Here is a 54,353-nt window from a genome sequence, read left to right on the forward strand (position 1 = left end):
ACGTCGTCCGACCGGGCTACGCGGCGCTGCGAGCCTGATCACGCGGGGAATGGCCGCCCTCTTCGCGCTGCTAACGTAGGTGCACCGGCACTCGCCGGTCATCCTCCGGACGGTCCGTCCGGCATGAGCGCATCCGTGCAGATCCGGCGTCATCGACGACGCCCGCGATCGCCAGTGAGGACGCCGGAACGCCGGCGGCCGCCTATCGCCACGGGACGCGCCCGAGAACATCGGAGTCCCACCCGCATGACCTCGTTCGACACCGTCGACGCCCCCATCGAGAACACCACCCCCACGTTCGCCGAGCTCGGCCTGCCCGCGCAGCTGGTCGCCGCTCTCGGGGAGCGGGGGATCACCACCCCCTTCGCCATCCAGGCCTCCGCGCTGCCGGACGCCCTCGCCGGCCGCGACGTGCTCGGCAAGGCGGCCACCGGCTCGGGCAAGACGCTCGCCTTCGGCCTGCCGATGCTGGCCCGGCTCGGCGCCGACGTCCGCCGCGGGCCGCGCACCCCGCGCGGCCTGGTCCTGGTGCCGACGCGCGAGCTCGCGCAGCAGGTCAGCGACGTGCTGATGCCGCTCGGCCGGGCGCTGGGCGTCTACGTCACCACCGTCTACGGCGGCGCCCCGATGCACCGCCAGATCCAGCAGCTGCGCCGCGGGGTCGACGTCCTCATCGCCACCCCGGGCCGGCTGCTCGACCTCATGCGCCAGGGCGAGGCCGACCTGTCCGACGTGTCGGTGACCGTCCTGGACGAGGCCGACTTCATGGCCGACCTCGGCTTCCTGCCCGACGTCACCGACCTGCTCGACGCCACCGACCCCGGCGCCCAGCGGATGCTCTTCTCGGCCACCCTCGACGGCGAGGTCGACACCCTCGTCCGCCGGTACCTCAAGGACCCGGCGCGGCACGAGGTCGTCCGCCCCGGCGACGCCGCCCCGCCCGCCGAGCACCTCGCCTACAGCCTGGCCTTCCGCGACAAGCTCGCGGTGGCCCAGGAGCTGGCCGCCCGCCCGGGCCGGACGATCGTCTTCGTCCGCACCCAGCTCGGCGCCGACCGGCTGGCCGAGAACCTGCAGGCCGCCGGCATCGGTGCGCAGGCGATCCACGGCGGTCTGCCGCAGGGCGCCCGCCGCCGCGCACTCGAGGCGTTCACCGACGCCCGCTCGCCGGTGCTCGTCGCCACCGACGTCGCCGCCCGCGGCATCCACGTGGACGACGTCTCGCTGGTGCTGCACTACGACCCGCCGGCCGACGCGAAGACCTACCAGCACCGCTCGGGCCGCACCGCCCGCGCCGGCGCCAGCGGCGTCGTCGTGTCCCTGCTGCTGCCCGACCAGGTGGGCCAGGCCAAGCGGCGGTTCCGCCAGGTGAAGGTCGACCCGGCCATCACCCGGATCCGGCCGGGCGACGAGGCGATCAACGAGCTCGTCGCCTCCGGGGTCCCGGTGGAGCCGGTCGAGCGGCCGGTGCGTGAGCACCGTCCCCGCAGCGGTGGGCCGCGCGGCCCGCGTGGTCCGCGCCGCGAGGGCGACCGGCCGCGTCGTCCCTACGGCGACCGCGGCGAGCGCAGCTCCCGGGACGGCGACCGCGGTCCCAGCCGCTACCGCGGCCAGGGCCGGCGGCCGAACGACCGCCCCGCCCGCTCCGGCGCGTGACCTGCTGAGAACGCAGAAGGCGCGATCCCTGCCCGCAGGGATCGCGCCTTTCGCGTTTCCTAGTCCCGCCAGACGAGGACGGCGGTCACCGCGCCGACGACCTCGTCCCAGTCCCGCCTGATCGCCGCGGCGTCCTCGGCCGGCAGCGTGGCGCCGGGGTCCCGCTGCCCGCGGGCCACCGCGCGGCCCAGCGCCGCGGACGGCGCCAGCAGCTCGTCGACCCGCGTCAGCCCCGCGTACTCGGCGATGTCGCGCACGCCCTCGACCGGCTGGGCGAAGGCCCGGTGGTCGACCAGCCCGGCGGCGCCGTCGGCGACCTCGGTGAGCACCTCGGTGAGCTCCGTGAGGTCGTAGCGGTCCTGCTCGGCCGGCAGCGGCACGGTGTCGGTGTCGGCCACCTCGGGCCACGACGCGATCTCGGTGAGGTCGTGCTCCTCGGTGCTGGTGGAGAGGAACTTCGACAAGGCGGTCGGGGTGTCGAACAGCCAGATCTCGCCGTCGCGGCCGAGGAACCGGGCCACGTCCTCGACGTAGCAGCGCAGGGTCACACCGGCCGCGCCGGGGATGACCACCTCGACCGGCAGGATGCCGACGGCCTCCCAGAACTCCTGCGCCGCGGCGACCGCGGCGGGGGAGGCGGTGATCCGGCTGCCGCCGCGGATCGTGCTCACGCCCGCTGCGGATGCGGCCTCGCCCGCGTCCTCGTCGGCGGCGTCCTCCCCGAGTTCCTCGGGCTCGACGTCGGCGTCCTCCTCGGCCTCCGAGGCGGCCGGGTAGTCCTCGAGGGTGGCGGTGCCGCCGCCGGTCCAGTCCAGGTGCTCGGAGAGCTCCTCGACGACGTCCTCCCACAGCTCGTCCAGCGCGCCGCCGACGCCGACCCAGGCGTCCTCGCCCGAGCGCCCGACGAACGCCTCGACGCCCAGCCCCAGCGAGCCGACCTCGGGCCGGCCGACCAGCTCGGCGACCGCCTCGAACTGGCTCTCCTCGTCGTCCTCGTCCTCGTCGCCCTCGTCGTCACCGGTGGTGTCGAGGCACTCGGCGAGGCGGCCGACGATGTCGATCGTCGCGGCCAGCTCCTCCACCGCCCAGCGGTCGGGGTTCTCCGCGGCGATGTCGTAGACGCCGTCGAGGTCGTAGCGGTGGTCGTCGTCGGGCACCAGGTCGCCGGCACCCAGCCCCACGATCACCGGCCAGACCGGGTGGTCGGCGAGGTCGTGGTCGGTGCGCGTGCGGCAGAACTCCGCCAGCGCCGTGGTGCTCGGGAAGAGGTGCACCGTGGCCGTGCCGCTCTCGGTCGTGCCGAGGAACGCCTGCCACTCCTCGCCGTCCTCCTCCCACGGCGGCGCCCACAGGGTGTACCCGGTGCGGTCGTCGAGGGTGAGTGCGATGGGGACGATGCTCGGCCTGGCCACGGACCCATCCTGCCGAACGCGGCGGGATCGCGCGTAAGGCCCCGTCCAGGGCCCCGCCCTGAGCGTGCGAAGGGCGGGGAGGACGGGGTCCTTTCTCAGACCCCCATCGGGTGCCAGACGGTTTTCGTCTCCAGGAACGCCGTCATGCGGGACAGGCCGGGGTCGGCGGTCCAGTCCGGCTCGGTCACCGGCGGCCGCAGCACCCGCTTGATCGTGCCGGCGGCCTCGCGCTCGAGCTCCAGCGCCCGGTCGGGCGGGGCCCCGGTCAGGTCGACGGCGTCGACGTCGGCGTGCTCGGCCAGCCACGGGCCGATCTCGGCGGCGTCGCCGGTCAGGATGTTCACCACGCCCGCGGGGACGTCGCTGGTGGCCAGCACCTCGCCGAGGGTGACGGCGGGCAGCGGCCGCTCCTTCGAGGTGACCACGACGGCGGTGTTGCCGCCGGCCAGCACCGGCGCCAGCACGCTGACCAGGCCGAGCAGCGACGACTGCTGCGGGGCCAGGACGGCGACGACCCCGGTCGGCTCGGGCAGGCTGAAGTCGAAGTACGGGCCGGCGACCGGATTGGCGCCGCCGAGCACCGAGGCCAGCTTGTCGGTCCAGCCGGCGTACCAGACCCAGCGGTCGATGGCGGCGTCGACGGCGGCGCGCGCCCGGGACGCCGACAGGCCCTCGCCGGCGGCGACCTCCTCGCAGAACTGGACGTGCCGGCCCTCCATCACCTCGGCCACTCGGTAGAGCACCTGGCCGCGGTTGTAGGCGGTGGCGCCGGACCACTTCGGGAAGCCGGCGCGGGCGGCGACGACGGCGTCCCGGGCGTCCTTGCGGCTGGCCCAGGAGGCGTTGGCGAGGAAGTGGCCCCTGGCGTCGGTGACCTCGTAGCTGCGGCCGGACTCCGAGCGCGGGAACGCCCCGTTGACGTAGAGCTTGTAGGTCTTGCGGACGGCGAGGCGCTCGCTCACTGACCGGCCCCCTTCAGGTACGCGGCCAGCCCGTGCCGGCCGCCCTCGCGGCCGTAGCCGGACTGCTTGTAGCCGCCGAAGGGCGACGTCGGGTCGAACTTGTTGAACGTGTTGGCCCAGACGACGCCGGCGCGCAGCTGGTCGGCGATCTTGAGGATCCGCGAGCCCTTCTCGGTCCAGATGCCGGCCGAGAGCCCGTAGGTGGTGTTGTTCGCCTTGGCCACCGCCTCGTCGGGCGTGCGGAAGGTGAGCACCGACAGCACCGGTCCGAAGATCTCGTCGCGGGCGATCCGGTGGGCGGGGGAGACGTCGGTGAACACGGTCGGTGGGAACCAGTAGCCGCGCTCGGGGAGCTCGCACGCCGGCTGCCAGCGGTTGGCCCCCTCGGCGACGCCGATCTCCGACAGCTCGCGGATGCGGGCCAGCTGCTCGGCGGAGTTGATCGCGCCGATGTCGGTGTTCTTGTCCAGCGGGTCGCCGACGCGCAGCGTGCCGATCCGCCGCTGCAGGCTCGCGATCACCTCGTCGTGGATCGACTCCTGCACCAGCAGCCGGCTGCCGGCGCAGCACACGTGGCCCTGGTTGAAGAAGATGCCCTGCACGATGCCCTCGACCGCCTGGTCGATCGGGGCGTCGTCGAACACGATGTTGGCCGCCTTGCCGCCGAGCTCGAGGGTGAGCTTCTTGCGGGTGCCGGCGACCGCGCGGGCGATGGAGCGGCCCACCTCGGTCGAGCCGGTGAAGGCGACCTTGTCGACGTCCTGGTGCTCCACGACGGCGCGCCCGGTCTCGCCGGCCCCGGTCACGATGTTGACCACGCCGGGCGGCAGGTCGGCCTGCCGGCAGACCTCGGCGAACAGCAGCGCGGAGAGCGGGGTGGTCTCGGCGGGCTTGAGGACGACGGTGTTGCCGGTGGCCAGCGCCGGGGCGATCTTCCACGCGAGCATGAGCAGCGGGAAGTTCCACGGGATGACCTGGCCGGCCACGCCGAGCGGCTGCGGCGCCGGCCCGAGGCCCGCGTAGCCGAGCTTGTCGGCCCAGCCCGCGTGGTAGAAGAAGTGCGCCGCGGCCAGGGGGACGTCGACGTCCCGCGACTCCTTGATCGGCTTGCCGTTGTCGAGCGACTCGAGGACGGCGAACTCGCGGGCGCGCTCCTGCAGCAGCCGGGCGATGCGGAAGAGGTACTTGCCGCGGTCGGCCGGGCGCATGGGGCCCCACACCTTGGTGAACGCCCGCCGGGCGGCCTTCACCGCACGGTCGACGTCGGCCTCGGTGCCGCTGGCGATCTCGGAGAGGACCTCCTCGGTCGCGGGGTTGACGGTCTTGAACGGCTCGCCGCCGCCGTCGACGAACTCGCCGTCGACGAACAGCCCGTAGGACGGCGCGATGTCGACGATGGAGCGGGACTCGGGGGCGGGGGCGTACTCGAAGACGCTGGTCATCTGGGTCTCAGTCCACGCTGACGTAGTCGGGGCCGGAGTAGTGGCCGGTGCGCAGCTTCTGCCGCTGCAGGAGCAGGTCGTTGAGCAGGCTGGAGGCGCCGAAGCGGAACCAGTCGGGGGTGAGCCAGTCGGCGCCGGCGACCTCGTTGACCATCACCAGGTGCTTGACGGCGTCCTTCGTCGTCCGGATGCCGCCGGCGGGCTTGACGCCGATCTGCCGGCCGGTGGCGGCGCGGAAGTCGCGCACGGCCTCGAGCATCACCAGGCAGACCGGCAGGGTGGCGGCGGGGGAGACCTTGCCGGTCGAGGTCTTGATGAAGTCCCCGCCGGCGAGCATCGCCAGCCAGCTGGCGCGGCGGACGTTGTCGAGCGTGACCAGCTCGCCGGTCTCGAGGATGACCTTGAGGTGCGCGTCGCCGCAGGCCTCCTTGACCGCCACGATCTCCTCGTAGACGTCGCGGTAGCGGCCGGCGAGGAAGGCGCCCCGGTCGATGACCATGTCGATCTCGTCGGCGCCGTTGGCCACCGCGTCCTTCACGTCGGCGAGCTTGACCGCGCGGCTGGCACGGCCGCTCGGGAAGGCCGTGGCGACGGCGGCGACGTGGATGCCGGTGCCTTCCAGGGCCTCCTTCGCCACGCCGGCGAGGTCGCCGTAGACGCACACGGCGGCGACCCGCGGGGCGGTGAGGTCGGTGGGGTCGGGACGGCGCGCCTTGGCGGCCAGGCTGCGGACCTTGCCCGGGGTGTCGGCGCCCTCGAGGGTGGTGAGGTCGACCATCGAGATGGCGGTGTCGATGGCCCACGCCTTGGCGGTGGTCTTGATCGAGCGGGTGCCGAGCTGGGCGGCCCGGGCCTCCGCGCCGACCTGGTCGACGCCGGGCAGCCCGTGCAGGAAGGTGCGGAACGCCGAGTCGGACCGGGTGACGTCGTCGTACGGCGGCAGCGGCCCGGCGATCGGCCGGGCGTACGCCGACGGCGCGTCGGGCTCGAGCACGTGGGTCATGCCGATCATTGTCCCCTGCTCGGTGGACGCGCCACGACGCCGCTCACCCGGCAGGAGCAGGCCGACGACAGGAGAGCCCGTGCGCGAGGAGTTCGCGACCTTCTCGGTCGAGCGACTCGGCCGGGACCTGCGCGCTGACGGCGCCGAGAGCGAGGTGGCGCCCGATGGCGCGCTCCTGCTGCACGGGTGGGACGACGACGCGTGGGAGCCGCCGATCCGGCGGGCGGTCACCGACGACGGGTCGCGCGAGTTTCCCCGTTCACGGACGCCCCTCCTGCTCGAGCGGCGTACCAACTCCTGCACGTGAACCCGGACGAGGCGCTGGATCGCGACGGGATGGGCGTCCGGCCGGTGCGTGTACCCGGTGCCTTTCCGGACGGCGACCCTGACGAGAGCGCCCAGCTGATGAGCCCCCAGCAGTACCGCGCGCGGTTCGGCGCCGAGCCGCGGACCGACGACCTGGGAGAGCCACCTGTCAACGCCTCTCGCCCTTCTGTGGACAGGCAGCTGAGCTGGGATTCAGGAGGCAGCAGAGCTGACTCGGCGGTAGACTTCGAACACGTGATCGAGCGGGTGGGAGGTGTTCCGGTGGACGAGATGACGTCGGCGCTGGACGCGCTCGCCGCTGAGGACCTGCACGGGCGCGGGTCGGCGCTGCTCGACGACACCCGGGAGCTGCTCGCGGTCCGGAACCGGTTGGACGCCGAGATCGCCCGGCGGGTGCGGGCCGCGGAGAACGCCCAGGCGTTCGAGCGCGACGGGCACAAGTCGGCGCAGGCCTGGCTGCGCGGGCACGGCCGGCTGGCCAGGGCCGCCGCCTCGCAGGTGGTGCGCAACGGCCGCGCGCTGGAGCTGCTGCCCGCGGTGGCGGCGGCGCACGCGGCCGGGGCGCTGACCGGCGACCAGGTGGCGGTGATCGGGCAGCTCACCCAGCCCCGTCACCTGCGGCTGATCGCCGAGGCCGACGGCGACCTGGCCGGCATCGCCCAGCAGCTGGTGACCTTCGCGCTCGGCCACGCGCACGCCGAGCTCGACGACCTGGTGCACGCCTTCCTCGAGCGGCTCGACACCGACGGGCCCGAACCCGACCCCACCGAGCAGCGGTCGCTGACCTTCACCCGGCGGGCCGACGGGCGGCTGTTCTTCCGCGGCGAGCTGGACGCGGTCGGCGGGGAGAGGTTCCAGGCCGCCATCGCCGCCCTCGAGCAGGCCCACCGGCCGGCCGGCGATGAGCGGAGCCTGGCGCGGCGGCAGGCCGACGCCGCGGTGCAGCTGGCCGACCTCCACCTCGGCTGCGGCACGCTGCCGCTGCTGCGCACGGTCAAGCCGCAGGTCGCGGTCACCGTCGACCTCGCCGACCTGCTCGACCCGGCGACCGGCCGGGGCGCCGCCCGCACCGGCTTCGGCGCGGTCCTCTCCGCGGCGCGGGCCCGGTGGGCGGCCTGCGACGCCGACCTCACCCGGATCGTGCTCGGCCCCCACGGCGAGCCGCTCGACCTGGGCCGCACCCGGCGCCTGGTCACCCCGGCGCTGCGCAAGGCGGTGATCGCCCGCGACACGACGTGTGTGTTCGCCGGCTGCGACGCCCCGCACCACTGGTGCGAGGTCCACCACCTGCTGGCCTGGGCGCTCGGCGGCGAGACGTCGCTGGAGAACTCCGGGCTGCTCTGCGAACGGCACCACACCCAGGTCCACCACGGCTTCCGCATCCACCGCGACGACGCCGGCCGGTGGCACACCTACCGCCCCGACGGCACCGAGATCCTGGTGATCCGGCCACCCGCCGACGACCCCCACCTCGCCCGCGCCGGCTGAGCCTCCCGGTCACCGGATGTGCCAGCGTGGGCGCATGGCGACCGCGCGGCACCCGCTGCTGACCTGGACCACGGTCGTCCCGCTCCTGTCGCTGGTCGTCCTCGGGGTCACCTGGGGCCGGTCGCTGCCGGTCGCCGTCGAGCTGCTCGTCGCGGTGTTCCTGATCGGCGCCGTGCTGTCCGCCGTGCACCACGCGGAGGTGGTCGCCCACCGGGTGGGGGAGCCGTTCGGGTCGCTGGTCCTCGCCGTGGCGGTGACCGTCATCGAGGTCGCCCTGATCGTCACGCTGATGATCTCCGGCGGCGACGACGCCGCCTCGCTGGCGCGGGACACCGTGTTCGCGGCGGTGATGATCACGTGCAACGGCATCGTCGGTCTGGCGGTGCTGCTCGGCGCGCTGAAGCACGGCGTGGTCGAGTTCAACGCCGAGGGCACCGGCGCCGCGCTCGCGACGGTCACCACCCTGGCCGTGCTGAGCCTCGTCCTGCCGACCTTCACCATCGGCCGCGAGGGCCCGCAGTTCTCGCCCGCCCAGCTCGCCTTCGCCGCGGTGGCCTCCCTGATCCTCTACGCCGCCTTCGTGCTCACCCAGACCGTGCGGCACCGCGACTTCTTCCTCCCCGTCCCCCGCGAGGGCGCCCCGGCGGTCGACCAGCACGCCGAGCCGCCCACCGCCCGGGCCGCGCTCACCAGCCTGGGGCTGCTGCTCGTCGCGCTCGTCGCGGTGGTGGGACTGGCCAAGGTGGAGTCGCCCGCCATCGAGGACGCCGTCGCCGCGGTCGGCTACCCCCAGTCCTTCGTCGGCGTCGTCATCGCGCTGCTCGTCCTGCTGCCCGAGACCCTCGCCGCCGCCCGCGCCGCCCGTCGCGACCGGCTGCAGATCAGCCTGAACCTGGCCTTCGGCTCCGCCATGGCCAGCATCGGGCTCACCATCCCGGCGATCGCGGTCGCCTCCATCTGGCTGGACGGGCCGCTGCTGCTCGGGCTCGGCGCGACGCAGACCGTGCTGCTCGCCGTCACGGTCGTCGTCGGGGTGCTCACCGTCGTCCCCGGCCGGGCGACCCGGCTGCAGGGCGTCGTCCACCTCGTCCTCCTGGCGGCCTTCGTCTTCCTGGCCGTCAACCCGTGACATCGCAGGCCGCTACGGTGGCGCCCGTGCAGCTGACCGTCGTGGACCACCCGCTCGCCCGGGCCCGGCTCTCCCGCATGCGGGACGAGCGCACCGACAACGCCAACTTCCGGGCCGCGCTGCGCGACCTCACCCAGATGCTGGTCTACGAGGCCACCCGCGACCTCGAGCTGCGCGAGGAGCCGATCCGCACCCCGGTCACCGAGACCGTCGGTTACCAGCTGGCCGCGCCGCCGCTGATCGTGCCGGTCCTGCGCGCGGGCCTCGGCATGGCCGACACCGCGCACCGCATGCTGCCCGAGTCGCAGATGGGCTTCGTCGGGCTCGCCCGCAACGAGCTCACCTTCCAGCCCGAGGCGTACATGGCCTCGCTGCCGGAGTCGCTGGTCGGCCGGCACGTCTTCGTCCTCGACCCGATGCTCGCCACCGGCGGCTCGCTGGTGCACTGCTGCGGCCTGCTCACCGACCGCGGCGCCCCCGCGATCACCGTGCTGTGCGCGCTGGCCGCACCCGAGGGCCTGCGCCGGCTCGAGGAGAGCGGCCTGCCGCTGCGCGTCTTCACCGCCAGCGTCGACGAGGGCCTCAACGACAAGGCCTACATCGTCCCGGGTCTCGGCGACGCCGGCGACCGCCAGTTCGGCGCGGTCTGACCATGCGGTTCGGCGTCCTCGGCACCGGCTTCTGGGCCGGGGAGATCCACGCGGCCAGCCTGGCCGAGCACCCAGACGCCGAGCTGGCCGGCGTCTGGGGCCGCGACCTGGCCAAGGCCGAGGCGCTCGGTGCGCGCTTCGAGGTCCCCGGCTACGACGACCTCGACGCCCTCCTCGCCGAGGTCGACGCCGTCTCCTTCTCCCTGCCTCCCGAGGTGCAGGTCCCGCTGGCCGTCCGCGCCGCCGAGGCCGGCAAGCACCTGCTGCTGGAGAAGCCGATCGCGCTCACCGTCGAGGACGCCGACCGGCTGGTCGCCGCTGTCCGGGCCAACGGCGTGGCGTCGGTCGTGTTCTTCACCTTCCGCTTCCAGGCCGGGACGGCGACCTGGCTCACCCAGGCGGCCCGCACCCGGCTCATGGGCGGGGCCGGCAGCTGGCTGGGCAACAACTACCAGCCCGACAGCCCCTTCAAGGACTCCGCCTGGCGCAAGGAGAAGGGCGCGCTCTGGGACATCGGCCCGCACGCCCTCTCGCTGTTCCTCCCCGCGCTCGGCCCGGTGGCCGCCGTCCAGACGGGCGCCGGCCTCGGCGACACCGTCCACCTGGTGCTGCACCACGAGTCCGGCGCCGCCAGCACCGTCACGCTGTCGCACACGGTGGCGCCCATGTCGAGCGGCATCGAGTTCTTCGTGCACGGCGACGCCGGCCGGATCACCCTGCTGCCCGAGGACCGGGCCGCCCGCGCCGCGCACACCGTCGCCGTCGAGGAGCTCACCCAGGCCGCGGTCACCGGCGGGGCGCACCCCTGCGACGTCGCGTTCGGCCGCGAGGTCGTCGTCGTCCTCGCCGCCGCCCAGCGCGCGCTGGAGTCCGGCTGCCGCGAGCCCGTTCCAAGCTGAGCCACCACCGGCGCGCAAGCGCGGTACAAGCAGCCGCGGCGAACCTCTCTCCCGACGAGGACGAGCCCCCGGCAGGGGGCGGACGACGGGAGAAGCACATGAACGGCAACTGGTACGTGCGGCGCGGGCGGATCGGCCGCAAGGTCTACTGGCTCCACTACGCGCTGCCGGTCTGGGTGGCCTACGTCGCCGCGGCGTGGGCCGACATCAGCCTCGACCTCGCCTGGTACACCACGGGCAGCTACGCCACCTACGACTACTACTACGGCTACTCGTACGGCTACTCGGCCGGCGCGGAGGCCATGTTCTACGGCGGCCCGATCACCCTGATCACCTCGCTGGCGCTGCTGGCGCCGTCGATCAGCGCCGCCGTGGCCCGGTGCCACGACCGCGGGAAGTCGGGCTGGTTCCTGCTGTGGGGTCTCGTGCCCATCGCCGGCGCGATCGTCCTGCTCGTGCAACTCGGTTTCCTGCGCGGCGACTCCGGCCCCAACCAGTACGGCCCGCCCGAGGTCACCGGCTTCAGCTCCGCGCCGCCGGCCCCGGCCCCGCTGGTGCGCTGACGCCCGCCAGCGCGGCGACCTCCCGGGGGTCGGGGACGACGACCTGCTCGTCCCCGACCTCCCCGGCCAGCGGCCCTGGCCCGCACACTGTGGGTGTGAACAGCAGTTCCTCGGCGAGCGCGGATCGGACGGCGACGCCGAGGCGGTTCCCGCAGTCGGTCTACGGGGTGGGCGAGGAGCCCGATCCCCGGTTCACGCTGGCCAACGAGCGCACCTTCCTGGCCTGGATCCGCACCTCGCTGGCGCTGTCGGCGGCCGGGGTGGCGCTCGAGGCGCTCGAGCTGCCGATCGCCGAGGGCCTCCGGCTGGCCTGCGCGCTGGTGCTCATCGGGCTCGGCCTCCTCGCCCCGCTGCAGGCGTGGCTCGGCTGGACGGCGACCGAGAGGGCGCTGCGCCGCGGCCGCCCGCTGCCCTCGCCCCGGCTCGCGCCGGTGGTCGCCCTCGGCACGCTCGTCGCCGGCGTGCTGCTCGTGCTCGGGCTGCTGCTGCGGTGAGCGAGCAGGTCTTCGACCGCGGCCTGCAGGCCGAGCGGACGGCGCTGGCCTGGCGGCGGACCGCGCTGGCGATGGCGGTGGCGGCGGTGGGGGCCGGCCGGCTGGCGGCGCCGGTGATCGGCGCGCTCGCCGTCGTCCTGGCCGCCGTCGGACTGGTGCAGGCGGCGTTCGTCGGCTACCGGGCCGAGCGGCGCTACCGGTCCGTGCACGCCGCGCTGACCACCCGCGGCGACCTCGGCGGGGTCCGCGCCGGCGGGCTGCCGATCGCGGCCCTGGCCCTCAGCGGCGTCGCCGTCGGGCTGCTCGCGCTCGCGTTCGCGCTCGGGCCGGGCCTCTAGATCCCCAGCACCCTCGACATCTCGGCGCGCAGCTCGTCGAGCTCGTCCTCACCGCGGCCGCGGGCGGCGATGATCCCGGCGTCGTCGTGCACCGGGACGACGGTCTCCAGGTAGGCCTTGAGCTTCGGCTCGGTGCCGCTGGGCCGCACGATCACCCGGACGCCGTCGCCGAGCAGCCGCACCCCGTCGACCGGCGGCTGCCCGGTGAGCAGGTCGGTGAACTCCACCGGCCGGCCCAGCAGGGTGGCCGGCGGGGCGGCGCGCAGCCGCTCCATCGCCTGCCCGATCAGCGACAGGTCGTCCACCCGCACCGACAGCTGCCCGGTGGCGAACAGCCCGTGCTCGCGCGCCAGCTCGTCGAGCCGGTCGAGCAGCGTCCGGCCGTCGGCCTTGAGCTCGGCGGCCAGCAGCGCCACGGCCAGGGCGGCGGAGATGCCGTCCTTGTCCCGCGCCACCGACGGCGCCACCGAGTAGCCCAGCGCCTCCTCGTAGCCGAACACCAGCGGCTCCTCCTCGGAGCCCGCCCGCATGATCCACTTGAACCCGGTCGGCGTCTCCGCCGACGGCACGCCGTGCGCCTCGGCCAGCGCGTGCAGCAGCGACCCGCTCACCAGCGACGACGCGTACGTGCCGCGCACGCCGCGGCGGAGCAGCCAGTCGGCCAGCAGCGCGCCGGTCTCGTCGCCGGTCAGCTGCCGGCCGCCGCAGACGACGGCGCAGCGGTCGGCGTCGGGGTCCTCGGCGATCGCGACGTCGGCGCCGACCCGCTCGGCCAGGGCCTTCAGCCGGTCGGAGGCGCCCGGCTCCTCCGGGTTCGGGAAGGCAACCGTCGGGAACGCCGGGTCGGGCCGGTCCTGCTCCGGCACGCTCACCGGCGCGGCCAGACCCGCCGCGGCGAACACCGCCCGGGTCGTGTCGGCGCCGACCCCGTGCATGGCCGTGTAGGCGACGACCAGCGACTCCCGGCCCGGCACGCGCTCGGGCTCGAGCGCGGCCACCACGGCGGCCACGTAGTCGTCGACGATCCCGTCGGACAGGGTCAGCCAGTCGTCGCCGCGCGGTACGTCCCTCGCCGCGCCGACGGCGGCGATCGCCGCCTCGATCCGCGCGTCGGCGGGCGGCACCAGCTGCCGGCCGTCGCCGAGGTAGACCTTGTAGCCGTTGTCGTCGGGCGGGTTGTGGCTGGCGGTCACCATCACGCCGGCCACGCACCCGAGGTGCCGGACGGCGAAGGACAGCACCGGCGTCGGCAGCGCCCGCGGCAGCACCTGGACGGCGAACCCCGCGGCGGTGAGCACCTCGGCGGTGATCCGCGCGAACTCGTCGGAGCGGCGGCGGGCGTCGAAGCCCACGACCACGCCGCCCCCGGTGTGCCCCTCCTCGGCCAGGTGGGCTCCCAGCCCGGCGGCCGCGCGGGTCACCACGGCGGCGTTCATGCCGGCCGGCCCGGCGCGCAGCGGTCCGCGCAGCCCCGCCGTCCCGAACGTCAGCGGGCCGGCGAACCGCCGGCCGAGCTCCTCGAGGTTCTCGGCCTCGATGAGCGCCTCGATCTCGGCCCGGTCGCCGGCGTGCGGGTCGTCGTCGGCCCAGGCCCGGGCGACCGCCAGCAGCTCGCTCACGGTTCTTCCCGTGCCGCTGCCCGCGCGGCGACGACGTCGGCGTCGAGGGCGGGCAGCGTGTAGTCGCCGCCGACGCGCGCGTGCACGGGGTCGGCCGGGTCGGGCTCGCCGTGCACCTCGATCAGCGCCTCGGCGTACACCTCGGCGTCGTCCTGCGGCTCGTAGCCCAGCGCCCGCGCGGCCGAGAGGTCCCACCAGTTGCGGGTGTTCGCCGAGACGCCCCAGACCACCACGAAGCCGGGGGAGGGCGCGCGCAGCGCCGCGTCGAACAGGGCCACCGAGTCGTCGGGGGAGAGCCAGGTGGCCAGGTGCCGGGTGTTCGTCGGCTCGGGGAACGCGCTGCCGATCCGCAGGCAGACGACGTCCATGCCGTACCGGTCGGCGTACAGCGAGCCGAGCGCCTCCATCGTCACCTTGGCGACGCCGTAGTACGTGTCGGGCCGCGGCGGGGCGTCCTCCTCGCGCAGCAGGCCGTCGGCCGGGCGCGGGGTGAATCCGGTGGCGTGGTTGCTGCTGGCCAGCACGACGCGGGGGACGCCGGCCCGGCGGGCGGCCTCCAGCGTGGCCCAGGTGCCGTCGATGTTCGCGCGGCTGATCGCCGGCCAGGTCGACTCCCCGACGACGCCGGCCAGGTGCACCACCGCCGACGCGCCCTCGGTGGCGTCGACCATCGCGGCCAGGTCGGCGACGTCGGCGACGACGTGCTCCTCGCCCGGCCGGGTGTCGACGATCGGGACGACGTCGAGGCAGCGCACCGCCCAGCCGCGCTCCGGCAGGCCGCCGCGCAGCACCGTGCCGATGCGCCCGGCCGCGCCGGTGAGCAGCACCGGCCCGCTCATGCGGGCAGCCGCCCGATCAGCTGCACCAGGAACTCCCCGAGCCGGCCGGCCGCGGCCTTGCCGGCGGCCAGCACCTCCTCGTGGTCGAGCTTCTCGCCGGTGATGCCCGCCGCGGCGTTGGTGACCATCGACAGCCCGAGCACCTCGAGCCCCGCCGCCCGCGCCGCGATCGCCTCCAGCGCGGTGGACATGCCGACCAGGTCGGCGCCGAGGGTGCGCAGCATGCGGATCTCGGCCGGCGTCTCGTAGTGCGGCCCGGGCAGCGCCGCGTACACGCCCTCGGTCAGCGTCGGGTCGAGCTCGCGGGCCAGCGCGCGCAGCCGCGACGAGTACAGGTCGGTGAGGTCGACGAACGTCGCCCCCACCAGCGGCGAGGTGGCCGTCAGGTTGAGGTGGTCGGCGATCAGCACCGCCTGGCCCACCTGGTGCTCGGGCGCCAGCCCGCCGGCGGCGTTGGTGAGGACGACGGTGCGCACCCCCGCCGCGGCGGCGGTGCGCACGCCGTGCGCGACCGCCTGCACGCCCCGGCCCTCGTAGAGGTGGGTGCGGCCGAGGAAGAGCAGCACCCGCCGGTCACCCACCTGCACCGAGCGCACCTGCCCGCCGTGCCCGACGGCGGTGGGCGCGGCGAAGCCGGGCAGGTCGCCGATCGCGACCGAGGCGAGCGCGGGGCCGAACGCGTCGGCCGCGGGCGCCCAGCCCGACCCCATGACGACGGCGACGTCGTGCCCCTCCCCGAGGGCGGCGGTGAGCGCCTGCGCGGCCGAGGCGGCGAGGGCGGCGGGATCTGCGGCGGCGGGCTGGGTCACGCGGGGACGCTAACGCAGGCCCTCCGGGCCCGGCCGCGGTCCTATCGTTCGCGCATGCGGTTCGCGGTCATCGGACCGCTGGAGGTCCGGACCCCGGACGCGGCCCCGGTCGCCGTGCCCGGCGCCAAGGAGCGCCTGCTCCTGGCCGTGCTCGCCGCGGGTGCGCCGGCCGTCGTCGGCACCGACCGGATCGTCGAGTGCCTGTGGGACGGCGCCCCGCCGCCCACCGCCCGCAAGTCGCTGCAGGCGCACGTCGTCCGCCTCCGCTCGGCGCTGGAGCCGGGGCGGCCCAAGGGCTCCAGCGGCCGCTACGTCGTCCGCCGCGGCCCGGGCTACGCGCTCGCCGTCGACCGCGCGGACCTCGACGCGCTGCACTTCGGCGACCTCGCCGGCCGCGGCCGCGCCCGCCTGGCCGGGGGCGCCACCGACGAGGCCGAGTCGCTGCTGGGCGCCGCCCTCGGGCTCTGGCGCGGGGACCCCTACGGCGACTGGCCGGACGCGCCGTTCGCCGAGGCCGAGCGCCGCCGGCTGGGCGAGGTGCGCTCGGCCGCGCTCGCCGCCCTGCTCGAGGCCCGCCTCGCGCAGGGCCGGCACGCCGAGGTCCTGCCCGAGCTGCGCCGGATGGTCACCGAGGAGCCGCTGCAGGAGGAGTGGTGGCGCCTGCTCATGCTGGCCCTCTACCGCTCCGGGCGGCAGGCCGACGCGCTCGGCGCCGCCCGGCAGGCCCGGGCGCTGCTCGCCGAGGAGCTCGGTGCCGCGCCGGGCCCCGCGCTGCGCGCCATGGAGGCGGCCGTCCTCGCGCACGACCCGGCCCTGGACGCGCCCTCCGGCCCGGTCGTCGTCAAGGAACCGCCCCGCGCCGCCGCCGGGGGCTGCCCCTACAAGGGGCTCGCGGCCTACCAGCCCGACGACGCGCCGCTGTTCCACGGCCGCGACCGCATGGTGCGCACGCTGGTGGCGCGGCTGGTCGACGCCGAGCTCGTGGTGGTGTCCGGGCCCAGCGGCGCGGGCAAGAGCTCCGTCGTCCGGGCCGGCCTGGTGCCGGCGCTGGCCGCGGGCGCGGTGCCCGGCAGCGACCGGTGGCGGCCGGTCGTGGTCACCGTCGGGGCCGACCCGGTCGACCTGCTCGCCGAGCTCACCGGGGAGACGCCCCCCGACCGGCCGGTCGTGCTCGTCTGCGACCAGGCCGAGCAGCTGTGGGCGCCGACCGTGGACGCGGCGGAGCGGACGGCGTTCCTCGACGCCGTCCTCGGCCTGCTCGACGACGGCGTGGTGGTGCGCTGCGTGCTCGTGCTGCGCGGCGACTCCGTCGGGCGGCTGGCCGAGCACGCGGCCCTCGCCGAGCGGCTGGGCGGCGCGATCGCGCTGGTCCCCCCGCTGCGCGAGCCCGAGCTGCGCGACGTCGTCGTCGAACCGGCGCGGGCGGTGGGGCTGACCGTCGACCCGGAGCTCGTCGACGCCGTCGTGCACGACGTGCTGGGCCGCTCGGCGGCGCTGCCGCTGCTGTCCACGGCGCTGGTCGGCACGTGGGAGCGCCGGCGCGGCGACCGCCTCGACCTGGCCGGGTACCTCGCCGCCGGCGGCGTGGCCGGCGCGCTGACCCGCGTCGCCGAGGAGGCCCACCGGGCGCTCGAGGAGGGCGACCGGCGGCTCGCCCGCGCGGTGCTGGTCCGCCTCGCCGACACCGACGAGGGCGGGGCGTACGTGCGGCGGACGGTCCCGCTCGCCGAGGTCCGCGGGGCCGGGCCCGACGCCGCCGCCCGGGAGCGGGTCGTGGAGACCTTCGTGGCCCGGCGGTTGCTCACCGTGGACGCCGACCGGCTCGAGGTCGCCCACGAGGCGCTGTTCACGGCCTGGCCGCGGCTGGCCCGGTGGCTGGAGGAGGACGCCGCCGGCCGGGCCGTCCGCCGGCACCTGGCCCCCGCCGCGCGGGAGTGGGCCGGTGGCGGGCGGCCGCCGGAGGAGCTCTACCGCGGGGCGCGGCTGGCCGCGGCGCTGGACTGGGCGGCCGACCCGGACGCCTCCCCGACGGCGGTGGAGGAGGAGTTCCTCGCCGCGTCGCAGCGGCAGGCCGAGGCGGAGCTGGCGGAGGCCCGCGAGCAGGTCGCCCGGGAGCGACGGGGCCGGCGGCGGACCCGCCGGCTGGCCGCGGGCCTCGCGGCGGTGCTCGTGCTCGCCCTCGTCGCGACCGTGCTGGCCGTCCGGTTCCAGCGGGTCGCCGACACCCGTGCCGGCGAGGCGGAGCGGATCGCCCGGGTGGCCGACGCCAACCGGCTGGCGGCGCTGTCGGCGGCCGAGGACCGCCTGGACCTCTCGCTGCTCACCGCGGCGCAGGCGGTGCGGCTCGCCGGGACCCGCGAGGCGGAGGACCAGCTGCTGGGCACGCTCCTCGTCCGCCAGCGGGCGATCGGCGTCGTCGCCCTGCCGCGACCGTTCCGGGACGCTGTCGTCGCGGGCGGGACCCTGTTCCTCGACGACGGGACGCACCTGGCCAGGTGGCCGGTCGGCTCGGCCGGGGGGCCGGCGACGGCGCTCCGCGGCGTCGGGACCTGGGGCGGGTGGCTGGTGGCGGACGGCTCGCCGGCGGAGGACCTGCTCGTCGCCGCGGGCACGGACATCTACGACAACTGGTGGCTCCGGCTGCTCTCGGCCGACGGGGAGACGCGCCAGATCGTCCAGGGCAACCCCGACGGCCGGAGGCCCGTGGCCGTGGCCTTCACCGGGGACGGCAGCCGGGTGAACGTCTTCCTGGAGACCGCGGGGGATCCCGGCTCTTGGAGCGTGACGGAGTTCGACGTGGCCACCGGAGCTGCGCGCGTCACCGTGAGCGGCGGCGCGCTCCCGGGGGCCGCGGCCGTGGGCGCCGACGTCTCCGACGACGGCCGGACGGCCGTGGTCTTCGACCCGTCCTCCGGCTCGGGTGGAGCCGTCCTGGTGGACCTGGCCGACGGGCGCCAGGTCCCCCTCCAGCGGCCCGGCCGCGGGGTGGCCGGGACCGGGTACCGGGCCCTCGGAACCTCGGCCGTCCAGATGTGGGCGGACGGCCAGGTGACGATCTACGGCCCGGACGGCAGCCCGGTGCAGCAGGTGGGGGAGGGCGGCGGCTCCGTCCTCGACGTGGTCCGCTCGCCGGACGGGCGCTGGGCGGCCACCGTGGGGAGCGGGGGAGTCGTGACGCTGTGGGACGTCGACGGCTCGTCAGGGGAGTGGCGGGCCGGGACGACGGCCGTGGCGCACGCCGGCGACGTCTGGAGGGCCGAGGTGGCCGACGGCGGTCGGCGGCTGCTCACCCTCGGCGCCGACCACCGGCTCGTCGCCTGGGACATGACCCCGACCGGGGGCTTCGGAGCGGTGGTGGAACCGGGCGGGGACGTGCGGCTGGCGGGCCGTCCGCACACCGTCGAGCCCGGCCGGCTCGTGGTGGTCCCCAGCCTCCGGCCCGCCGGCAGCGCGGCGGGGGGCGCGACCGTGGCCGTCACCTTCCTCGACCCGCGCACCGGTGAGGTGCTCGACGAGGTGCCCGTCGGGGAGGTCGAGCAGGGCGCGCAGCCGGAGAGGATCCCTCTGGCCGTCAGCCCCGACCACCGCAACGTCGCGATCAGCACCGGCCGGTCCACCACGGTCGTCGACACCGGCACACGTCGCCCGGTCGGCGAGCCGATCGTCGTCCCGGCCGGCGAGGGCGAGCCCTTCGGCCGGCCCGTCGCCTGCCTCGCGTGGGTGGACCCGTCCACCCTGGCCCTCTGCGTGCCCGGGGACTCCATCACCGGGTCGTCGATGGCCCTCCTCGGCGTGGATGCGTTCGACGGCAGGCCGGGCGCCCGCGTCCAGTACGCCGTCAGCTTCGACTTCCTGGCACTCAGCCCGGACGGTCGGGTCCTGGCCGCGAGCAACCTCCGACGAGGCGGCCTCCAGGACGGTCAGGTGATCAGCATCGCCCGGGGGGACCTCGGCGTCGAGACGTCGGTCAACTTCGACGCACCGGACGTCACGACGGACATGTCGTTCTCCCCTGACGGCGAACGGCTCGCGCTCACCGGCCGATCGGGCGACCTGTACCTGATCGACGTCGCGAGCTGGGAGGGGACGCAGCACCTGATCACGGGCGGGGCGGCGCTGGAGCAGGTCGAGTGGCTGCCCGACGGCAGGACGGTGGCACTCCTCAGCTCCACCGGGACGGTGTCGCTGTTCGACGTCGAACGCGGGCGGTCACGAGGGCCCGCCATCGCGGCATCGACCGACGGCGGGCCGTCCGGTCTCCACCTCATGCCGGTGACGTCGGCCGAGCTCGTGGTCCTCGGCGGCGACCGGCCGGGACGGCGCTGGCCGCTGGACCCGATGGCCTGGGTCGAGCAGGCCTGCGCCGTCGTCGGCCGCGACCTGACGCGCACCGAGTGGGAGCGGTACCTGCCCGACCGGCCGTACCGGCCCACCTGCAGCGACCTCGGCTAGCACGGGTAGCGGAGCGCCTCGTCGCGGTACAGGAACCAGCAGCTGTCCCAGCCGGTCGGCTCGACGAGCTCCAGCCGGCCGCAGGTGATGTCGACGACCAGCCCGCGGTACTGGGTGACGAACACGTAGTCGCCCTCCTCGACGCCGAGGGGCAGCTGCGCGGGCGGGTCCTGCACGGTGTCGCACTCCTCGGCGGCCGGGGCGGCGGCGACCGCGGTCGCGGCGGGGACGACGGCGCCGGCCAGGCCGATGGCGGCGGCGAGGGTGAGCAGGGCGGCGGACCGTCGGCTGGTGCGCATGACCATCAACTCCTGGGATCGATCGCCGGGCCCTTCCCGGCGGCGTCCCCAGCACAGGGCGGGGCGGTTGCGGGGCGGCCCGCGCGCGGTTGCGGTCCGGTTGCGGTGCCGCGCCGGCCTGCTGCACACCCGCCACAGCTGTCCCGGCCGGGCGTGTGCGACCGGGGTGCGGCGCCCGCGCGTCGCACCATTCCGCCCGTGCAGCGCATCGAGATCGACGGCGTCCCGGCCTTCTCCGCACCGGGGCCCGAACGCATCACCGCCGTCCTCACCTTCGGGGTGGGCCTGCGGGACGAGACGTTCGCGACGATCGAGGTCACCCACCTCGTCGAGCACCTGGTGATGGGCACGCTGCCCAAGTCGCACCTGCAGTGCAACGCGATGGTCGACACCGACCTCACCGCCTTCTACGCCACCGGGCGCCCCGACGCCGTCCGCGCCTTCCTCGAGTCGGTCTGCCGGGCGATCAGCGACCTGCCGACCGACCGGATGGCGCTGGAGGTGGGCGTGCTGCAGGCGGAGAACTGCTCCGGCTCGCACCCCACCGTGGCCGCGCTGCTCGGCGCCCGGTACGGCCTGCGCGGTCCGGGGCTCACCCTCGCGCAGGGTCCGGGGCCGCAGTTCCTCAGCGAGGAGAGCGTCCGCGCCCACGCCCGGCGCTGGTTCGTCCGCGAGAACGCCGCGCTGTGGTGCCACGGCGAGCTGCCGGCGGGGCTGTCGCTGCCGCTGCCCTCGGGTCCCCGGCCGCAGCGGCCGGTCCCGGAGCCGCGCTGGCAGCCCGGGCCGGTCTGGTCGCAGGCGCCGATGGGCGAGGGCGCCGGCCTGCTGCTGGCCGCGCCGCCGCGCGACCACGCGCTCAACGTGGGGCTGCACGTGCTCTCGGGTCGGCTGACCGACGTCGCCCGGACCGAGCGCGGGCTCAGCTACTCCACCGGGGTCGAGGTCCTCGACGTCTCGGCCGACCGGCGGGAGAGCGCCCTCTACGTCGACGCCCGCGAGGGCCAGGCCGCCGAGGTCGGCCGCATCCTGTGGGAGCAGTTCGCCGCCCTGTGCCGCACCGGCCCCACCCCGGAGGAGCTGGCGCACGTGGTGACCGGGCTGGCCGAGGAGTTCGACGCCGACGAGGACGCCTTCGTCTGCGGCGAGCTCGGCGGGGCCGCGCTCTGCGAGCTCGGGCCGGTGCCGTTCCTGCCCGCCGACGAGGCGCTGGCCGCCTGGCGGGCGGTCACCCCCGAGCAGGTCGCCGCCGCGATGCGCGCCGCGGCCGGCTCCGCGGTGCTCGTCGTCCCGCAGGGCACCGTGCTGCGCACCGCGATCGGCGGCATCGAGCAGCGGCCGTTCTGCGGGGTGGTCCCGGTGGCCCCGAAGGGGCGGGAGTTCCGGCCGTCGGCGTTCAAGCGGGTGCGCGACCGCGCGGCCCGGGTCCGCCTGGTCGTCTCCGACGCCGGCCTCGCCGACGTCGACGCCGACGGTGACGTCCACTTCACGCCGTGGGAGGGCATCGAGGCCGTCGTCCCCTTCGACCGGGGCGAGGGCTTCTCGGTGATCACCCGCGAGATGTGCGTGATCCCCGTCGACCCGGCGGTGCAGGGGCGCAGCGCGGTGGCCGCGGTCCGCGACCGCCTGCCGGAGCGGGTCTGGGTGCGCCGTCCGGCACCGGCCGCCGACGTCCCCCGGACGGCGGTACCGGCCCGCTGACCAGGCCGAGGCAGGGGGATCGTCCTTAGACTTTCGGGGTGCAGATCCCGTTCGAGTCCTCGGAACGCGCCAGCCTCGGCGTGGAGTGGGAGCTGCAGCTCGTCGACCAGCGGAGCCGCGAGCTCACCGCCGGTGCGGTGGAGATCCTCGAGGAGCTCCGTCCCGAGGGCGCGGCCGAGCACCCCAAGGCCAAGCACGAGCTGCTGCAGTCCACGATCGAGATCATCACCGGCATCTGCGGCACGGTGGCCGAGGCCAAGGAGGACCTGGCCGGCACCCTCACCGAGGTGGTGGCCGCGGCCGACCGGCGGGGGCTGGGCCTGATGTGCGCGGGCACCCACCCGTTCACCGACTGGCAGACCCAGCAGATCTCGCCCAAGGAGCGCTACCTCGAGCTGGTCGAGCGGATGCAGTGGCTCGCCCGCCGGCTGCAGATCTTCGGGGTGCACGTGCACGTCGGCGTCCGCGCGCCGGAGAAGGCCATCCCCATGGTCAACGCGCTCACCCAGTACGTGCCGCACTTCCTGGCGCTCTCGGCGTCCTCGCCGTTCTGGAAGGGCGCCGACACCGGGCTGGCCTCGGCCCGCAGCAAGGTGTTCGAGAGCATGCCGACCGCCGGGCTGCCCTACCAGCTGTCGGGCTGGGACGAGTTCGAGACCTACATGGAGACCCTGATCTCCACCCACGCCATCGAGAGCGTGCGCGAGGTCTGGTGGGACATCCGGCCGCACCCCAACTTCGGCACGGTCGAGCTGCGCATCTGCGACGGCCTGCCGACGCTCGACGAGATCGGCGCCGTGGCCGCGCTCTCGCAGTGCCTGGTCGAGCAGTTCGACAGCCAGCTCGACCGCGGCTACACGCTGCCGACGCCGGCGAGCTGGGTGCTGCGGGAGAACAAGTGGCGGGCGGCCCGGTACGGCCTCGACGCCGACATCGTCGTCGACGAGAAGGGCACCGTCCGGCCGGTGCGCCAGGCGATCCTCGACCTCGTGGAGGACCTGGCCCCGACCGCGCGGCGGCTGGGCTGCTCGGCCGAGCTCGCCGACGTCGAGCGGGTGCTCGCGGTGGGCGCCTCCTACCAGCGGCAGCGGGCGGTCGCCGCCGCGCACGACGGCGACCTGACCGCCGTCGTCGACAGCCTCGTGACCGAGCTCAGGGACGGGCTCCCCGCACCCCAACCGAGCGGGATGGCCTGATGGACGGGGTCGTCGAGAAGCTGGGCGCCGGCGTCGACGACTGGGTGCGGGACCGCCACTCGCAGCTGGTCGCCACGCGGCGGCACCTGCACGCCCACCCCGAGCTGGCGTTCGCCGAGTTCGAGACGACGTCCTTCCTCGAGCAGCGGCTGCGCCAGGCGGGGCTCTCGCCGCGGCGGCTGCCCACCGGCACGGGGCTGGTGGTCGAGGTCGGCTCCGGGCCACCGACGGTCGTGCTGCGGGCCGACATCGACGCGCTGCCGCTCAACGACCTCAAGGACGTGCCCTACGCCTCCACCAAGGAGGGGCTCTGCCACGCCTGCGGCCACGACGTGCACACCACCGTCGTCCTCGGGGTGGCGCTGGCGCTGGCCGAGGCCGACGGGGTGCCCGGCACCGTGCGCTGCGTGTTCCAGCCGGCCGAGGAGACCGTGCCCGGCGGCGCCACCGAGGTGGTGGCGGCCGGCGTGCTCGACGGGGCGTCGCGCGCGTTCGCGCTGCACTGCGACCCGTCGGTGCCCGCCGGCAAGGTCGGGCTGCGCACCGGCGCCATCACCGCCGCCTGCGACCGCATGGACGTCGCGCTCATGGGCCCCGGCGGGCACACCGCCCGCCCGCAGCTCACCGTCGACCTGGTCGACGCCCTCGGCCGGCTGATCACCGAGGTGCCGTCGCTGCTGTCCCGGCAGGTCGACCCGCGCGCCGGCATGTCGCTGGTGTGGGGTGCGGTCAACGCCGGCATCGCGGCCAACGCCATCCCGCAGCGCGGCCACCTGCGCGGCACCGTGCGGGTGCTCGACCGCGAGGCCTGGAAGGACGCCGAGGAGCTGCTGCGCTCCCTCGTCGAGCGGGTGGCGGCCACCACCGGCGCCCAGGTGGACGTCGACTACGTGCGCGGCGTGCCCCCGGTGGTCAACGACCCCCGCTCGGTCGCGCTGCTGCGCGCCGCCGCGCTGGAGACCGTGGGCGCCGACGGCGTGGTGGCCTCGCCGCAGAGCATGGGCGGGGAGGACTTCGGCTGGTTCGCCGACGTGCTGCCGATCGCGCTGGCGCGGCTGGGCACGCACGGCGGCGGCCCGGCGCTGGACCTGCACCGCGGCACGTTCGACGTCGACGAGCGGGCCATCGGCGTCGGCGTCCGGATGCTCGCCCGGACCGCGCTGCACGCGCTCGCGGCCGACTCCGGCCCGGCGCGCACCGGCAAGCGGGCGCCGGGGGACAGCCCGTCGCGGCGGGACGACGAGCCGAGCGGGGCCGAGCGCGCGGCGGGTTGACCCCCGGGCGGACGTGACGCACGTCTCGCCGCGACACTGCCATTCCCGGACACACTGCTTGCGGAGTGCCGTCGACGAGAGGCGGAAATTCGACGATGAGTTCCGACCCCCAGCACCCGGCCGGGGCCGACGTGCCCGCCGAGCACGAGGTCCCCGACGAGCTGGTGCTCGCCGGGGAGTTCCCGACGGCCACCCGCGACGAGTGGCGCCGGCTCGTGGCCGGCGTGCTGCGCAAGGCCGGCCGCACCGAGCTGCCCGACCCGGTCGAGGACGCGCTGCGCCGCACCGTCGCCACCGGCGTCGCGGTCGCGCCGCTCTACACCCCGGAGGACGCCGCCGACCTGCCGTCGGCCGTGGGGGTGCCGGGGCTGGCGCCCTTCGTGCGCGGCGCCCGGGCCGGCGCCGGGTCGAGCGAGGTGCCCGGCGGCTGGGACGTGCGCCAGCGGCACGCGCACCCCGACGTCGCCGTCACCCGGGAGGCGGTGCTCGCCGACCTGGAGAACGGCGGCACCTCGCTGTGGCTGGTCCTCGGCGAGGGCGCTATCCCGGTCGACGCGCTGCCGGAGGTCCTCGCCGACGTCCTGCTCGACGTCGCGCCGGTGAGCGTCTCCGGGGGCCGTCCGGCCGCCGACGCGCTCCTGTCCCTGGTCGAGGGGCGCACCGACCTCGCGCCGGGCGGCTCGCTCGGTCTCGACCCGCTCGGCGACCTCGCCGCGTCGGGCCGGGAGCAGGACCTCGCCGGGCTGGCCGACCTCGCCCGCCGCGCGGCGCCGCTGGGCCTGCGGGCGGTCACCGTCGACGCCACCGTCTTCGCCGACGCCGGCGCCTCGGCCGTGGAGGAGCTCGGCTGCTCGCTGGCCGCCGGGGTGGCGTACCTGCGGGCGCTCACCGACGGCGGGCTGCCGGTCGACGAGGCGTTCTCCGCGCTGGAGTTCCGCTACTCCGCGACCGCCGACCAGTTCACGACGATCGCCGCGCTGCGTGCCGCCCGGCGGCTGTGGGACCGGGTGGGGGAGGCCTCGGGCGCCGCGCCCGACGTCCGCGCCCAGCGCCAGCACGCGGTCACCTCGTCGGTGATGACGACCCGGCGCGACCCCTGGGTGAACATGCTGCGGACGACGGTGGCCTGCTTCGCCGCCGGGGTGGGCGGCGCCGACGTCGTCACGGTGCAGCCGTTCGACGCCGCGCTCGGGCTGCCCGACAGCTTCTCCCGCCGGATCGCCCGCAACACCCAGAACCTGCTCATCGAGGAGGGGTCGCTGGCCCGCGTGCTCGACCCGGCCGGCGGATCCTTCTACGTCGAGTCGCTCACCGAGGACCTCGCGCAGGCCGCCTGGGCGTGGTTCACCGAGATCGAGCGCGCGGGCGGGCTGTCGGCCGCGCTGGCGTCGGGCCTGGTCCGCGACCGGATCGCCACGGCGTGGTCGGAGCGGCAGCGGCGGCTGGCCGAGCGCAGCGACGCGATCACCGGCGTCAGCGAGTTCCCGAACCTGGCCGAGAAGCTGCCCGAGCGGGCCCCGGCCGCCGATCCGCGCCCCGCCGGCGGGCTGCCGCGGGTGCGGGCGGCGCAGGGGTTCGAGGCCCTGCGGGACGCCGCCGACGCCGCCGACGCCGCCGAGCGCCGTCCGGCCGTGTACCTGGCCACGATCGGCCCGGTGGCCCGGCACACCGCCCGCGCGACCTTCGCGGGCAACCTGTTCCAGGCCGGTGGGATCGCGACGCCGGCCGGCGACGGCGCCACCGGCTTCCGGGAGGCGGGGACGACGGTGGCCTGCATCTGCGGCACCGACGACGACTACGCCGCGTCGGCCGCCGCGCTCGCGGAGGAGCTGGGGGACGCCGGCGCGGCTTCGGTCTGGCTCGCCGGGCGACCGTCGCTCGGGGTGGACGGCGTCGACGGGTACGTGTACGCCGGGTGCGACGCCCTCGACACCTTGCACACGGTCTTCGAGCAGCTGGGAGTGCAGCGATGAGCGCGATCCCCGACTTCGGGAACCTGGAGCTCGGCCGGCCGTCCGCGGATGCCACGGCCGACGACTGGGCCAAGGCGTTCGAGGAGACCACCGGCCGCGGCGTGGCCGAGGCCACCTGGGAGACGCCGGAAGGCATCGCCGTCCCCCCGCTGTACACCCCGGCCGACCTCGAGGGGCTGGACTTCCTCGGCACCTACCCGGGCATCGCGCCCTACCTGCGCGGGCCCTACCCGACGATGTACACGACCCAGCCGTGGACGGTCCGCCAGTACGCGGGCTTCTCCACCGCGGCGGAGTCGAACGCGTTCTACCGGCGCAACCTCGCCGCCGGGCAGAAGGGCCTGTCGATCGCCTTCGACCTGCCCACCCACCGCGGCTACGACTCCGACCACCCGCGCGTCGTCGGCGACGTCGGCATGGCGGGCGTGGCGATCGACTCCATCCTCGACATGCGTCAGCTCTTCGACGGCATCCCGCTGGACCGGATGACCGTGTCCATGACCATGAACGGCGCCGTGCTGCCGGTGATGGCGCTCTACATCCTGGCGGCCGAGGAGCAGGGGGTGGCGCCGGCGCAGCTGGCCGGGACCATCCAGAACGACATCCTCAAGGAGTTCATGGTCCGCAACACCTACATCTACCCGCCGAAGCCCTCGATGCAGATCGTCAGCGACATCTTCGCGTTCACCTCGCAGCAGATGCCGCGGTTCAACTCGATCTCCATCTCCGGCTACCACATCCAGGAGGCGGGGGCGACCGCCGACCTGGAGCTGGCGTACACGCTGGCCGACGGGGTCGAGTACGTGAAGGCGGGCAAGGACGCCGGGCTGGACGTCGACGCGTTCGCCCCGCGGCTGTCGTTCTTCTGGGCGATCGGCATGAACTTCTTCATGGAGGTCGCCAAGCTGCGCGCCGCCCGGCTGCTGTGGGCGCGGCTGATGAAGGAGGCCGGCGCGCAGGACCCCAAGTCCATGTCGCTGCGCACCCACTCGCAGACCTCGGGCTGGTCGCTGACCGCGCAGGACGTCTACAACAACGTCGTCCGCACCTGCCTGGAGGCGATGGCCGCCACCCAGGGGCACACCCAGTCTCTGCACACCAACGCCCTCGACGAGGCGCTGGCGCTGCCCACCGACTTCTCCGCGCGGATCGCGCGCAACACCCAGCTGCTACTCCAGCAGGAGTCGGGGACGACGCGGGTCATCGACCCCTGGGGCGGGTCGGCGTACGTGGAGAAGCTGACCTACGACCTGGCCCGCGCCGCGTGGGCGCACATCCAGGAGGTCGCCGAGCACGGCGGCATGGCGCAGGCGATCGACGACGGCATCCCGAAGCTGCGCATCGAGGAGGCCGCCGCCCGCACCCAGGCCCGCATCGACGCCGGCATCCAGCCGGTGATCGGCGTGAACAAGTACCGGGTCGCCGCCGACGAGGCCGTCGAGGTGCTGCGGGTCGACAACGCCCAGGTGCTGGCCGAGCAGAAGGCCAAGCTCTCGCAGCTGCGCGCGTCGCGGGACTCCTCCGCCGTCGAGGAGGCCCTGCGGCGGCTCACCGACGCCGCCCGCGCGGCGGCGGAGGGACGGCGTGGCTCGTCGCTGGACGACAACCTGCTCAAGCTGGCGGTCGACGCCGCCCGGGCGCAGGCCACCGTCGGCGAGATCTCCGACGCGCTGGAGGCCGTGCACGGCCGGCACGCCGCCCAGGTGCGCACCATCTCGGGTGTGTACCGCGACGAAGCAGGGGCGTCGGAGCCGGTCGAGGCCGCCCGGCGGCTGGCCGAGGAATTCGAGGAGGCCGAGGGGCGCCGTCCGCGGATCCTCGTGGCCAAGATGGGCCAGGACGGCCACGACCGCGGCCAGAAGGTGATCGCGACCGCGTTCGCCGACCTCGGCTTCGACGTCGACGTCGGCCCGCTGTTCCAGACGCCGGAGGAGGTCGCCCGGCAGGCGGTGGAGGCCGACGTGCACGTCGTCGGCGTCAACTCGCTGGCCGCCGGCCACCTCACGCTGGTGCCGGCGCTGCGCGACGCGCTCGCCGAGCTCGGGGCCGACGACGTGCTGATCGTCGTCGGCGGCGTCATCCCGCCCGACGACGTGCCGACCCTGCTGGAGATGGGCGCGGCCGCGGTGTACCAGCCGGGCACGGTCATCGCCGAGGCGGCGCAGGACCTGCTGAAGACCCTGTCCGAGCGTCTTGGCCACTGACGCCGCCGCCCTCGCCGAGGGGGTGCGGGCCGGGGACCGGCGGGCGGTGTCGCGCGCGATCACGCTGGTCGAGTCGCGCCGCGCCGACCACCGCGAGGCCGCGCAGGAGCTGCTGGTCGCCCTGCTGCCGCACGCGGGCGGCGCGCGGCGGGTGGGCATCAGCGGGGTCCCGGGCGTGGGCAAGTCGACGTTCATCGACCAGCTCGGGGTGACCCTGACCGGCGCGGGGTCGAAGGTGGCGGTGCTCGCCGTCGACCCGTCGTCCGCCCGGTCGGGTGGGTCGATCCTCGGCGACAAGACCCGGATGAGCCGGCTGTCGGTCGACCCCGACGCGTTCATCCGGCCGTCGCCGACCTCGGGCACCCTCGGCGGGGTCGCGCAGGCCACCCGGGAGTCGATGGTGGTGGTCGAGGCGGCCGGCTACGACGTCGTCCTGGTCGAGACGGTCGGCGTGGGGCAGTCGGAGATCGCCGTCGCCGAGATGGTCGACTCCTTCCTCTTCCTCACGCTGGCCCGCACCGGCGACCAGCTGCAGGGGATCAAGCGCGGCATCCTCGAGATCGCCGACGTCATCGCGGTGAACAAGGCCGACGGGCCGGGGGAGACCGACGCGCGCTCGGCCGCCCGCGAGCTGTCCCAGGCGATCCGGCTGCTGCGCGGGCGGGGCGGTGCGTGGGACGTGCCGGTGCTCACGTGCTCCGGGCTGACCGGCGCCGGCCTGGACGAGGTCTGGGCGAAGCTGGTCGAGCACCAGGACCGCGGCCGCGCCTCCGGTGCGTTCGACGAGAAGCGCCGGACGCAGCAGGTGCGCTGGACCTGGCAGCTGGTCCGCGACGGCCTCGAGCACCGGCTGCGCGCCCACCCCGGCGTCAGGGCGCTGGCCCCGGACCTGGAGAAGTCCGTCCTCGCCGGCGAGCTCACCCCCGCCCTCGCCGCGCAACGGCTGCTCGAGACGTTCCTGGCGACCGGCCCACCCGTCTGACCGGCACCGCCCCACCGACCGACGCTCAGTCCGCCGGTCCCGGCCCGGCCGCCCACGCCCGCGCCAGCCACCCCACGTCGAAGGCGGGGTGCAGCCGGTCGGGCTCGGCCAGCAGCGCGGTCTCCAGCGGGCTGCCCTTGATGACGACGACGTAGCGGGCGTCGTGGGCCTCGAGCGCGGCCAGCGCCTGGTCGGCGTCCTCGATCGGGTCCGCGGACTGCACGACCCGCCGGGTCAGGTCGTCCCCCCACATCGAGTGCGGCAGGACCCAGGGCTGACCGTAGTCGCCGAACTCGGGCGGGACGACGAACGTCGAGCCGGGCTCGGCCTCCTCCACCTCGGCGAAGGCGGCGCGCAGCCCCACCAGCTCCCGCTCCGCCGCCGGCATGCGGGCCAGGGCCAGGACCTCAGCGGGCGTCGGCCCGGACTCGAACGAGCCGGCGACGTCCAGCGCCCGCCACGAAGCCGCGGCGGCGGAGAAGACGGCACCCCCGGCGACCAGGGCGAGCACGGCCTGGCGGGGCGGGGCGGGGAGGCGGGTCAGGACGACGGCCAGCGCCACGCCGCCGACACCGAGCAGGAAGAGCGTGTAGCGGGGGTGGTACTGGGCCGGGTAGGCCACGAGCAGGACCACCCCCGGCACCAGGAACCCCCAGGCGTACAGGAAGTCCCGGCTGCGGAGCAGGAGCGGGAACGCGACGAGCACGGCCGGCGCCAGGACGAGCAGCCAGTGGGCGCCGAGGCCGCCGAGCGGGGAGCCGTAGTAGTACTCCCGCCACTGCAGATCGCTGGCCCAGGAGACCAGCACCGCCCAGGCGCTGTTCGTCGTCCCGACCTGACGGGGGTCGACCGCGGCGAAGCCGAGGAGCTCCTCGTTGCCGGGTAGCCCGGCGATCGGGACCGGGTAGAACGGGTTGCCCCACAGCAGCGCGTTGCGGAGGTACCACCAGCCGCCGAGCACCAGCGCGGGCAGGCCGAAACACGCGGCGCGCAGCAGGGTCCGCCCCACCGCCCGCCCGGGGGTGCGCTCGCGCACGACGCCGCGCCACAGGCAGGTGCCCATCAGCACCAGGCCCAGCACTCCGACGGCGAGCAGGTTGGTGGACTTCACCCCGGCCGCGACACCGGCGCCGACGCCCGCAACGACGAGGACCGGGAGGACGCCGGGGCGGGCGGCGGCGCGGCGGGCGGCGTGGCGGGCGGCGGTCCGGGGCGGGCGATGCGCCACGGCCACGCCGCCGCTCCCGGCCGGGTCCGGGGCAGGCGGCGGCGTCTCCACCGGTCCGGCGTCCTCGGGCTCGGCGTCCCGCTCGCGCCGGCCGTCGCGGCGCAGCGCGACGAGCAGCAGGTGCCAGCAGGCCAGCAGGGTGGCCGCGGCGGCGACGTCGACCTCCGCGGTGGACAGCTGGGTGAGGACCAGCGGCGCCAGCAGGAACAGCAGGCCGCCGGCCACCGACCACCTGGGGTCGCAGCCGGCCCCCCGGCAGAGCGCGACGACGGTCAGGGCGCCGAACAACCCGGCCGCCGCCTGGACCGCCGCCGCCGCCCGCACCGACCCGGTCAGCGCTCCGAGCCACGCGATGCCCGACTCCGCCGCGCCGGGGTAGATCTGCGCCCAGAAGCTCACCGGGGTGGTGAGCAGCCGCCGCTCCTGCAGCCAGTAGTCGGCCATCGGCAGGTGGTAGGCGAAGGCGTCCCAGTCGAGGACGGGGAACGCCACGGCGATGAGCAGCCGGTAGCCGACCGCGGCGAGCGCGGCCAGGGCGAGCAGCAGCACGAAGGGTGACCGGACGGCCCGTCCCAGCCGGCCGAGCGCGGCGCGCACGGCCCGCCGCGAGGCGCCGATCCGGGCTCGCTGCCGCCGGCTGACGGTCGTGGCGAGCGCGAGACCAGCCGTGCCGGCCGCGGCAGCCGCGACCGGCCCGGCCGACAGTGCACCGACCGCGCCGGTGAGCAGCACGGTGCCGACGACCGTCCCGGAGACGAGCACGCCCCAGGCGACGAGGAGGTCGGGGCCGGCCTCCAGCCCGGTGACGGCGGCCCACCGCCAGCACCCCCAGACCACCAGGGCGAGGCAGCCGAGGAGCAGCAGCGGGCTCCCGGCGATCACAGGCGACCCGCGCGGGGACTCCTCGTCCGGGCCACCTCCGCCGCCAGCTCTTCCGGCGAGAGCCGCGGGCCGAAGGCGAACCGGTACCACCGCAGGTAGTGCGGCAGCCACTGGGCGAGCTTGAAGTTCGACATGCCCGCCTGCCGGTCCAGCCAGATGGTGGGCAGCTCGGCGATCGGCAGGCGCAGCCGGCGGGCCTTGGCGGTGAGCTCGAGCCCCATCTCGAAGCCGTACCGGCTGTCGACCCCCACCTCTCGGAGGAACGCCGTGGAGTAGGCCTTGAACGAATTGGTCGCGTCGCGGGTCCCGACGCGGGCGAGCAGGTGCAGCGAGATGCCGGCGGTCCGCGAGAGGAACCCCTTGAGCAGCGGACCGCCGACCTGCTGGCCGCCCGACACGTACCGCGACGCCGCGGCGACGACCACGCCGCGCTCGACCAGCCGGGTGAGGCCGTCGATCTGCTGCGGGTCGTCGCAGCCGTCCGCCATCGTCACGACGGTCACCGGGGCGCGGACCCGGTCCATGCCGTAGCGGATCGCGTGCGCCGGGCCACGGCCGTAGTCGTTGACCAGCAGGCGGACCGGACCCGAGCCGTCGAGGTCGCGAAGCACCGCCGCGGTCGAGTCCTCCGGCGAGTCGACGACGACCAGCAGCTCGCAGGGCATCGTCACTGCCTCCCGGATCCGGTCCAGCACGGGGAGGATCCGTTCACCCTCCTCGTAGGCGGGGATCACGACGGAGACCCGCAGGTCGCTCACGGGCGCTCCGCCACGAGGAACGACTGCTTGCCGAGCAGCCACCAGGCCGGGCGGAAGGCGAGGTATGCCCGCACCAGCCAGGACCACTGCGGCATCCGGCTCTTGGTCGTGAACGGCAGGAACCGAGGGATCACCGTGACGACGCGGAAGCCGCTGAGCCGGAACGCCTCGGCGAGCGCCCGGTCGTCGATCGGCGTGACGTGGTCGAAGAACATCCAGTAGTCGTCGGCGCAGAACCGGATGTTGGGCTGCAGCACGAGGAACCGTCCCCCGGACCGCAGGACGCGGCGCGCCTCGGCCATCACCGCGAGGATCGTCGGCCGGTCGACGTGCTCGAAGAAGTTGCTGGCGAAGACCACGTCCACGCTGCCGTCGGCCACCTCGGCGAGGTCGTCGGCCGAGGAGACGAGGACCCGCACACCCGGCGCCGCCGCATCCCGGACCGCGGGGTTGAGGTCGACCGCGATGCGGGTCCCCGCGCGGACCGCGTTGATGAACTCGCACCCGCCGGCCGCGACGTCGAGGACGGTAGCGCGGGGGTCGACCCACCGGTCGAAGAACCCTTCGCACAGCGTGCGCCACAGGACGGCCCGGGCCTGCCGGTCGCCCCCGAACCGCTCGGCGTACAGCTCGCGCAGCCGCTCCCCGGTCGCGCCGGTCTCCTCCGCCATCAGATCGTTCCCTCGGCGAGCGCCTTCTCGATCCACGGGATGACCTCGTCGAGCATCTCGTCGAGCGTCGTCGCCGCTCGGAAGCCCAGCACCTGCTCGGCCTTGACCGTCGAGGGGACACGCTTCTGGACGTCGTGCTCGAACGCCGGGTCCGAGACCAGGCGGAGAGGGACGCCGGGGCCCTTCACCTTGCGCCAGATCAGCCGGGCGAGCTCCTCCACCGTGGTGCTCTCGGCGGTGGAGAGGTTGAAGTCCTCGTTGCGGGCGGCCGGGTGCTCCATCGCCGTCACGATCCCGCGGGCGAGGTCGCCGCCGTAGGTGTAGTGCCGGACCTGGGTGCCGTCGCCCAGGATGTGCAAGGGGTCCTGGCCCTTGAGGACCTTCTGCACGAGATCCGGGACGACGTGGCTCATCGCCAACCGGACGTTCCCGCTGAGGATCTCCGCGTCGCCGCGGGCCCTGCCCTCACCGATGCCGACGCAGTTGAAGGGACGCACGATCGTGTAGGGCAGCCCGTACTGGTCCCAGGCGGCGCGTGCGTAGTACTCGACGGCCAGCTTCTGGAAGCCGTAGGACGACAGCGGTGGCGGGATGCGCCGCTCGGACCCCTCGACCGACGGCCACTCCTCGGTCGACTCGAACACCATCGACGAGCTCAGGTAGGTCACCTTCTGCAACCGCCCGCCGGCGTGCGCCGCGATGGCGGCGTCGCAGCTGGCGGCCATGATCCGCTCGTTCGTCGCCAGCAGGTCGTAGGCGTAGGTGTGGAAGTAGGAGATGCCGCCGATCATCGCCGCCCCGGCGATGAAGTGGTCGCACTCGGCGAGCAGCTCACCGACCAGGGCGGTGTCGCGGGCATCCCCGACGACCAGCCGGTAGCCGGGGTGGCCGTCGTAGGACTTCGCGACCGGCCCGTACTTGGACAGGTCGTCCAGGCCGATCACCGAGTGGCCGCGGCGGAGCAGCTCTTCCACCACGTACCCGCCGATGAAGCCGGCCGCTCCGGAGACGAGGACGGTGGGCATCAGATGCGCACCCCGCTCTCCAGCAGGTTCCACACGTCGACCACCGGCTTGTCGATGACCAGCCCGCGGTACTCCTCGTGCGGTGCCCCGATGAAGAGCAGGTCGGCGCGCTGCAGGACCTCCTCCAGCGGCAGGAGGCGGTCGTCGGTGGTGACGTGCGCGTCCGTGGTGAGCACCTCCCGGGCCTTGAACTCGAGGATCCGGCGCAGCTTGTAGCTGAGGCTCTCCCGGATGTCGTCGCTGTCGGCCTTGAACGCCATCCCGAGGATGCCGACCGTCATGGTGCTCAGGTCGTACCGCCGTTCCGCTCGGTCGACCAGGTACAGCGGCAGGCCCTCGTTGATCAGCATGGCCGCGTGCCCCAGCACGAAGGTGTTGTTGCTGAACGCTGCCAGCTGCATCGTGTCCTTGAACAGGCAGGGGCCGGCGGCGAACCCGGGGCCGGGCATGTCCGCCGCCCGCGGGTAGCCCCGGGTGATGGCAGCCCGGATCCGCTCGAAGTCCAGGCCGCGGTCGTTGGCCATCATGTAGAACTGGTTCGCCGTCGCGAACTTGACGTAGCGCCAGGTGTTGGTGAACAGCTTGGCGAGCTCGGCCTCCTCGGGGCTGAGGAACACCAACTGATCGGTCAGCCGCGAGAACAGGGCAGCGGCGCGCCCACGGCCGCGGTCGGTGCTCGCGCCGATGATCTGCGGCAGCGCGTGCAGCTCGACCATGGCCTTCCCCTCGGCGATGCGCTCCGGGCAGAAGGCCACGTCGAGGTCCAGGCCGAGGTCGGTGACCAGCCGCTCGACCAGCATCGTCACGCCGGGGTAGACGGTGCTGCGCAGCACGAGCAGCTGCCCGTCGCGGAAGTACCGAGCCGCGGCCTGCAAGGCCCGGGGAATGGCGCGCGGATCGGGGTTGAGGTGCTCGTCGACCGGGGTGCCGACGACCACGACGAGGTTCTCGGCCCATCCCACGGAGGCGGGATCGGTGGTGGCCCGTAGCCGGCCCTCGGCGACCACTCGGTCGAGGATCGGGGCCGCGCCGGGTTCCTCGAAGGGCAGGACCCCGTCGTTGACCAGCTTCACGGACTCCTCGCTGATGTCGTACACGACGACGGATGCGCCCTGCTCGGCGAGTGCGATGGCGAGGGGTAGGCCGACGTGACCGCAACCACCGATCACGACGACGTCATGGGAGAAGGCGGGGATCGACATGGCCGTCCTGGGTTCCATCAACCAGGACGGCGTGTCGCTGTGGGTTTCGTCACTTCTCGAGACTAGCCACCCGGCAGCCCGCATATCGGAACGAGCCTCGTACCGCTTGAAGAGGGGGCTGGTCAGAACGCCGAGCGGCACTCGCGGGCGCGGAGGCCGGACACGTAGTCGTCCGGTGCCCCGGCGGCCTCGGCGGCGTCGGCGATCGCGCCGAGGTGGCGGGCCGAGGGGAGGCCACCCTCGAAGGCGTCGAGGGCGTAGACGTAGGCGACGACGTCGCCGTCGAGGGTGTGCACCCGCAGGTGCAGCTTGCGGTAGAGGCCGTGGTCGGCGCCCTCCCAGGCGTCGAGCGCGCGCTCGTCGGCCTCGGTCAGGTCGTAGAGGGCCACGTAGACGCCGGGCGCGGTGTCGTCCGGGACCAGGGTGGCCAGGGCGCCCTCCCAGCCGAACTCCTCGGCCCCGAACGTCAGCCGCCAGCCACGGATCCACCCGGTCCCCGCGTGCGGGGACGCCGGGCAGCGCCGGCGCATCTGCTCGGGGTCCATGTTCGACCCGTAGGCGGCGTAGAGGCCCATCGCCGCCGAGGGTATCGGGGTCGGTGCCGACGGCCGATCACCGCAACGGGGACAATGGCGACGACGTCCGCACCGCTTTCCGGGGGAGTGCCACCCATGACCCGCATCGTGATCATCGGCGGCGGCCCGGCCGGCTACGAGGCCGCGCTGGTCGCCGCCCAGCTCGGTGCGCAGGTCACCGTCATCGAGAAGGACGGCATGGGCGGGGCGAGCGTGCTCACCGACTGCGTCCCGTCGAAGACGCTCATCGCCGCCGCCGGGTCGATGACGTCGGTGCGCGACTCCGCCGTCCTGGGGCTGCGCGGCGCCGACCCCGACGCGATCGGCCTCGACCTGGCCACCGCCAACCACCGCGTGAAGAACCTGGCCATGGCGCAGTCGGCCGACATCCACGCCCGGCTGACCGGTGAGGGCGTGCGGATCGTCCCGGGCCGCGGCCGGCTCGCCGACGACGTGCCGGGCCTGGCGGCGCACGAGGTGGAGATCCTCGGCGACGACGGGACGGTGCTCGACGAGATCGAGGGCGACGTCGTCCTGATCGCCACCGGCGCCGACCCCCGGGTGCTGCCCGGCGCCGAGCCCGACGGCGAGCGGATCCTCGACTGGCGCCAGGTCTACGAACTCGAGGAGCTGCCCGAGCACCTGATCGTGGTCGGCTCCGGCGTCACCGGCGCGGAGTTCGCCTCCGGCTACCTGGAGGCCGGCGTCCCGGTCACGCTGGTCTCCTCCCGCGACCGCGTGCTGCCCGGCGAGGACTCCGACGCCGCCGAGGTGCTCGAGCAGGTCTTCCAGTCCCGCGGCGGGCGGCTGGAGCGCGGCCGGGCCGCCGGGGCGCAGCGCACCGAGAAGGGCGTCTCGGTCTCGCTCACCGACGGCCGCACGGTCGAGGGCTCGCACGTGCTGATGACGGTCGGCACCGTGCCGAACACCGCCGGGCTCAACCTCGACTCGCACGGCGTGCAGGTGACCGGGTCCGGGCACGTCGTCGTCGACCGGGTCTCGCGGACGACGGTGCCGGGCATCTACGCCGCCGGTGACGTGACCGGTGTCTTCCAGCTGGCCTCCGTCGCCGCGATGCAGGGCCGGATCGCCATGTGGCACGCGCTGGGGGAGGCGGTGGCCCCGATCCGGCTGCGCACCGTCGCCGCCAACGTGTTCACGCACCCCGAGATCGCCACCGTCGGGCTGCAGGAGAAGGCGCTGCCCGAACACCCCGACGTGAAGGCGGTCCGGCTGCCGCTGGCCACCAACGCGCGGGCCAAGATGAGCGACCTGCGTGACGGGTTCGTCAAGCTGCACGCCCGCCGCTCGACCGGTGTGGTCGTCGGCGGTGTGGTCGTGGCGCCGGGGGCCTCCGAGCTGATCCTGCCGATCGCCCTGGCGGTCACGAAGGGCCTCACCGTCGCCGACCTGGCGAACACCTTCGCCATCTACCCGTCGCTGTCCGGGTCCATCACCGAGGCCGGCCGGCGGCTCATGGGTCTGGACGACGACCTGATCTGACGAAGGGCCCCCTGCCCCCACCGCGCGCAGGCCCGCGGCGGGACCCTGCAGGGGGCCACGCGACCCGCGGGGCGGCTGGGGCGAACGAGGCGGGGATTCGGCTCAAGTCCGTGCCGACCGCTGTCGAGCCCGCCGATGACGGAGGGGATGTCTGCTTCCCCGCGCCGCCCCGCCGTCCGCCTGCTCGCCGCCCTCGCGGTCGGCGCCGGCGTGCTGCTGCCCGCGGCGTCCGCCGCCGCCGACGAGCCGGCCGCGCCGGCCGTCGTCGGCGAGCTCGTCCGGGCCTGGCCCGAGGAGGCCGAGCCGACGTCGGTGCACGCCCACGACGAGCCGCTCTCCTGGGTCCGCACCCGCGCCGGCGAGACCGTCCGCATCCCCACCGGGACCCTCGCCGACGTCCCGGCCGGTGCGACCGTGTCCGTCCAGCTCGGGGAGCAGGTCGACGACGAGGCGGCCGAGGACGGCTACGAGCCGGCGGTCGAGGTGCTCGACAGCGACGTGGTCCGCCGCCCCGCCGAGGTCGCGCCGGCCGCGGGCGCGCTGACCAACCAGGTCACCGTGGTGCTGGTCGTCCCGGCCGGCGGCGTGCGCGACACCACGACGCTGGACCAGGTGGTCGCCGCCGTCGACGGCCCCGTGGCGCAGTTCTGGGCCGGGCAGACCGGGGGAGCGGTGCGCCTCGGGGTCACCGCCGCGGTCGACTGGATCACCACCCGCAGCGGCTGCAGCGACCCGAACGCCCTGTGGGACGAGGTCGCCCGCACGGTCGGCTTCGAGCCGGGGCCGGGCCGCCACCTCGTGGTCCACCTGAGCAGCCGGCCGGCGGACCTGCCCGGGTGCTCGTTCGCGCTCGGCCAGGTCGGCACCGACCTCGCCTCCGGCGGCCGCGTCTACGTCCGCTCCTCGGCGCCGTCGGTGATCGCCCACGAGCTCGGGCACAACTTCGGGCTCGGCCACTCCTCGGGGCTGCAGTGCGACGGCGCCCTCGAGTCCGGCACCTGCCGCACCGCCGGCTACCGCGACTACTACGACGTCATGGGCGCCTCCTGGAGCGCGCTCGGCGCCCTGACCGCGGTGCAGGCCGACCGGCTCGGGGTCCTGCCCGGCGACGCCCGAGCGGACGTCGTCCCGGGGACGCCGGCCGGGTCGTACACGCTGGCGCCGCTGGCCGGCGCCACCGGCACCCGCGCCGTGCGGCTGGCCGCCGCCGACGGCACGGTCTACTGGCTGGAGTACCGCGGGGCGACCGGCCAGGACGCCTGGCTCGGCACCCGCGACAACCGCTTCCGGCTCGACGCCGGCGTCCTCGTGCACCGCGCGGGCGCCTTCCCCGACAGCTCCCTGCTGCTCGACGGCACCCCGGCCGCCGCGACGGGCTGGGACGGCGACCTCCAGGCCGCGCTGCCCGCTGGGACCCCGGTGGTCCTGGGCGGCGGGGCCTTCACGGTCACGGTGACCGGCCTGTCCCCGGCGGGGGCCACCGTGCAGGTCCGCGCAGCGAGCGGCAGCCCGGCCGCGCCCGCGGCCCCGGCGGAGGTCCCCGCCGGCACGGTCCTCCCGGGCTCCGGCCCGGGCTCCGGCACGGGCGCGGGCACGCCGCCGGTGGCCGCACCGTCTGCCGCGGCCGCTGCCCCCGCCCCCGCGTCGGCCGCACCCGCCGACCCGGCTGCCGGCACCGTCACGGGTGCCGGGCAGCCCGACCGGGTCCCCGACCTGGTGGAGGCGGCCGACCGGGGCAGCACCGCCGGTCTCACCCGGGTGGTGGCGGTCGGCGTGGCCGGCCTCGTCGTGCTCATGCTGATCGTCCTGCTGGCGCGGGAGCGGCGGTCGATGCGGCGCTAGCCCGACCTGCCCATTTCCGGCCGGGGCGGTCTCGTTGCACCTCCGGCCCGCCGATGAAGAGGGCGACACCGCGACACCACCTGGAGATCCACCCGTGCTCACCTCTCGCCGGCCGCGTCTGCTGCGATCCCTGCTGGTCGTGGCCGCCGTGCTCACGGCGTCCCTCTCCGGAGCCGTCCCGGCCTCGGCCGGCGCCGTGCCCACGGTGGCCTGGCAGGGGACCAACCCCTACATGTTCGCCATCGGCGACTCCCTGCTCGAGCAGTGCGGGCCGAGCTTCGGGATGGGCTGGCGCTCCCTGGGCTACATCGGCTGGCCCGGCGCCACCTCCGACGACCTGCGGGGCCGCCTCGACGGCACCGGGTCCGGGTGGCCGCAGTGGACCGTCACCGAGTCCTCGGTGCAGGAAGAGCGGCAGTGGTTCCGCGACGCCGGGGGGCTGGTCCTCTCGCTCGGCACCAACGACGTCAAAGTGCTCTCGCTCGAGCGCTGGCGGGCGAACATCGACTGGTTCATGACCCAGGCGCGCGGCCGCCCGGTGCAGTGGTTCACCGTCCACAACCCGCAGTGGCAGGCCACCGTCGACCTGTTCAACGCCGAGCTGCGACTGGCCACCGATCGGTGGCCCAACCTGAAGCTGATGGACTGGGAGCGCTACGCCCAGGAGAACCGCGGCGTCCTGCTCTTCGACAAGGTCCACCTCGCCACCAACGCGTGGGGCTGCCAGGCGGCGCGCAACCGGATGATCCAGCACGCCGCCCCGGCTGTGCCGGGCCGCACGGCGCCGATCGGCTATTGGTACGAGGCTCCCCGCGGCACCGGTCCGGTCGGCCTCAACGGCTGGGCGGCGGGCTTCGTCCCCGATCCCGGCAAGGTCGTGTCGGTCAACGTCCGCGTCGACTGGCGGCACCTCACGCGCTTCCCCGCCGACCGACCGACCGGTGACCTGTGGGCGCAGACCGCTTCAGGACGCGCCTTCGGCCACACGCTCGGCGCCCAGTACCGCGGCCATGTGGTCTGCCTCGACCTCGTCGACGCCACCCACCAGTTCACGGCGCTCGGCTGCCGGGTCGTCTGACGCGCTGCTCGTCCAGGAGAGATCGACGTGTTCCCTCGCACCACCCCCCGCCGTACCCGTGGCCGAGCAGCGGCCGTGTCGGCGGCGCTGTGCCTCTGCCTCCTCCCCACCGTGGCCCTGGCCGACGACCAGGGCGACCCCGCGGCGGGCGTGCCGGCCGGCGGCACGGTGACCGGTGAGCTCGTCGTCGCGTGGGCCGATCCAGATCCGGGCGCGACCCCTCCAGAGCTCGCCGCGCACCAGGACGAGCCGCTGACCTGGATCGAGACCGCGGACGGCACCACCGTCCGCGTGCTCACCGAGGACCTCGTCGACAACGTCGTGGACGAGCTGCCAGAGGACCCGCACGCCCCTGGCACGACCGAGGTGCCGCCGGCGGGTGCGACGGTCCAGGTCACGCTCGGCGCGGAGGTGACCGACGACGCGGCCGCCGAGGGGCAGCAGACGGCGCGGGACGTCCTCGCGGCCGAGGTGGTCGATCTCCCTGCCGAGCCGCCCGTGGACGCGGCCACCCCGCCGTGGACCAACGAGGTCACCGTGGCGCTCGTCGTGCCCAGCGGGGCGACCCGCGACGGCGTCACGCTCAGCGGCTTCGTCGCGGCGGTGGAGCAGGCGGCCGACTTCTGGGAGACGGAGAGCGGCGGCGCCGTCAGGATCGGCGTCACCGCGCAGCACGACTGGCTGACCTCGCCGGAGTCCTGCGGGAACCCGACCGGGCTGTGGGACGACGTCGCCGATCAGGTCGACTTCGTCCCCGGCCCCGGCAAGCACCTGCTGCTCTACGTCTCCAGCGCACCCTCGAACCTCGGTGGCTGTTCCTACGGCCTCGGCGAGGTGGGCTCGTCGCCCTCGTCGGGTGGACGGGCCTACGTCCGGGGCAGCACCACCTCGGTGATCGCGCACGAGCTCGGCCACAACATGGGCCTGGGCCACTCCTCGGGCCGCCAGTGCGACGCCGGGCTGGAGTCGGGGACCTGCCAGGTGGTGCCCTATCGCGACTACTACGACGTCATGGGCGTCTCCTGGGACCAGGTGGGCTCGCTCAACACGGCCCAAGCGGCCCGGCTGGGCTTTCTCGGGACCGGCCAGGTGCAGACCCTGGCCGCGCCGGCCGCCGCCACCACGGTGACGCTGCTGCCGGTCTCCGACCACGGCGGCCTGCGCGCCGTCCGGCTGGTCGATGCCGAAGGTGCCAGCTACTGGCTCGAGTACCGCGCCGCCACCGGCACACGGGACGGGTGGCTGGCCACCGGGGCGAACCGATACGGCCTCGACAGCGGGGTCCACCTGCGCCGGGCATCGGGGAGGCCCAACACGTCGCTGCTGCTCGACGGCACCCCCAGCAGCCCGGGCGGCTGGTCGGCCGACATGAACACGGCGCTGCAGCCGGGCTCGACGGTGTCCATCTCGGAGGGCGACTTCGCGATCACGGTCGAGAGCGTCAGCGGCACCCAGGCCCAGGTGCGCATCGCCGCCGGCACGCCCGCCCCGACGCCGGGCACCGCGATCAACGCGGCCTATGCCCGCTCGGGTGGCGCCGACGGACCGCTGGGCTACCCGACGAGCCGCGAGCTGTGCGGGCTGCGCCAGGGCGGCTGCTACCGCAGCTACGACAACGGCGCCATCTACTGGACCCCGGCGATCGGCGCGAAGATCCTCGTGGGCAGCATCCACGAGACCTGGGAGCGGGAGCAGAAGGAGAACGGCCGGCTCGGCTACCCGCTGACGGACACCACCTGCGGACTGCACTCCTCGGGCTGCTACCAGCTGTTCCAGGGCGGCTCCATCTACTCGAGCCGGAGCACGCCGGCCGCCGTCGTCCTCGGGGCGATCCGCGACACGTGGGCCGCCGCCGGCCTGGAGAACGGCGTGCTCGGGTACCCGACCGGCGACGAGTGGTGCGGTGCCAGCGGGTGTGTCCAGTCGTTCACCGGGGGGGCCGTGGCCTGGTCACCCGCTACCGGTGCACGGTTGCTGCGCGGCGCGATCGGCACCCGGTGGACCGGCTCGGGCGGGGCTGCCGCGGTCGGCTACCCGCTCACCGACACCATCTGCTGGCTGGCCCCGGCCGGCTGCTACCAGCTGTTCCAGCGCGGCGCGATGTACACGAGCAACTCGACGCCCGCGGCGATCGTGCGCGGCGGCATCCGCGAGCGCTGGGTGGCGACCGGCGCCGAGTGGGGGCTGGGCTACCCCGTCGGCGACGAGCGGTGTGGCGTCGCGGGTTGCCTGCAGACGTTCACCCGCGGCGCCATCTCGTGGTCGCCGGCGACCGGCACCAAGGTGCTGCGCGGCGCGATCGCGACGAAGTGGTCCACCGGTGGCGGGGCGGGCGCCGTGGGCAACCCGCTCACCGACACCGTCTGCGGGCTCACCGCTTCGGGTTGCTACCAGTTGTTCGAGCGCGGCGCGATCTACGTCAGCGCGGCAACGCCGGCCGCGGTCGTCCGTGGCGGCATCCGCGAGCGCTGGGCGGCGACCGGCGCCGAGTGGGGCCTGGGGTTCCCCGTGGCCGACGAGGCGTGCGGGCGCGCCGCGGGCGGCTGCGTGCAGGAATTCACGGGAGGCTCCATCACCTGGTCGGCGACGGCCGGGGCGCACTCGGTGCGCGGCCCCGTCCGGACGGCGTGGCTCGCCGCCGGCGCCGAGTCGGGGAGCCTCGGCTACCCGCTGGAGGAGCCGCGCGCGGTCGCCGCCGGCCAGGCGCAGCGCTTCCAGGGCGGCACCCTGACCTGGTCGTCCGCGACGGGGCAGGTCACCCGTACCTGAGCCGCCCTGAGGTCAACCCTGCGGGGCGTCGGCGATGGTGCAGAGGACGGCGCCGCTGGTGACGGTGGCGCCGACCTCGGCGGACAGGCCCGAGACGACGCCGTCCTTGTGCGCGGTGATGGGCTGCTCCATCTTCATCGCCTCGAGGACGACGACCAGGTCCCCGGCGCTCACCGTGGCGCCGTCCTCGACCGCGACCTTGACGATCGTGCCCTGCATGGGCGAGGTGAGGGAGTCACCCGACGCCCCCGAGCCGCCGTGGCCGGAGCCGCGCTTGCGCGGCTTGGCCGGGGCACCGGCGGCACCGCCCCCGCCGCCGGCCGCGAGTCCGGCGGGCAGCGAGACCTCCAGCCGGCGGCCGCCGACCTCGACCACGACGGTCTGCCGCGGTGCGGGCTCCTCGTGCTCGGCCGGGCCGGCGCCGTAGGGCTCGACCTGGTTGTCCCACTCGGTCTCGATCCAGCGGGTGTGCACGGTGAACGGCTCGCTGGTGAACGCCTCGTCGCGGACGACGGCGCGGTGGAACGGGATCACCGTCGGCATGCCCTCGACCACCAGCTCGTCCAGGGCCCGCCGGGCGCGCTGCAGCGCCTCGGTGCGGGTGGCGCCGCTGATGATCAGCTTGGCGAGCATCGAGTCGAACGCGCCGGCGACCTCGCCGCCCTGCTCGACGCCGGAGTCCCAGCGCACGCCCGGGCCCTGCGGGATCTCCAGGCGGGTGACCGGGCCGGGGGCGGGCAGGAAGTTGCGGCCGGCGTCCTCGGCGTTGATCCGGAACTCGATGCTGTGCCCGCGCGGGGTCGGGTCCTCGGTGATCTCCAGCGGCAGCCCGTCGGCGATCCGGAACTGCTGGCGGACCAGGTCGACGCCGGCGGTCTCCTCACTGACCGGGTGCTCCACCTGCAGGCGCGTGTTGACCTCGAGGAACGAGATCGAGCCGTCGACGCCGACGAGGTACTCCACGGTGCCGGCCCCGTGGTAGCCGGCCTCCGCGCAGATGGCCTTGGCCGAGGAGTGGATGCGCTCGCGCTGCTCGTCGGTGAGGAACGGCGCGGGCGCCTCCTCGACCAGCTTCTGGTTGCGCCGCTGCAGCGAGCAGTCGCGGGTGCCGACGACGACCACGGTGCCGTGGGTGTCGGCGAGCACCTGCGCCTCGACGTGCCGCGGCTTGTCGAGGAACCGCTCGACGAAGCACTCGCCGCGGCCGAAGGCCGACACCGCCTCGCGCACCGCCGAGTCGAACAGCTCGGGGATCTCCTCGAGGGTGCGGGCCACCTTGAGGCCGCGGCCGCCGCCGCCGAACGCGGCCTTGATCGCCACCGGCAGGCCGTGCTCCTCGGCGAAGGCGATCACCTCCTCGGCGTCCTCGACCGGGTCCTTGGTGCCGGGCACCAGCGGGGCGCCGGCCTTCATCGCGATGTGCCGGGCCTGCACCTTGTCGCCGAGGGCGATGATGGCCTCGGGGGAGGGACCGATCCAGGTGAGCCCGGCGTCGAGGACCGCGCGGGCGAAGTCGGCGTTCTCGGAGAGGAAGCCGTAGCCGGGGTGGACCGCGTCGGCGCCGGACCGCTTCGCGGCGTCGATGATCTTGTCGATGACGAGGTAGGAGTCGCCGGGCGTCGTCCCGCCGAGGGCGAACGCCTCGTCGGCCACGCGGACGTGCAGGGCGTCACGGTCGGGCTCGGCGTACACCGCGACGCTGGTCAGGCCGGCGTCCTTGCACGCCCGGGCCACCCGCACCGCGATCTCCCCGCGGTTGGCGATCAGGACCTTCTGCACCGGTGTCCTCCTCGGAAGTCGGCCGTCTGCGGACTGTAGCCAGGGCCTCTCAGCGGCCGGTACGGGGTGTCACCGACGCCACAGGTCGGTGAGCGCCAGACCGCGCTTCGCCAGCTGCGTGCGCAGGGTGGCCAGCGACAGCCCGACGACCGCCGCCGGGTCGCCCTCCACCCGCCGCACGAACGGCGCGCCGAGCCCGTCGAGGGTGAAGGCGCCGGCCACGGCGAGGGGTTCTCCGGTGGCCAGGTACGCCTCGAGCTCCTGCGGTGTGAGGGAGGCGAAGTGGACGACGGTCGAGACGACGGCGACGTCGCGGCTGACCACGGCGCCGTCCTGCACGTCGAAGAGCGCCTGGCCGGTGTGCAGCACGCCGCTGTGCCCGCCCATCCGCTGCCAGCGGTCGCGCGCCTCGTGGACGTCGGCCGGCTTGCCGTACGCCTCGCCGCGGAACTCCAGCAGCGAGTCGGCCCCGATGACGAGGGCGTCGGTCTCCTGCTCGGCCACCGCCTTGGCCTTGGCCGCGGCCAGCAGCGAGACCCGCTCGGTCACCCGCGGCGCCTGCACGGCGGACTCGTCGACGTTGCTGACGACGACCTCGGGGGCGAGCCCGGCCTGCCGCAGGAGGGTCAGCCGGGCGGGCGAGGCGCTGCCCAGGACGAGCCTGCGCACGTCCCTCACGCGTCCTCCTCGCTGGCGCTCGTCGGCCGCGTACGCGGCTGCGTCATCTGTTCGCAGGAGCTCGCACGCTCGCTCATGCGAACCTCCCGGACGCCCGCCAGCCACCCGGGCCCGGGCGCACCGGCGCGCGGTGGGCGTCGCCGTACGACCCCCAGGCCCCCACCGGTGTCGGCCGCTTGCGCGCGCGGCGCTGGGACAGCGCGGCGACGACGACGGTCAGCGCGGCCAGCTCTTCGGCGGTGGGTTCGCCGCGGACCACGCGCAGCAGGGGCTGCGGCCGGGTCTCGGCGGCGCTCACAGCGGGATGTTCCCGTGCTTCTTGCCCGGCAGCGACTGGCGCTTGTTGGCCAGCACGCGCAGCGCCTTGGTGACCTGGACGCGGGTGTGCGAGGGCGGAATCACCGCGTCGACGTACCCGCGGTCGGCCGCGATGTACGGGGACAGCAGCGCGTCCTCGTACTCGGTGATCAGCTCGGCGCGGCGGGCGTCGGGGTCGTCGGCCGCGGCGATCTCCTTGCGGTAGAGGATGCCGACGGCGCCCTGGGCGCCCATGACGGCGATCTGCGCGGTGGGCCAGGCCAGGTTGAGGTCGGCGCCGAGGTGCTTGGAGCCCATGACGTCGTAGGCGCCGCCGTAGGCCTTGCGGGTGATGACGGTGATCTTCGGCACGGTGGCCTCGGCGTAGGCGTAGATGAGCTTCGCGCCGCGGCGGATGATCCCCTCCCACTCCTGCGACGTCCCGGGCAGGAAGCCGGGGACGTCCACGAAGGTGATCACGGGGATGTTGAACGCGTCGCAGGTGCGCACGAACCGCGCGGCCTTCTCGCTGGCGTCGATGTCGAGCGTGCCGGCGAACTGCGTGGGCTGGTTGGCCACCACGCCCACCGGCCGACCCTCGACCCGGCCGAAGCCGATCAGGATGTTCGGCGCCCACAGCGCCTGCACCTCGAGGAACTCGCCGTCGTCGAGCACGTGCTCGATGACGGTGTGCATGTCGTACGGGGTGTTGGCCGAGTCGGGGACGAAGGTGTCGAGCTCGAGGTCCTCGTCGGTCAGCGCGTCGGGCAGCACGGTGTCGACCGGCCCGACCTCGACCGCGGGCAGCGGGTCGAGGTTGTTGCTCGGCAGGTAGGACAGCAGCGCCTTGACGTAGTCCAGCGCGTCGGCCTCGTCCTCGCCGAGGTAGTGGGCGACGCCGGACTTGGTGTTGTGCGTGCGCGCGCCGCCGAGCTCCTCGAGGGTGACGTCCTCGCCGGTGACGGTCTTCACCACGTCGGGGCCGGTGATGAACATCTGGCTGGTCTTGTCGACCATCACCGTGAAGTCGGTGAGCGCGGGGGAGTAGACGTGCCCGCCCGCGGCGGCGCCCATGATCAGCGAGATCTGCGGGATGACGCCCGAGGCGTGCACGTTGCGGCGGAAGATCTCCCCGTACAGGCCGAGGGAGACCACGCCCTCCTGGATCCGCGCGCCACCGCCCTCGTTGATGCCGACCACCGGGCAGCCGTTGGTCATGGCGAAGTCGAGGACCTTGACGATCTTCTCGCCGTAGACCTCGCCGAGGCTGCCGCCGAAGACGGTGACGTCCTGGGAGAAGATCGCCACCGGCCGGCCGTCGACCGTGCCGTAGCCGGTGACGACGCCGTCGCCGAAGGGCCGGCGGGACTCCAGCCCGAAGTTGGTGGAGCGGTGCCGGGCGAACTCGTCGAACTCGGTGAACGAGCCCGGGTCCAGCAGCGCCTCGATCCGTTCGCGGGCGGTCATCTTGCCGGCGGCGTGCTGCTTCTCCACCGCCCGCTCGGAGCCGGCGTGGGTCGCCTCCTGCACGCGCCGCTCGAAGTCGGCGAGCTTGCCCGCGGTCGTGTGGATGTCGACGTCGTCGGGGACGGCGTCTCCGGCGTTCTGCAGTTCGGCGCTCACGGGGCCTCCTCGACAGGCTCGGACGCGCCGTAGCGTAAGTGACGTGCCCGACGCGCCTTCCTCCCGCTGGTCGGACCTCGACCGGCCCGGGCTCGACGGGCCCGCGCTGTCCGCCGCGCTCACCCGCGACAGCCGGCTGTGGACCGCGCTGGAGGTGGTCGAGAGCATCGGCTCGACCAACGCCGTCCTGCTGGCCCGCGCCGCCGAGGACGCCCCCGAGGGCCTGGTGCTCGTCGCCGAGCACCAGGAGGCCGGCCGGGGCCGCCTCGACCGCACGTGGGTGTCACCCCCGCGCGCCGGCCTGACCGTCTCGCTGCTCGTCCGCCCGGACGTGCCGGCCGCCCGGCGGGCCTGGCTGCCGCTGCTGACCGGGGTGGCCCTGGCCGAGGCGGTGGGGGAGGTGACCGGCGTCCGCGCCTCGCTGAAGTGGCCCAACGACCTGCTCGCCCTCGACGGGCGCAAGCTGGCCGGCATCCTCGCCGAGGCCGCCAGCGGCGCCGTCGTCGTCGGCGCGGGGCTCAACGTGAACACCCACACCACCGAGCTGCCCGACACCGGCACCTCCCTGTCGGTCGTCACCGGCACTGCGGTCGACCGCGGCCCGGTGCTGCTGGCCTACCTGCGGGCCTTCGAGCGGCGCTACACCCGCTGGGTCGAGGCCCTCGGCGACCCGGTCGCCTCCGAGCTGGCGCGCGACTACCTCGCCTGGTCGTCGACCGTCGGCACCGAGGTGGCCGTGACCCTGCCCGACGGCACGGTCGTCGAGGGCGTGGCGCAGGCGGTCGACTGGGACGGCCGGCTGGTGGTCGCCACCGCGGACGGCAGCGTCGAGCTGGCGTCGGGGGACGTGCGGCACGTGCGCCGACGATGACATCGTCGGCCTACCGGCCGAATGCGCGCGGCTGCGTCATCCTGTCGGCGTGCCGTACCCCGACAAGCTCCTCGCCGAGGACGAAGAGGTCGTCCGCCACCTGCACCCGCACTGGCTGACGATCTTCTGGCCCGTCGTCCTGTTCCTGCTCGTCGTCGGTGCCGCCTCGTTCGGCACCGCGGCGATCCCCGAGGGGCGGCAGCAGGGGGTCTGGCGCCTGGTGATCGTCGGCGTCGCGCTCCTGCTGCTGCTCGTCCTCGTCGTCGTCCCGCTGCTGCGGTGGCGCACGACGCACTACGTCGTCACCACCCACCGGCTGCTGTTCCGCCAGGGGATCCTCGCCCGGCACGGCCGCGACATCGGGCTGTCCCGGATCACCGACGTCTCCTACCGGCAGACGCTGTGGGACCGGATCATCAACTCCGGCACCCTCACCATCGAGTCGGCCGGCGACAGCGGCGCCACGGTGCTCAAGAGCATCCCGGACAGCGACGGCGTCCAGCAGCTGCTCAACCACATGATCGAGGAGGACGCCGACCGGCGGGCCCGGGAGAACGCCGGGTACATCCGCGGCGAGGACGAGGGCTGGCAGCAGACCCGCCGGCTCTGAGCCGGAAGGGCTCAGCGGTTCCCCCACGCGGGGGCGTTGGTCGCCGTCCCGCCACCGTCGTCGAGCTGGCGCTGGTCGCTGCCGTCGCTCGCCATCACCCAGATGTGGTCGCCGGAGGAGGCCTGGGGGCCCGGCCGGTTGCTCTTGAACGCGATCCGGTCGCCGTCCGGTGACCAGATCGGGTCCTGGTCGGTGGCGCCGGCGGCCGTCAGCCGCTGCTCGCCGGAGCCGTCGGCGGCGACCGTGAGGATCCGGCTCTCCCCGGATCCGGCGGCCCGCCGGAACGCGATCCGGGCCCCGTCCGGCGACCAGGCCGGGTCGGCGTCGGCCGCGGAGTCGGTGATCCGCTGCGCGCCGGCGCTGCCGTCGAGGGGCAGCGTGAACAGGTCGCCGCCGAGGGGGTTCGTGTCGGGCGCCCCCCAGAAGACGAGCAGCGTGCCGTCGGGTGAGACGCTCAGGTCGTCGACGAGAGCAGAGCCCGGGTCCAGCGTGCGCACGGTGGCTCCGTCGAGGGTCAGCAGCCGCAGCGAGATCCCCTCGTCGGTGGAGCACGCCACCACCAGCTGCGTCGGGTCGGCGGGATTCCAGGCCGGTCGGCCGGGACGCGGGCACCCGACGTCCCCCTCGAAGAGCGGGCGGTCGTCGCTGCCGTCGCTGGCGACCGCGCGCAGCTCGCCACCGGAGTCGGTGGCGTGCTGGTAGACGACCGTCTGCCGGTCGGGGGAGACCACGGGGCCGATGGCACCCCCCGGCGCGGAGGTGAGCCGCAGCGTCGTGGCGCCGGTGTCGGCGTCCACGAGGTAGAGGTCGGTGGCGCCGTCGACGATCCGGGGGACGACGAGCACGTTGCCGGGCAGCGCCCCGGCCCGCGGGAGGGCGTCGAACGCCGCCTGCGCCGGCGGCACCGGGGTCGTCGTCGCGGCCGAGGACGACGTGCCGGAGGTGGAGGTCGCCGAGGAGGAGCCGCCGGCGCCCGTTCCGCCGCCGGGCTCGCGCTGCTGCAGGAACCACCAGGTCCCCCCGGCGGCGACCAGGACCGCGACGACCACCGCGACCAGCACCCAGGGACCGCGGCCCCCTCGGCCCGCCGGCGCCGGCCGGGAGGTCGGCCCGACAGGGGTGCCCGGGTGCACCGGGCGGTCCGGCACGGGCGCCGGGACGTCGGGAAGCCGTTGCCGGGGCGACCGCGGCGGGGGTGCCGGGGGCTGCACCGCGACGGGCCGAGGCGGCGGCGGCAGCGGCAGCGGCCCTGCTCGCTCCACCACGGTCTCGGGCTCCCGCACCGGGGCGGAGCCGAGCTTCTCGACCGCCGCGACCAGCTCGCCGAACTCCGCCGGCAGACGCGGGTCGTCCAGGTCGAGCTCGACCCGGTGCCGGCCGGCACCTGAGGTCACCTCGAGCGCCGTGCGCCGGCCGCTCCCGCCCTCCGGTCGCGGTGGCGGGACCACCTCGGGCAGGTCCAGGAAGCGGGTGCGCCGCAGCAGACCGGTCAGCTGCTCGATCGCCGCCGTCGGCATCCGCTCGGTGCTGACCGGTCGCACCGCGGTGGTCGTCCCGAGGCCGGGCACCAGCGACAGCGTGAGCGGCGGGGCCGGCGCCGGGGGCAGCCGGTCCAGCGCGGCGGCCGCTGCGGACGCCAGCTCCCGGCACGTGCCGAACCGCTGGGTGCGGTCCTTGGCCAGGGCGCGCAGGACGACGTCGTCGAGGTTCGGCGGCAGCCAGGGCACGCGATCCGTCACGCGCGGCGGCGGCAGGCCCAGGTGGCCGTGCAGCGCGGCGAACGCCGTGTCCCCGGGGAACGGCACGGTGCCGGTGAGCAGCTTCACGAGCACGCAGCCCAGCGAGTAGACGTCGGAGCGGGCGTCGAGCGGCTCGGAGGCGATCTGCTCCGGCGAGGCGTAGTCGAACGTCGCGATGACCATGCCCGTGCGGGTGAGCCGCGTGGCGCGGTCCAGCGGCTTGGCGATGCCGAAGTCGGTGAGGAACACCTGCTCGGGCTCGTCACCGCCGTCCTCGGCCATCCGGCCGAGCAGGATGTTGGCCGGCTTGACGTCGCGGTGCACCAGCTGGCGGCGGTGCGCGGCGTCGAGCGCGGCGGCGACCTCGGTGACGACGTGCACCGCCCGCGGGGCGGGCAGGAGCCCGCCGGCCTGCTCGAGGGCGGTCTCGGCGTCGATCCCGTCGACGTACTGCATGGCCAGCCAGAGCTGCCCGCCGTCATCGCCCCGGTCGAGGACGCCGACGATGTTGCGGTGCGACAGCCCGGCGACGACGTCGGCCTCGCGCATGAACCGCCGCGCGAAGTCGGGGTCGTCGCAGAGCTCGCGGCGGAGCAGCTTGAGCGCGTCCAGGCGGGGCAGCCGGGGGTGGCGGACGAGGTAGACCGCGCCCATCCCGCCGCTGCCGAGCTCGCGCACGACCGTGTAGCCGGCCACCGTGTCGCCCGGGGCGAGGTGCACGGGTCGCCCTCCTGTCGGCGGGGGTGCGGCCGATGCTAGGAGCCGGGGGACTCCTGTGTCACCGGTGACGGGCGTGCCGGCGGCGCGGTCGCCAGGGTGAATTCGTCGGTGCGGACGCCTACCGTCCGGCACATGCGCCTGCTGCACACCTCCGACTGGCACATCGGGAGGTCCCTGCACGGCGCCGACCTGCTCGCCGACCAGGAGGCGGTCCTCGGCGCGCTCGTCGACGTCGTGGTAGCCGAGTCGGTGGACGTCGTGCTGGTCGCCGGCGACGTCTACGACCGGGCGGTGCCCTCGGCCGACGCGCAGGCCGTGCTCGACCGCGTCGTCGGCCGGTTGCTGGCCGCCGGCGCCACCGTCGTCCTCACGCCGGGCAACCACGACTCCGCCCGCCGGCTGGGCACCTTCTCCGGGCTGCTCGCCGTCGCCGGGCTGCACGTGCGGGCCGCCGTCCCCCGGCTCGACGAGCCGGTGCTGCTCGCCGACGAGCACGGCGACGTGGCGATCTACGGTCTGCCGTTCCTGGAGCCCGAGGTGGCCCGGTTCGAGCTCGGCGTCCCGGGCGTGCGCAGCCACGCCGGCGTCGTGGCCGAGGCCATGGAGCGGGTGCGCGCCGACCTGTTCCTGCGCCCGGGGGCGCGCTCGGTCGTGCTGGCGCACGCGTTCGTGGGCGGCGGGGAGCCCAGCGACAGCGAACGCGACATCTGCGTCGGCGGGGTCGACCTCGTGCCGGCGGGGGCGTTCGACGGCGTCGACTACGTCGCCCTCGGGCACCTGCACCGGCCGCAGACGCTCAGCCCCCGGCTGCGCTACAGCGGCTCCCCGCTGGCCTACTCCTTCGGCGAGGCCGGCCAGGCCAAGCAGGCGTGGCTGGTCGACCTCGACGCCTCCGGGCTGGCCGGGGTGCGCCCGGTGCCGCTGCCCACGCCGCGGCCGCTGACCGTGCTCACCGGCACGCTGGCCGAACTGCTCGAGAGGCCCGAGCACGCCGCCGTCGAGGGGCACTTCGTCTCCGCCAAGCTCACCGACCCGGCCCGGCCGGCCGACCCCATGCGCCGGCTGCAGGCCCGCTTCCCGCACTGCGTGCACCTGGAGTGGGCCGGCGCCGCCGGCGCCGCCGACGGCCGCAGCTACCGGGAGCGGCTGCGCAACCGCAGCGACCTGGAGATCACCGAGGAGTTCGTGCGGCACGTGCGCGGTGTCGACGCCGTGCCCGCCGAGCGCCGGCTGCTGGCCACCGCGCTGGGCGCCGCCGACCGGGAGGCGGCCGCCCGGTGAGGCTGCACTCGCTCTCGCTGACCGCCTTCGGCCCGTTCCCGGGCACCGCGACCCTCGACCTCGACGACGTCGCCCGCGACGGGCTCTTCCTGCTGTGGGGGCCGACGGGGGCGGGCAAGACCACGCTGCTCGACGCGGTCGTCTTCGCCCTCTACGGCACCGTCCCCGGCGTGCGCGGGCACGACAAGCGGCTGCGCAGCGACCACGCCGACGACGCCACGCGCACCGAGGTCACGTGCGAGCTGACCCTGGCCGGTGAGCGGCTCCGGGTGATCCGCCGTCCCGAGCAGGCGCGCCCCAAGAAGCGCGGCACCGGGCTGACCGTCGAGCCGGCCCGGCTCACCGTGCAGCGCTGGGCGGGGGACACCTGGCAGCCGGTGAGCACCCGCATCGACGAGGGCTCGGAGTACCTGGGCGCCCGCCTGGGGCTCTCCGCCGAGCAGTTCTGCCAGGTGGTGCTGCTGCCGCAGGGCGACTTCGCGCGGTTCCTGCGCGCCGAGCCCGAGGACCGCGCGCGGCTGCTGTCCACCTTGTTCGACGTCGACCGGTTCGCCCGCGCCGAGGACTGGCTGGCCGCCGAGCGCCGGGCGGCGGACGAGGCGCTGCGCGCCGAGCGGCTGCACACCAGCACGCTGCTGGCGCGGGTGGCCCAGATCGCCGACGCCGACGTGCCGGAGGAGCTGGCGCCCGAGCTGGTCGGCGCCGCGCCCGCCGCCCGGGTGGGCACCTGGGTGGCCGGCCTGCGGAGCCGGGCCGACGCCGAGCTCGCCGCGGCCGGTGCGGCCGCCGACGCCGCCGCCGCCGACTCGGCCGCGCTGGAGGCCGAGCTGGCCGCGGCCCGCGCGCTCGCCGACCGGCACGCCCGCCGGGAGCGGGCCCGGGCCGAGCTGGCCCGGCTCACCGGTCGGGAGGCCGAGCTGGCGCCGCTGCGGGCCCGGCGCGACGCGGGCCGGCGGGCCGAGGCGCTGCGCGACGTCCTCGAGGCGGCCGCGGCGACGGCCGCCCGCGCGACCGCCGCCGCCGAGCGGCTCGCGGCCGCCCGCACGGCCTGGCTCGCCGGGAGCGGGGGCCGACCGACCGACGCCCTGGTCGCCCGCGGGCTGCGCGACGACGCCGCCGCCGTCCGGTCGCTGCTGCCCGAGGCCGATCGCGCCGACGGGCTGCGCCGCGAGCTCGGCCGCCTCGACCGCGAGATCGCCGACCTGGAGCGCCGGTGCGGGGCCGGCGCGCAGGCGGCCGCCGACCGGCCCGACCGGCTCGCCGCCGCCCAGCAGGAGCTGGCGCGGGCCACCGAGGCCGCCGTGCGGCTGCCGGCCGAGCAGGCGGCCGCCGACGCCGCGGCGGCCGCGCTGGCCGCCGCCCGCACCGCCGAGCGGCTGGCCGGCCGGCTGCCCGCGGCCGGGGGGGGGGGCGGGGCGGGCCGGGTGGTGTGGGGGGGGGGCGGGGCCGGGGGGGGGTCGGGGGGGGGCGGGCGGGGGGGGGGGGGGGGGGGCGTGGGGCGCGGCGGGCGGGGG

General features: G+C 75.2%; 44 protein-coding genes (1 of these 44 only partly in view). 25 read left to right on the forward strand and 19 right to left on the reverse strand.

Features of this window, described 5'->3' with window-relative positions:
• Positions 1-38, forward strand: the 3' portion of a protein-coding gene (locus tag ACI797_RS13580; RefSeq protein ID WP_456859179.1) for an adenosine deaminase. It extends 1,036 nt beyond the left edge of the window; only the last 38 of its 1,074 coding nucleotides appear in the window; its start codon lies off the left edge, out of view; the stop codon is at positions 36-38.
• Between the two features lie 208 nt (positions 39-246).
• Positions 247-1,656, forward strand: coding sequence for a DEAD/DEAH box helicase (locus tag ACI797_RS13585; protein ID WP_456859181.1), 1,410 nt, complete (start codon positions 247-249; stop codon positions 1,654-1,656).
• 59 nt (positions 1,657-1,715) lie between these two features.
• Here ACI797_RS13585 and ACI797_RS13590 read toward each other — a convergent pair whose 3' ends face one another.
• The 4 genes from ACI797_RS13590 to deoC all read right to left on the reverse strand — a co-directional run bounded on the left by ACI797_RS13590 (position 1,716) and on the right by deoC (position 6,475).
• On the reverse strand, positions 1,716-3,068 hold the full coding sequence (locus tag ACI797_RS13590) for a hypothetical protein (protein WP_456859182.1): 1,353 nt from the start codon (positions 3,066-3,068) through the stop codon (positions 1,716-1,718).
• Positions 3,069-3,163: 95 nt separating this feature from the next.
• Positions 3,164-4,030 (reverse strand): aldehyde dehydrogenase family protein, encoded by an 867-nt coding sequence (locus ACI797_RS13595; protein ID WP_456859183.1) that lies wholly within the window; start codon positions 4,028-4,030, stop codon positions 3,164-3,166.
• The gene (locus tag ACI797_RS13600) at positions 4,027-5,472 is read right to left on the reverse strand and encodes an aldehyde dehydrogenase family protein (protein ID WP_456859184.1); all 1,446 of its coding nucleotides are present in this window, start codon (positions 5,470-5,472) and stop codon (positions 4,027-4,029) included. Before ACI797_RS13600 ends, ACI797_RS13595 begins: the two co-directional genes overlap by 4 nt.
• A 7-nt stretch (positions 5,473-5,479) precedes the next feature.
• Entirely contained in the window at positions 5,480-6,475 is a 996-nt protein-coding gene (gene deoC, locus ACI797_RS13605; protein WP_456859185.1) for a deoxyribose-phosphate aldolase, read from the reverse strand.
• A 79-nt stretch (positions 6,476-6,554) separates the two neighbouring features.
• Between deoC and ACI797_RS13610 the strand changes: the two genes are divergently transcribed.
• The 8 genes from ACI797_RS13610 (at position 6,555) to ACI797_RS13645 (ending at position 12,363) form a co-directional block, all read left to right on the forward strand.
• A complete protein-coding gene (locus ACI797_RS13610) occupies positions 6,555-6,782 on the forward strand; it encodes a hypothetical protein (protein ID WP_456859186.1) in 228 nt (75 codons plus the stop codon).
• A gap of 290 nt (positions 6,783-7,072) precedes the next feature.
• On the forward strand, positions 7,073-8,290 hold the full coding sequence (locus ACI797_RS13615; protein ID WP_456859227.1) for a DUF222 domain-containing protein: 1,218 nt from the start codon (positions 7,073-7,075) through the stop codon (positions 8,288-8,290).
• A gap of 34 nt (positions 8,291-8,324) precedes the next feature.
• On the forward strand, positions 8,325-9,419 hold the full coding sequence (locus tag ACI797_RS13620; protein ID WP_456859187.1) for a calcium:proton antiporter: 1,095 nt from the start codon (positions 8,325-8,327) through the stop codon (positions 9,417-9,419).
• A gap of 26 nt (positions 9,420-9,445) precedes the next feature.
• A complete protein-coding gene (upp, locus tag ACI797_RS13625; protein WP_456859188.1) occupies positions 9,446-10,069 on the forward strand; it encodes a uracil phosphoribosyltransferase in 624 nt (207 codons plus the stop codon).
• Between the two features lie 2 nt (positions 10,070-10,071).
• A complete protein-coding gene (locus ACI797_RS13630) occupies positions 10,072-10,968 on the forward strand; it encodes a Gfo/Idh/MocA family protein (protein ID WP_456859189.1) in 897 nt (298 codons plus the stop codon).
• A 98-nt stretch (positions 10,969-11,066) separates the two neighbouring features.
• On the forward strand, positions 11,067-11,531 hold the full coding sequence (locus ACI797_RS13635; protein ID WP_456859190.1) for a DUF805 domain-containing protein: 465 nt from the start codon (positions 11,067-11,069) through the stop codon (positions 11,529-11,531).
• A gap of 95 nt (positions 11,532-11,626) precedes the next feature.
• A complete protein-coding gene (locus tag ACI797_RS13640; RefSeq protein WP_456859191.1) occupies positions 11,627-12,025 on the forward strand; it encodes a YidH family protein in 399 nt (132 codons plus the stop codon).
• The gene (locus ACI797_RS13645) at positions 12,022-12,363 is read left to right on the forward strand and encodes a DUF202 domain-containing protein (protein ID WP_456859192.1); all 342 of its coding nucleotides are present in this window, start codon (positions 12,022-12,024) and stop codon (positions 12,361-12,363) included. The genes ACI797_RS13640 and ACI797_RS13645 overlap by 4 nt, the downstream gene beginning before the upstream one ends.
• Here ACI797_RS13645 and ACI797_RS13650 read toward each other — a convergent pair.
• The 3 genes from ACI797_RS13650 to ACI797_RS13660 are packed head-to-tail and all read right to left on the reverse strand — an operon-like array spanning position 12,360 to position 15,630.
• Complete coding sequence (locus ACI797_RS13650) at positions 12,360-13,982, reverse strand: phospho-sugar mutase (protein ID WP_456859193.1); 1,623 nt, start codon at positions 13,980-13,982, stop codon at positions 12,360-12,362. The two genes, ACI797_RS13645 and ACI797_RS13650, sit on opposite strands and share 4 nt — an antisense overlap.
• Positions 13,979-14,821: an NAD-dependent epimerase/dehydratase family protein gene (locus tag ACI797_RS13655; protein WP_456859194.1), complete on the reverse strand. Its 843-nt coding sequence runs from the start codon at positions 14,819-14,821 to the stop codon at positions 13,979-13,981. The genes ACI797_RS13650 and ACI797_RS13655 overlap by 4 nt, the downstream gene beginning before the upstream one ends.
• Entirely contained in the window at positions 14,818-15,630 is an 813-nt protein-coding gene (locus ACI797_RS13660; RefSeq protein ID WP_456859195.1) for a purine-nucleoside phosphorylase, read from the reverse strand. The genes ACI797_RS13655 and ACI797_RS13660 overlap by 4 nt, the downstream gene beginning before the upstream one ends.
• A gap of 54 nt (positions 15,631-15,684) precedes the next feature.
• Between ACI797_RS13660 and ACI797_RS13665 the strand changes: the two genes are divergently transcribed.
• Positions 15,685-20,082 carry an nSTAND1 domain-containing NTPase gene (locus tag ACI797_RS13665; RefSeq protein ID WP_456859196.1) on the forward strand — a complete coding sequence of 1,466 codons (4,398 nt, stop codon included), beginning with the start codon at positions 15,685-15,687 and terminating at the stop codon, positions 20,080-20,082.
• Here the strand turns inward: ACI797_RS13665 and ACI797_RS13670 are convergent.
• Positions 20,079-20,381 (reverse strand): hypothetical protein, encoded by a 303-nt coding sequence (locus ACI797_RS13670; RefSeq protein WP_456859197.1) that lies wholly within the window; start codon positions 20,379-20,381, stop codon positions 20,079-20,081. The genes ACI797_RS13665 and ACI797_RS13670 overlap by 4 nt on opposite strands.
• A 198-nt stretch (positions 20,382-20,579) precedes the next feature.
• Here ACI797_RS13670 and ACI797_RS13675 point away from each other — a divergent pair, with 198 nt between their 5' ends.
• The 6 genes from ACI797_RS13675 (at position 20,580) to meaB (ending at position 29,708) form a co-directional block, all read left to right on the forward strand.
• Positions 20,580-22,079: a M16 family metallopeptidase gene (locus ACI797_RS13675; protein WP_456859198.1), complete on the forward strand. Its 1,500-nt coding sequence runs from the start codon at positions 20,580-20,582 to the stop codon at positions 22,077-22,079.
• 38 nt (positions 22,080-22,117) lie between these two features.
• A complete protein-coding gene (locus tag ACI797_RS13680) occupies positions 22,118-23,275 on the forward strand; it encodes a glutamate--cysteine ligase (RefSeq protein ID WP_456859199.1) in 1,158 nt (385 codons plus the stop codon).
• Positions 23,275-24,549 (forward strand): amidohydrolase, encoded by a 1,275-nt coding sequence (locus tag ACI797_RS13685; RefSeq protein ID WP_456859200.1) that lies wholly within the window; start codon positions 23,275-23,277, stop codon positions 24,547-24,549. The genes ACI797_RS13680 and ACI797_RS13685 overlap by 1 nt, the downstream gene beginning before the upstream one ends.
• 95 nt (positions 24,550-24,644) lie before the next feature.
• Positions 24,645-26,522 (forward strand): methylmalonyl-CoA mutase subunit beta, encoded by a 1,878-nt coding sequence (locus tag ACI797_RS13690; protein WP_456859201.1) that lies wholly within the window; start codon positions 24,645-24,647, stop codon positions 26,520-26,522.
• The gene (gene scpA / locus ACI797_RS13695) at positions 26,519-28,726 is read left to right on the forward strand and encodes a methylmalonyl-CoA mutase (RefSeq protein ID WP_456859202.1); all 2,208 of its coding nucleotides are present in this window, start codon (positions 26,519-26,521) and stop codon (positions 28,724-28,726) included. Before ACI797_RS13690 ends, scpA begins: the two co-directional genes overlap by 4 nt.
• Positions 28,716-29,708 (forward strand): methylmalonyl Co-A mutase-associated GTPase MeaB, encoded by a 993-nt coding sequence (gene meaB, locus ACI797_RS13700; RefSeq protein WP_456859203.1) that lies wholly within the window; start codon positions 28,716-28,718, stop codon positions 29,706-29,708. The genes scpA and meaB overlap by 11 nt, the downstream gene beginning before the upstream one ends.
• Before the next feature lie 25 nt (positions 29,709-29,733).
• Here the strand turns inward: meaB and ACI797_RS13705 are convergent, their stop codons facing one another.
• The 6 genes from ACI797_RS13705 to ACI797_RS13730 form a co-directional block, all read right to left on the reverse strand.
• On the reverse strand, positions 29,734-31,818 hold the full coding sequence (locus tag ACI797_RS13705; protein ID WP_456859204.1) for a hypothetical protein: 2,085 nt from the start codon (positions 31,816-31,818) through the stop codon (positions 29,734-29,736).
• Entirely contained in the window at positions 31,815-32,576 is a 762-nt protein-coding gene (locus tag ACI797_RS13710; protein ID WP_456859205.1) for a glycosyltransferase family 2 protein, read from the reverse strand. The genes ACI797_RS13705 and ACI797_RS13710 overlap by 4 nt, the downstream gene beginning before the upstream one ends.
• Entirely contained in the window at positions 32,573-33,247 is a 675-nt protein-coding gene (locus ACI797_RS13715) for a class I SAM-dependent methyltransferase (protein ID WP_456859206.1), read from the reverse strand. Before ACI797_RS13715 ends, ACI797_RS13710 begins: the two co-directional genes overlap by 4 nt.
• Positions 33,247-34,272, reverse strand: coding sequence for an NAD-dependent epimerase/dehydratase family protein (locus tag ACI797_RS13720; RefSeq protein ID WP_456859207.1), 1,026 nt, complete (start codon positions 34,270-34,272; stop codon positions 33,247-33,249). The genes ACI797_RS13715 and ACI797_RS13720 overlap by 1 nt, the downstream gene beginning before the upstream one ends.
• A complete protein-coding gene (locus ACI797_RS13725) occupies positions 34,272-35,474 on the reverse strand; it encodes a nucleotide sugar dehydrogenase (protein ID WP_456859208.1) in 1,203 nt (400 codons plus the stop codon). Before ACI797_RS13725 ends, ACI797_RS13720 begins: the two co-directional genes overlap by 1 nt.
• 122 nt (positions 35,475-35,596) lie before the next feature.
• Positions 35,597-36,049, reverse strand: a complete 453-nt coding sequence (locus tag ACI797_RS13730; protein WP_456859209.1) for a gamma-glutamylcyclotransferase family protein — start codon at positions 36,047-36,049, stop codon at positions 35,597-35,599.
• A gap of 54 nt (positions 36,050-36,103) precedes the next feature.
• Here ACI797_RS13730 and ACI797_RS13735 point away from each other — a divergent pair, with 54 nt between their 5' ends.
• The 4 genes from ACI797_RS13735 to ACI797_RS13750 all read left to right on the forward strand — a co-directional run bounded on the left by ACI797_RS13735 (position 36,104) and on the right by ACI797_RS13750 (position 43,241).
• On the forward strand, positions 36,104-37,552 hold the full coding sequence (locus ACI797_RS13735) for an NAD(P)H-quinone dehydrogenase (protein WP_456859210.1): 1,449 nt from the start codon (positions 36,104-36,106) through the stop codon (positions 37,550-37,552).
• Positions 37,553-37,699: 147 nt separating this feature from the next.
• Positions 37,700-39,394: a reprolysin-like metallopeptidase gene (locus ACI797_RS13740; RefSeq protein WP_456859211.1), complete on the forward strand. Its 1,695-nt coding sequence runs from the start codon at positions 37,700-37,702 to the stop codon at positions 39,392-39,394.
• Positions 39,395-39,488: 94 nt separating this feature from the next.
• The gene (locus ACI797_RS13745) at positions 39,489-40,472 is read left to right on the forward strand and encodes a hypothetical protein (RefSeq protein ID WP_456859213.1); all 984 of its coding nucleotides are present in this window, start codon (positions 39,489-39,491) and stop codon (positions 40,470-40,472) included.
• A 75-nt stretch (positions 40,473-40,547) separates the two neighbouring features.
• On the forward strand, positions 40,548-43,241 hold the full coding sequence (locus ACI797_RS13750; protein WP_456859215.1) for a reprolysin-like metallopeptidase: 2,694 nt from the start codon (positions 40,548-40,550) through the stop codon (positions 43,239-43,241).
• 12 nt (positions 43,242-43,253) lie between these two features.
• On the opposite strand, the gene ACI797_RS13755 is transcribed toward ACI797_RS13750, so the two are convergent.
• The 4 genes from ACI797_RS13755 to ACI797_RS13770 form a co-directional block, all read right to left on the reverse strand.
• The gene (locus tag ACI797_RS13755) at positions 43,254-45,020 is read right to left on the reverse strand and encodes an acetyl/propionyl/methylcrotonyl-CoA carboxylase subunit alpha (RefSeq protein ID WP_456859216.1); all 1,767 of its coding nucleotides are present in this window, start codon (positions 45,018-45,020) and stop codon (positions 43,254-43,256) included.
• 69 nt (positions 45,021-45,089) lie between these two features.
• Positions 45,090-45,698: a Maf family protein gene (locus tag ACI797_RS13760; RefSeq protein ID WP_456859217.1), complete on the reverse strand. Its 609-nt coding sequence runs from the start codon at positions 45,696-45,698 to the stop codon at positions 45,090-45,092.
• Between the two features lie 73 nt (positions 45,699-45,771).
• Entirely contained in the window at positions 45,772-45,996 is a 225-nt protein-coding gene (locus tag ACI797_RS13765; RefSeq protein WP_456859218.1) for an acyl-CoA carboxylase subunit epsilon, read from the reverse strand.
• Positions 45,993-47,618 (reverse strand): acyl-CoA carboxylase subunit beta, encoded by a 1,626-nt coding sequence (locus ACI797_RS13770; protein ID WP_456859219.1) that lies wholly within the window; start codon positions 47,616-47,618, stop codon positions 45,993-45,995. Before ACI797_RS13770 ends, ACI797_RS13765 begins: the two co-directional genes overlap by 4 nt.
• A gap of 43 nt (positions 47,619-47,661) precedes the next feature.
• On the opposite strand from ACI797_RS13770, the gene ACI797_RS13775 reads away from it, so the two are divergent.
• Both ACI797_RS13775 and ACI797_RS13780 read left to right on the forward strand, forming a co-directional pair.
• Positions 47,662-48,489, forward strand: a complete 828-nt coding sequence (locus ACI797_RS13775) for a biotin--[acetyl-CoA-carboxylase] ligase (protein WP_456859221.1) — start codon at positions 47,662-47,664, stop codon at positions 48,487-48,489.
• A gap of 49 nt (positions 48,490-48,538) precedes the next feature.
• Complete coding sequence (locus ACI797_RS13780; protein WP_456859222.1) at positions 48,539-49,099, forward strand: PH domain-containing protein; 561 nt, start codon at positions 48,539-48,541, stop codon at positions 49,097-49,099.
• A gap of 11 nt (positions 49,100-49,110) precedes the next feature.
• Here the strand turns inward: ACI797_RS13780 and ACI797_RS13785 are convergent, their stop codons facing one another.
• Entirely contained in the window at positions 49,111-51,558 is a 2,448-nt protein-coding gene (locus ACI797_RS13785; RefSeq protein WP_456859223.1) for a protein kinase domain-containing protein, read from the reverse strand.
• Between the two features lie 132 nt (positions 51,559-51,690).
• Here ACI797_RS13785 and ACI797_RS13790 point away from each other — a divergent pair, with 132 nt between their 5' ends.
• On the forward strand, positions 51,691-52,839 hold the full coding sequence (locus ACI797_RS13790; protein ID WP_456859224.1) for an exonuclease SbcCD subunit D: 1,149 nt from the start codon (positions 51,691-51,693) through the stop codon (positions 52,837-52,839).
• Positions 52,836-54,353, forward strand: a 1,518-nt coding sequence (locus tag ACI797_RS13795; protein WP_456859225.1) for an AAA family ATPase, incomplete at its 3' end; no start/stop codon positions are given. The genes ACI797_RS13790 and ACI797_RS13795, both read left to right, overlap by 4 nt.

The organism is Geodermatophilus sp. SYSU D00691 (assembly GCF_054050275.1).

Bases quoted from the DNA above. Each gene is read 5' to 3' on its own strand.
- scpA (WP_456859202.1), top strand. From the start codon at position 26,519: ATGAGCGCGATCCCCGACTTCGGGAACCTGGAGCTCGGCCGGCCGTCC.
- ACI797_RS13790 (WP_456859224.1), top strand. From the start codon at position 51,691: ATGCGCCTGCTGCACACCTCCGACTGGCACATCGGGAGGTCCCTGCAC.
- ACI797_RS13730 (WP_456859209.1), bottom strand. From the start codon at position 36,049: ATGGGCCTCTACGCCGCCTACGGGTCGAACATGGACCCCGAGCAGATG.
- ACI797_RS13690 (WP_456859201.1), top strand. From the start codon at position 24,645: ATGAGTTCCGACCCCCAGCACCCGGCCGGGGCCGACGTGCCCGCCGAG.
- ACI797_RS13655 (WP_456859194.1), bottom strand. From the start codon at position 14,821: ATGAGCGGGCCGGTGCTGCTCACCGGCGCGGCCGGGCGCATCGGCACG.
- deoC (WP_456859185.1), bottom strand. From the start codon at position 6,475: ATGACCCACGTGCTCGAGCCCGACGCGCCGTCGGCGTACGCCCGGCCG.
- ACI797_RS13740 (WP_456859211.1), top strand. From the start codon at position 37,700: ATGTCTGCTTCCCCGCGCCGCCCCGCCGTCCGCCTGCTCGCCGCCCTC.
- ACI797_RS13635 (WP_456859190.1), top strand. From the start codon at position 11,067: ATGAACGGCAACTGGTACGTGCGGCGCGGGCGGATCGGCCGCAAGGTC.
- ACI797_RS13725 (WP_456859208.1), bottom strand. From the start codon at position 35,474: ATGTCGATCCCCGCCTTCTCCCATGACGTCGTCGTGATCGGTGGTTGC.
- ACI797_RS13585 (WP_456859181.1), top strand. From the start codon at position 247: ATGACCTCGTTCGACACCGTCGACGCCCCCATCGAGAACACCACCCCC.
- ACI797_RS13620 (WP_456859187.1), top strand. From the start codon at position 8,325: ATGGCGACCGCGCGGCACCCGCTGCTGACCTGGACCACGGTCGTCCCG.
- ACI797_RS13615 (WP_456859227.1), top strand. From the start codon at position 7,073: ATGACGTCGGCGCTGGACGCGCTCGCCGCTGAGGACCTGCACGGGCGC.
- ACI797_RS13670 (WP_456859197.1), bottom strand. From the start codon at position 20,381: ATGCGCACCAGCCGACGGTCCGCCGCCCTGCTCACCCTCGCCGCCGCC.
- ACI797_RS13665 (WP_456859196.1), top strand. From the start codon at position 15,685: ATGCGGTTCGCGGTCATCGGACCGCTGGAGGTCCGGACCCCGGACGCG.
- ACI797_RS13600 (WP_456859184.1), bottom strand. From the start codon at position 5,472: ATGACCAGCGTCTTCGAGTACGCCCCCGCCCCCGAGTCCCGCTCCATC.
- ACI797_RS13720 (WP_456859207.1), bottom strand. From the start codon at position 34,272: ATGCCCACCGTCCTCGTCTCCGGAGCGGCCGGCTTCATCGGCGGGTAC.
- ACI797_RS13715 (WP_456859206.1), bottom strand. From the start codon at position 33,247: ATGGCGGAGGAGACCGGCGCGACCGGGGAGCGGCTGCGCGAGCTGTAC.
- ACI797_RS13630 (WP_456859189.1), top strand. From the start codon at position 10,072: ATGCGGTTCGGCGTCCTCGGCACCGGCTTCTGGGCCGGGGAGATCCAC.
- ACI797_RS13735 (WP_456859210.1), top strand. From the start codon at position 36,104: ATGGCGACGACGTCCGCACCGCTTTCCGGGGGAGTGCCACCCATGACC.
- ACI797_RS13685 (WP_456859200.1), top strand. From the start codon at position 23,275: ATGGACGGGGTCGTCGAGAAGCTGGGCGCCGGCGTCGACGACTGGGTG.